The organism is Serratia sp. NPDC078593 (assembly GCF_050268245.1).
Taxonomy (GTDB): Bacteria; Pseudomonadota; Gammaproteobacteria; order Enterobacterales; family Enterobacteriaceae; genus JBNNGK01.
Window position 1 is genome coordinate 360963 of record NZ_JBNNGK010000001.1, and the last position, 57671, is coordinate 418633.

Consider the following 57671-nt stretch of genomic DNA (forward strand, 5'->3'; position numbering starts at 1 on the left):
GGCGCACCTTCTGATATCCGCGCGGCGTTGTCTGCCAAAGCCGACGCTCAAGGCGCAACCGCTTACCGCGTAATCGAAGCGCGTAATGAAGGTAACTACCACGCTACAGCTGAAATCTATAAATAAGTGACGTGGGGCCTACTTGCCCTTACACGTTATCAATCTCTGGAAACCGTTATACCAATAACAGCCTTCAAGAATAAAAATCGTAATTAAGCCCTTCCAGGCGGTTATTGACACCATCAAGGATCATCATCATGAATATGAAAATCACTCTCGCCGCAATCAGTCTGCTTTCCGCCGTTTCATTCGGCGCATCCGCCGCCACGCTGGTAGACAATGCGCAGGCCAAGAATATGCATTCTATCGGCACCATTACCGTCAGCGGTGTGGCTGGCTCGCCTTCTGATATCCGTCAGGCTCTGTCTGATAAAGCAGATAAACAAGGTGCCAAAGCTTATCGTGTGATCGAAGCCTACGAAAACGGCAACTGGCACGCGACAGCAGAAATTTACCAATAATAATCAACGCGCGCGTTTCTCGATCTGATTCCCCTCGTCACTGCCACTGCCGAGTTTGATGAGCGTGCGAATTCGTTGAAAACCTCGTCGTCCTATCCGACGAACCCCATTGCCCTCGCTCGCGAGGGCTTTTTTTATCGCCGTAAAAAGGGGCCGCAAGCGGCCCCAACGATGTTATTTGCACCCACTCCGCGCGCTTTCCGCCCAGTCAGTAACTTTCCTGCGGTTCCGGTTTATTGGCCAGCGCCGTCAGCAACTTGTCGTGAATGCCCTCGAAGCCACCATTACTCATCACCAAAATAGTGTCACCTGGCTTGGCCGTTTTCACGATCGTTTCAACGAGCGTGTCCAGATCGGCACTCCAATGCGCCGGCTGTACGCAGGCCTCTGCCACCTCAGCCACTTGCCACGGGATATGCGTCGGTTGGAACAGGAACACTTCATCAGCGCGCCCCAACGAAGGGGCCAATTCGTTCTTGCTGATGCCCATTTTCATGGTATTGGAACGGGGCTCTAACACCGCCAAAATACGGGCGGTACCGCCCACTTTTCCACGCAACGCCGCGAGAGTGGCCAGAATTGCCGTTGGATGATGGGCGAAATCGTCATAAACCGTTACGCCGTTTGCTTCACCCCGTAATTCCAGCCGACGCCGGGCATTAATAAAATCCCCTAAAGCACGACAGGCATCGCCAGGCTGCACGCCAACATGGCGGGTGGCGGCAATAGCCATCAGACCATTGTGCATATTGTGCTCACCTACCAGCGACCAATTCACCTCGCCCACTTTTTCGCCGTTGAGTAATACTTCATAGTGGCTGGCATCCACCGTCAGTTTATTCGCACGCCAAGTGCCCTCTTCCCCCACCAATTCTTGCTCGCTCCAGCAGCCCATTGCCATCACTTGCTTTAGGTGCGCGTCGTTGTCCGGCAGGATTATCTTGCCCTTGCCTGGCACCAAGCGAACCAAATGATGGAACTGTTTCTGGATGGCTTTCAAGTCATCGAAGATATCGGCGTGATCAAATTCCAAATTGTTCATGATCAACGTCCGCGGGCTGTAATGGACAAATTTGGATCGTTTATCGAAGAAAGCACAATCGTATTCATCAGCCTCGATGACGAAAAACGGGCTGCCGCCTAAGCGCGCGGAAACGTCAAAATTGCCCGGCACGCCGCCAATCACAAATCCCGGCTGATAACCACAGGACTCTAGGATCCAAGTTGCCATGCCTGCCGTGGTGGTCTTACCGTGAGTCCCCGCCACGGCCAGCACCCAACGGTCACGCAGCACATAATCATGCAACCACTGTGGGCCAGAAACATAGGGGATACCCTGTTCTAACACGGCTTCGACACACGGGTTACCGCGCGTCATGGCATTACCGATGATCACCAAGTCCGGTGCGGGATCCAACTGCACCGGATCATATCCTTGGATCAAATCGATCCCCTGATTTTCCAACAGTGTGCTCATCGGTGGATACACGTTAGCATCGGAACCGGTGACCTCATGTCCAAGTGAACGGGCCAACATCGCCAACCCACCCATAAAGGTGCCACAGATGCCAAGAATGTGAATGCGCATAGGGTTCTCATTTAGTCGCGTCAAATTTCCGCTTATTCTACCGCTCAGAATCGTCCAGAAGAAATGGATTTGCCTATGAATAGCGTAATGCTTTGGGCTACACTGCTGGCGAAAACGTTGGCGGTTTGTTAACAAATCGCTATCCATCCGTAGATTCAGGGATTGTGTCATGAAAACGTTAGGCGAATTTATCGTCGAGAAACAACACGACTTCTCTCACGCCACTGGCGAACTGACAGCTTTACTTTCGGCCATCAAGCTCGGTGCCAAAATCATCCACCGCGATATCAACAAAGCGGGTTTGGTGGATATTCTCGGTGCCAGCGGTGTTTCTAACGTACAAGGCGAAGTGCAGATGAAACTGGACTTGTACGCAAACGAAAAGTTGAAAGCCGCACTGAAAGCGCGCGGTGAAGTCGCCGGGATCGCATCCGAAGAAGAAGACGAAATTGTGATTTTCGACGGCGAGCGGGCTGAAAATGCTAAGTATGTGGTGTTGATGGATCCGTTAGACGGCTCGTCTAACATTGATGTCAACGTCTCGGTCGGTACGATTTTCTCTATCTATCGTCGCATCACCCCCGTCGGTACGCCCGTTACCGAAGAAGATTTCCTGCAGCCAGGTAGCGCACAGGTCGCCGCCGGTTACGTAGTTTACGGCTCATCCACCATGCTGGTATACACCACTGGTTATGGCGTACATGCGTTTACTTACGATCCGTCTCTCGGGGTGTTCTGCCTCTCTCACGAGAAGGTCTGCTTCCCAGAGTCCGGCAATATGTATTCCATCAACGAAGGTAACTACATCAAGTTCCCGCTCGGGGTGAAAAAATACATCAAGTATTGCCAGGAGCAGGATGAAGCCACGCAGCGCCCCTATACATCGCGCTACATCGGTTCACTGGTTGCTGACTTCCACCGCAACTTGCTGAAAGGCGGGATTTATATTTATCCAAGCACTGCCAGCCACCCGCAAGGGAAGCTGCGCCTGCTGTATGAATGCAATCCAATGGCCTTCTTAGCCGAACAGGCCGGCGGTAAAGCCAGCGATGGCAAAAATCGTATTCTGGACATTACGCCGCAAAAACTGCACCAGCGAGCACCGTTCTTCGTTGGCACCAAATCCATGGTAGAAGATGCAGAACGCTTTATCGCCGAGTATCCCGACGAGTAAGCCTGATCAGGGCCGGCCTATCCGGCCCTGCTATGTTTTAACGGGTTACAGTTTGAACGCCGCCATACTTTGTGCCAGCGCCTGAGCCTGTTCCTCAAGTGAACGCGTAGCCGACGCGGACTCTTCCACTAAGGCCGCATTCTGTTGCGCCACCTGATCCATTTGCGCCACCGCTAAATTCACCTGCTCGATGCCGTTGCTTTGTTCACGCGTCGCTGCCGAAATCTCTCGCATCAACGCCGTCACGCGCCCCACTTCATCGGCGATACCATTCATGGTTTTTGCCGCAGACTCGGCCATCTGTTCACCTTCTTGTACGCGGTTTTGCGAAGCCTCAATCAGCCCTTTAATCTCTTTGGCCGACTGTGCACTGCGTTGTGCCAGGCTGCGCACCTCACCGGCCACCACGGCAAAACCTCGCCCTTGCTCGCCGGCACGCGCGGCTTCGACTGCGGCGTTCAGTGCCAGAATATTAGTCTGGAAAGCGATTCCGTCCATCACGCTGATAATATCGGCAATGCGTCGCGAACTGTCGGTGATTGCCTGCATTTTATCTTTTACCTGGCTCACCACATCGCTGCCGCGATCGGCAATATCAGACACGCTCAGCGCCAATTGATTGGCCTGTTCTGCGTTTTCCGCGTTCATTCTCACCGTCGAGGTCAGCTGTTCCATGCTAGCAGCGGTTTGCTCTAACGAGGCAGCAGACTCTTCCGTACGCTGGGCCAAATGCACGTTACCCGCAGCAAGCTCTCGCGAGCCGGTATCAATCTGACTGCTGGCATCACGCACTTTACTCACCGACATCACCAATGATTGCTGCATGCGCTGCATGGCGTGCGCCAAGCGGCCCATTTCCGTTTCACCTACCCCGTGGATTTCATGAGTCAAATCGCCATTAGCGATATGTTCTAATTCGGCAATCGAGACATCCAGCGGCCGCAGAATAATCACTCGCAGTGCAAACCATGCCAGTAATGCCAGCAACGCGCTGAGTAAACCGGCTGCTACGATCAAGAAGATTTGGGTGTGAGCATTACTTTCGGCATCATTGACGCGCTGCTGGCCAATTTCTATAGCAAAGCTGCGAAAATCGCTGAGGTCTTTTTCAAACGCAATACTCAATTTAGAGATCTGCGTTTCCTGAATTTTATAGTATTCATCTATGTTACCGGCCTTGATGGCATCCGCCATCGGCCTTACCCCCTGCTCCTGATAAGCACGATAGCTGGCCTGCAAACGTTCAGAGAGCTGTTTGCCTTGTTCGGTAACGGTACCAACGCCAACAAAGCGCGCCATTTCCCGCTGTGACTCGCTCAGATAACCATAAATACGGCCTACCGTTGCGTTAGCCACCTCAATTTGGCCAATTTCGTGTTGTCGCACGGCCAAAGACGCCGCCGTACGAGCACGCAGCGTCAGGTTTGAGCTGTTAGCCAGTGAACCCAGTTCTTCTCCCAGAATCTGGTTCAATGTATGTAATGAGCGTGAGCCCTGATTGATGGCATTGACGCCGATAACGCTGACCATAATCAGCAATACTGTCATCAGGCTCAACAAGGCGATCAGCCCAGCCTTGACCGTTATTTTATTTAACATGAATTATTCCCAGCTTTAGATAATACGTGGTGATAGAGGTAGAGATGAAAGATCGCGCTTAGCGCGCGATTATTATTTGCTGAAGTTATCGGCGGTGATGAGAAAAACTTGACGATACCGGCGGATTAATCTGGAAATTTATGCTAGTCGGCTTGCTCGCCACTGTGGTGATGAAAAGGGCAGGAAATCGCAAAAGAGTCCGCTATAATAGCCCGCACTCCATTTCTGGTTTGATTATAAGGAAACCGACATGAGCTTGAATCTGGTCCCTGCTGGCAAAGTCCTGCCGGAAGACATCTACGTTGTGATCGAAATCCCGGCTAACGCCGATCCGATCAAATATGAAATCGACAAAGAAACCGGTGCGCTGTTCGTTGACCGTTTCATGTCCACTGCGATGTTCTACCCGTGCAACTACGGTTACATCAACCACACGCTGTCTCTGGACGGTGACCCGGTTGATGTGCTGGTCCCTACGCCACACCCGCTGCAACCTGGCTCAGTGATCCGCTGCCGTCCGGTTGGCGTACTGAAAATGACCGACGAAGCCGGTGAAGATGCGAAGCTGGTTGCCGTACCACACAGCAAATTGACCAAAGAATACGATCACGTGAAAGACGTGAACGACCTGCCAGAACTGCTGAAAGCGCAGATTGCTCACTTCTTCGAGCACTACAAAGATCTGGAAAAAGGTAAGTGGGTAAAAGTAGAAGGCTGGGATGATGCTGCGGCGGCTAAAGCAGAAATTCTCGCTTCCTTCGAGCGCGCTAAGAAGTAATTCTTCAGACTGCTGCCAGATGAAAAAACACCGCTCCATGAGCGGTGTTTTTTTATTACACGTCGTCGTGGCGCGTCAGCCAATCACCGCTTTCAATCAACGGATAACCAGCGACACTGTGCCGATACAGATAGATCCACGCACTACCATAAGGTGTCTGAATTAGCTCACGCTTATAGTCCTTGGTGTTGCTTTTTAACTCGTCAAGCTCTGCCAGGATCGATGAGTTAATACGGTACACCTCACAGTGTATCGTTCCCTCTCCAGGGATCGCCGCCGGGTAATGGCCCAGATCGTAAATCTGATAACCTTCGAGCTCGTGCTCGCCTAACCATTGGGCGTTGGTCATCCAATGGCTGTTTCCCTGTTTGCGTCGTAAACTGCCGTAGACAATTATTCGCATAGCTCAAAACTCAAACTGATAGAGCAAATCTAGTGCCTGGTCAAGACCAGACACCGCTTCCAGATACAACTTCGGCATCAAGCGATAACGCAACGTCAGCGTGGCCAGCGAATCGAAAATACCCACCCCATATTTTACTTGTAAGCCAGGGAGGATATAACCGCTCACGACAACTTGGGAGCTATCACCCACTCCCGCCGTATCTAAGGCCAAATTACTTACGCCAAATGCCTCACCGATTTTACCCACAAGTTGACCACTTTGTGCAACCCCCATACCAATCAACATTGAGGTCATGGCGTTACCATCAGCACCAGAACTGCTCAATCCTTGACCACGCAGCAGGTAAGATAGCGCTTCTTGTTGTGATTTGGCCGGATCGGAGAACACTTCCAGCTTCGGCGCATCCGCCAATCCTGTAACGCGAACCCCGGCAGTCACCCCATCTTCGGTCGCATCTGGGTTACGGATCGCCTCCATATTGAGCAACGGCTGATCCGGTGGCCCTGAAAACATCAACTGACCTTTACGCACGATCAGATCCTGACCGTAAGCATGGAAGCGCCCGGATGGAATGTCAATTTGACCATTCAGACCTAAGCCACGTTTGTCCTGCACGACCTTCAAATCACCTTTCAACTTGGCTTTCAGGCCAAATGCGTCGAGCCGTACGTTGTCGCCAATGTGAATCATCAGGTTGCTGTTGATCGGAATGGAGGCGGTTTTCGTTTCAATCGGCTTCAGTTGCTCATCCAACATCACTTCATCAGAAGAAATACCCACCGCGCTTTCCGGTAGTTCCTGTACCGTAATACGCGCCCATGGAATATCCACATTACCGTTAAGTGAGAACAACTGCGGCGTCGCTTCAAAGACCAGATCCGGCGAGACGTCAAGACGGACCATCGGTGGCACCGCCACCCGCAGCTTATTACCCTTAGCGGCAATACGCGCGCGCCAAGCGTTAATGTCGCTCCAATCCGCATCACCGGTCATATTTAACTGACCGTGGGTGGTGCTGATCAAACCATCCAGCGTCGAATTCATGCCGTTAAAGTTGATCGCTAGCCGCCCGTCAGTCATATCGAACGGCATCCAACTGCCATCAATATCCACCTTATCCAGCGCTAACCGACCAAATACCAGCGGTTTTTGCGCATTGCCGCCCAATCGCAGGTTGGCATTGAGCATCCCAGCAGCTTTCTCACCCTGCATTAACGCCGGGTTAAGCATCGCCAGAGAAATGTTGGTGATATTGACGTTACCACGCAGGTTACGACGCCCCTGCGGATCCGTCACCTGCACGTTGCCATCAAACTGGCCGTTATTATTCAGTTTGATCAACCAGTCAGCCTGCGCTCGGCCGTTGTTAACCCCCGCATTAAGGTTCAACGTATCAAAGGCGATCGGTAACGCATTACCTTGCACCTGTTGCACTACTTTCACACCATTGCCCACCAGCGACACTTTCGCCTGCGGCAACGCGGCACCCTCTTTCCAGCTCACATCGGCGCGACCGGTGAATACGCCGTTCAGCGCGGTGTCTGGCCCCAGGAACGGTTTGATCATTTTCAAATCAAAGCGGTTCAGCACCACGCTGGCCTGGCCGCTGGCGGCGCTGGCCTCGATAGTTTTCGGCACGCAGACTTCGGCATCCGGGTTCTGCCAGCAGTGCGGGCCGACGCTGATTTTTTGCTGGGTATTCAGATAGTCCAGCGCGATAGCGCGCGTCAGACGCCATTCGCCCACCGGCGTATCAAAGCGGGTATTGTTCAGATTGCCGCGCCAGCGTTGCTGCTGACGATCGAAGCTGCCCGCCAGCGCCAACTGGCCGGAAACCGGTTCGCCGTCAATCTTCAGCTGTAACTGATGTTGCTTTTCGCTGCCTTTGGCATCCAGCGTCAGCAAGTTGATAGCCAAGGCATCCTGCTTCAACTGCTCAACCCGCACCGACAATTGCCCCTGAATCTGCTCGGTGGAGCGCACGTCACCGTCCACTTTCACCCGTTTGATATTCAGCGCCTGCCAGCGCAGACCGGAAGCAGTCAGATCCGCCAGCAGCTGTGGTGCCTTGAGGTTGCCACGCAGTTTGACCAGGCCTTTCGCCGTGCCACCCAATCCTGGCAATGCGCCATCCAGTTGCGGCGCATCAATATTCGCATCCAGATTCCAGTTTTTCTCGTCTAGCTGCCCTTTTACATTCAAGGTGTTGCGGCCTAGAGCTAAATCAATACCGGGGATTTTCCACTGGCCTGCAGCGTTACCACTGAGTGAACCACGCGCCGAGACTTTATTCTGTTTAACGTTGCCATCCAACTGAAGCGTTGGAACCTGTAATTGCCAACTCCCTCCGTGCAGACTGCCACGGGTGGTAATTTTCCCATCCAGTTTGGCAGGCCATTCGGGATACTGTTTGGCGGTGTTGATACCACTCAGCGTCAGTTGCGACGTCCAGCTTATCGCCTTGCTCCAGTCGACCAACGCGGTCAGATCGGTGTTACCCTGCAATGCAGCGACCCGCAGACGCTCCAGTTTAAACTGCTCAATGTTACCTTTACCGTCCAGCGTTAAGACGGCGGGTGGCAGGTCTTGACCATTAATTTTGGCACGCGTCGATAATGCATAATCGGTGGCCTTGCCATTAAAACGTAAGCGCAGATCGTCGACCTGATACTGCGCTTTGCCACTCAACGGCCATTTAAGCTGTTTACTTTCCAACGTCAGCGCCAGCGGTAAGCCCGCTTGCGCCAATTGTGTTTGCACCGCTAACTGCGCACCGACTGGCCCGGAAAGATTTAATGCCACGTCCAATTGTTCACGCAGGCCACCGCCGATGTTCAGCTTCACTTTTTCGCCTTTCAGCGGCTCCATATTCAGCGTGCCATTGGCGACCAATTCTACCGGCCAATGGTCTTTTAACGTCGCCTGACCGTGTGCGAACAGCGATCCCTGCGGCGATTTAACCTCAAAATTGTCCAACTGAATATGCTGATCTTGGGTGCTCGCGCGCAACAGCAAGCGGGTGATCAGGACGTCAGTATCACCGGTCAAACGTAGCTGCTCCCCGGTTATCTCTTTCACCGTAATGTCCAGCGGCAAGCGGACATCTGGCAGATCCGGCAACAGCGGCTTGTCAAACAACGCTTTTAGCGTTTCACCCAATGGCTTTTCTTCCGGCTGGGCGGTTGGTTTCGCTGATTCAACCGCCTGTTCGCCGACGGTCTTCGCGACATCAACGGCCGGTTGCACGGCTTCCGGTAACGGATTTTCTGGCGTTTTGGGCAACGCAATCAGCAATGCGCTGATGTTGGTCGGCATCAATGTCAACGCGCGTTCCCGCCATTCGGCGCCGGTGTGGAATTCACCCAATGAAATCGCGGTATCATCAACATTGACCGTCACATTGTTCAGAGCCAGTTTACGGAGAATAATCGGATACGGCGTGCTGAGGTCGGTGGTGGGCTCACTGGTTTCAACCGCCGGTTCTGACGGCGGCATTTCACTGGTTTTCACCACCACATCAACATCATCGGCGGTCAGCGCATTGACGCAGAGCGAACTTTGCTTAAAGCAGGACAGATCGAGTGACAGATGGAATCGCCCGGCGTTCACCGTGACGCCTGGCATTTGATATTTGACCCCTTTCAGCGTCAGATCCCGCCAACCGCCGTTGACGCTGGCAATATCCAGCCCCGGAACCCAACGTGCCGCTGCGTTGATCACCATATGCAACCCGCTGGTGGTGCCCAGCAGAAATGCCACGCCCCCCAGCAACAGTACCAAGACGACCAGAAATCCAAGACAAATCTTTTTTACCAGGCTCATAGTTCAGGCCCCAAACCGATATAGAATTGCACCCCGTGGGTTTCCTTATCCCCAACTGGGGCGGCAAAATCCAGCTTCACCGGGCCAACCGGCGACTGCCAGCGTATACCAACGCCCGCACCGGTTTTAAAATTGCTCTGTTTGATATCATTAACCGCTTCACCGGAATCGACGAAGACCGCTCCCCACCATTTGCCGCTGACGTTGTACTGATATTCCAGTGAACCGGTCAGCATTTTTGACGCGCCGAGCAGCTTACCGTTGCCGTCACGCGGAGAGATGTCTTTGTATTTGTACCCGCGAATACTGCGATCGCCACCGGCGAAAAAGCGAAGATCGGGTGGCACCTTGTCGAAGTCATTCGTTTCAATCCAGCCCACCTGACCGCGCGCCACGAAACGGTGTTTGTCGGCTAGCGTGCGGATCCACACGTTCTGCGCCTGCATCAGTGCAAAATCGACACCGGAACCCCAAGTGGTATCAGAAACGTCAATCGAGTAACGCTGGGAGTCGCCCCAGGTTGGCATCAACCCACCACGCGACCGCGTACGGCTGACGCTAACGCCCGGATACAACAGTACGGTCGTATTAGTGACGTTACCTTGGGTAAAGTGGTCAAAACGCCCCGTCAAGTTGATAGCATGTTGCCAACCGCTGGACAGATCCCAATTGCGCGACACCATCACTTTGGTACTGTCAGATTTGGTATCGTTCAAATCCTCATGCTTATAACCGCCCTGTAGCAGGTAATACTGTTCCAGCGGGTTTTTGAGCAATGGAATTTTGTACGAAAAATCGAGCTGTTGTTCAGGACCGGAAAGATACAGGCTGCTTTCTAGGCTGTGTCCGCGATCGTTCAGCCACGGTTTCTTCCAGGTGCCTTTGATACGCGGCCCCACATCGGTGGAATAGCCGACACCGGTTTCGATGGTATTGCGGCTTCGCGGCGTCACTAGCGCATCTAACGGTAAAATTTTGTTCTCTTTAGCATTCTCGAAATCAGGTGACACCACCACGGAATTGAACCAGTTGGTCGCGGATAAACGGCGGTTCAATTCGGCCAAATCTTGCGAGCTGTAATAATCACCTTGATGAAACGGCACCAGATTTTGCAGATAGTCGTCGCGAATCTGCGAGCCTTGGAAGTTCACTTTGCCAAAACGATAACGTTCACCGCTGTTGAAATCGATATCCCAAAATGCTTTGCGCAACGCCTCAGAAACACCAAGCTGGCTTTTCACCATCTCCGCATCGAAATAGCCTTTACGTAGCGCCAATCCACTCAGCGAACTTTTGAAACTGTCATATTTACCGTGGTTAAGGATTTCACCCAGCGTTGGGCGCCCTTTCTTCACCAACTCTTGATAATCCTCGTCGGTCTTCGCCCCCCCTTCCAGCGTGATCGTGGCATCAGCAATGCGTACCGGCTCCCCCGGATTGACTTTAGCATGCAGTATCGGGCGCGAAAGGTTAGGGTTGTTGTCGAAGGTAAAATCAATGGTGGGCTGGTAATAGCCGAGTGCGCGTAACCCCTGACGTACAGCCTCCGCCACGCGTGCACGAAAGCGCCCGTCGGCGCTCACTTCTTCAGGCGTGATCGATGAAAGACGAACGCGAACGTTCTTTTCCAATTCCCCACTCAGGCCTTCCACCTGTAACCGGATATTGGCAGACCATGCCGCAGGCGCAACAAGTAGCGCACATAAAACGCAAAGGACACGATATCGTGACACGCGTTCTCCTTAATTTATCTTACATTCCTGTATAAAGTCGTCGTTCTAATGGCGACGCATTCTTAACTTTTTACGCTCAAAATACTGCGTTAAGCTTATATAAACGCAACATGGTGCTTATTGTGGGCAAAGAAGCGATGAGTTACAACTCGCTCTACGCCGTGTTGAGTCAATTCCTACTCTGACAACAGGAGTCAATCGTGGTGCCGTATACCGATAACATTCAAACAATCGACAAAGATAACGCGCTGCCTGGCCGCACCACACCGATGCCGGTCGCCCCCCTGAACATCGTTACCCAACATTCGATGACCCACGTGCCGGAGGGCATGGAGGTCGCAATTTTCGCCATGGGCTGCTTTTGGGGCGTCGAACGCCTGTTCTGGCAACAGCCTGGCGTCTACAGCACTGCCGCAGGTTACAGCGGCGGCTATACGCCGAATCCAACCTATCGCGAAGTCTGCAGTGGTCAGACAGGTCATGCCGAAGCGGTACGTATCGTGTTTGATCCCAACCTCATCAGCTACCAACAATTATTGCAGGTATTTTGGGAAAACCACGATCCCGCCCAAGGAATGCGCCAAGGCGGTGATATCGGCACCCAGTATCGCTCCGCGATCTATTACCTTTCGCCGGAACAGCACGCACAAGCGGAAAGCAGCAAACAGCGTTTTCAACAGGCGATGGATGCAGCCGGTGATAAACGTATCGTTACCAGCGAAATTGCCCCGGCATCGCCATTTTATTATGCCGAAGACGATCACCAGCAATATCTGGAAAAGAACCCTGGCGGCTACTGTGGGCTGGGGGGTATCGGGGTCTGTCTGCCAGCGTAAGGCTAAGGCGTTAATTTTTAACCACTGGCGGCCTTCATCAGGCTGCTGCTATACTATGCGGGTCGCTTTTGCGGCCTGTTTTTGTCAATCTGGCCTCACCGGCACGCAAGGTGGCACATTGGGCGCGCTTTTGCCGCGCGGTGACATTTCTTTTTACAATGAATTACCCTTCCTCAAGAGCGCCGTCTTCCCGTCGGCACGTATGGATAGATTATGTTAAACAGTATTTTACTGATTCTTTTTCTGATTGCAGTGAGTGCCTTTTTCTCCCTGTCGGAAATTGCGCTGGCCGCATCACGCAAGATTAAACTCAAGCTAATGGCAGACGAAGGTAACATCAACGCCGCCAGAGTGCTCAAACTGCAAGAAACTCCTGGCTTGTTCTTTACCGTTGTGCAAATCGGCCTCAACGCCGTTGCCATTCTGGGGGGGATCGTCGGTGATGCGGCCTTCTCGCCTTCTTTTCAGGTGTTATTTGATCGCTTTTTTTCGCCCGAAATATCTGAACAAGTCAGCTTTGCCTGCTCGTTCGTGCTGGTGACCAGCATGTTCATCCTCTTCGCGGATCTCACCCCGAAGCGCATCGGTATGATTGCACCAGAGACAATCGCCGTCAGGATCATCAACCCGATGCGTTTCTCAATCGCGATTTTCCGCCCGCTGGTGTGGTTCTTCAACGGCATGGCAAACCTGATCTTCCGCCTGTTTAAACTGCCGATGGTGCGTAAAGACGATATTACCTCTGACGATATCTACGCGGTCGTAGAAGCCGGAGCACTGGCAGGCGTATTGCGTAAGCAGGAACATGAGCTGATAGAAAACGTGTTCGAGCTGGAATCCCGCACCGTGCCATCGTCAATGACCTCGCGTGAAAGCGTGGTTTACTTCGACCTGCGCGAAAGCGAAGAAAGCATTAAAGAGAAAGTCTCGACGCATCCACATTCTAAGTTCTTGGTATGCGACGGCAATATCGACCAGGTCGTGGGCTACGTCGATTCAAAAGATCTGCTCAACCGCGTATTGGGCAATCAAAGCCTGGTGCTGAGCAGCGGCGTACAGATTCGTTCTGCGTTGATCGTGCCCGATACGCTCACACTGTCTGAAGCGCTCGAAAGCTTCAAAGCCGCTGGCGAAGACTTCGCGGTGATCCTGAATGAATATGCCTTGGTGGTCGGTATTATCACGCTGAATGATGTGATGACGACCCTGATGGGGGATTTAGTCGGCCAAGGTCAAGAAGAACAAATTGTGGCGCGTGACGAGAGCTCATGGCTGATTGAAGGCGGCACCCCGATTGATGACGTAATGCGCGTACTGGATATTGATGAGTTCCCGCAGGCCGGCAATTATGAAACCATCGGCGGTTTTATGATGTATATGCTGCGCAAAATTCCAAAACGCACCGACTTCGTCAAATATGCCGGTTACAAGTTTGAAGTGGTGGATATCGACAGCTACAAGATAGATCAGCTGTTAGTCACTAAACTGAGCGACAAACCCGCCGCGGTGCTACCCAAAGTGCCAGATGAGAATCTGACCGCGTAATCCCTAACACATCAGCGGCCCTGTTTTGGGGCCGCGGTGGCTTTTCTCACGTAACTCAATCCATATCTGGCGTCTTAGCCCATTTCAGATTGCAGGAGTAACACCTGTCGGTTCACTTCAGACATCACGCTGAGATGACGCTTATCACGCACTTTCGGTACAAGAATTTTGCCTTTGTCGAACTCAAATGCACCTACATCCTTAATGTATAACCTCCCTCGAAACAGGGTCTTCACGTACTTCGCCACTTTCAATGGATTATAACGCTGGAAGATTCTCATTCTTTTACTCTCCTCCCGTTGGACCATGCGCTCACCGAACCGCGAAAGTGGCGGCTTCCCATTAGCGAGCGCAGCATGATTGCAATGATGTAGACCAAGTAAAGACTATATTGTTCATTCCCGCCTGGTTGTTTTCACTGGATTTACACTTTTTGACGGAATCGTATATTTGAGTTTGCAAGTTTGTCAGAATATACATTCAAAAAGTAGGTATTAGCCGCTGAAATGGCAATCTGAGATCGCGCTAACAGGACAGACCTCTGATCACCACCTATGCTTTAAAGCTTAGAAACTGTCCCCCACCGTACCCCCATAAGGAGCAAGCATGAATAAATGTAGCATGCTAATCATATCTTTGCTGGTTACTCCCTTGTTCGCTTCCGCACACAATTTTCAAATGCACCAGCGCGTTGCGCCAGTCGGTGTGACGGATAAGGGAGAGTTAAATTATGCTAACGGTAATTTTAGCTACAAAAACTGGAATAGTGCGCAGCTCAGTGGAAAAGTGCGAGTGATCCAGCATATTGCCGGCCGCAGTTCCGCCAAAGAAATGAACGATCCGCTGATTGAAGCCATCAAGGCCGCTAAGCTACCGCGCGATCGTTACCAAACAACGATCATCGTGAATACTGATGATGCCATCCTCGGTACAACGATGTTCGTACGCAGCAGCCTGGAAGACAGTAAGAAAGCATTCCCTTGGTCACAATTCGTGGTGGACAGTAACGGCAGCGTGCGTAAGGCTTGGCAACTCCAACCTAAGGGCTCGGCCATCGTCGTGCTTGATAAACAAGGCAGGATTCAATTCGCCAAAGACGGCAAATTGACCAAAGAAGAGGTGCAGCATGTGATGAACCAACTGCACCAACTGTTGGAATGATTAAAACAACGAAACCCGGAATCCGGGGTTGAGGAATGATTCACGCGGGGTGTAGAGCAATGGCTTACCCTGCCAGTCGTGAATCTGCGCCCCGGCAGCGACCGCGACTGCATGCCCTGCCGCGGTATCCCAAATATTGGTCGGCCCAAAGCGTGGATACAGTTGCGCTTTACCTTCCGCGACCAGACAAAACTTCAACGATGACCCCACCGAAATGGTTTGGTGCACACCTAACTGTTTTAGATAATCTTTAAGTTCGTCATCAATATGTGAGCGGCTGACCACCACCAACGGCGGCTGGCCTTCCATTACGTGAATGGGACGGCGTTGACCGTTTTCCTCTTTCCACGCACTACCGCGCTCCGCTAAATAGAGTTCATCCAGCGCCGGTGCATACACCACGCCCATCACCGCCTGTCCGTCTTCAATCAACGCGATATTGACGGTGAATTCACCATTACGATGCAAGAACTCTTTGGTGCCATCGAGCGGATCCACCAGCCAGTAGCGCGTCCAGGTTTGGCGCTGCTCCCAAGACGGCGGATCCTCCTCGGACAGTAATGGAATATCCGGTGTCAGTGCAGCAAGACCAGCTTTGATAATTTGATGCGCGGCCAAATCGGCGGCGGTCACCGGCGAATCATCTTTTTTCTTTGCAACATCAAGCGGTTGTTCCCCATGGTATACCGCCATGATTGCCGCACCGGCTTCGCGAGAAAGCTGGCAAATTTGCTCTAACATCATTCACCTCGAATCAATACTTCTGCGGGAAAGGTTCCCCTACCTGATTAGCAGACTAGTTTTTTTTAGCCGGAATATCCATCCCCTGCGCTTAACTGACGATAAAACCCCGGAATGAGTTCACGCCAACTGTGAGCGTCCCCGCGTTACAACCGCAGATTTTCTGCCAAACTTCACAGTTTGATGAGAATACCGAGTGTGATTACATCATCCTCTGCAATAGCAAACTAAAAATGGAATGGAGAAGAAAAAGAATGATCACGAAGCCGTTTATTTTGTCCACGCTTGCGCTACTGATTTGCACCGCAACACAGGCGGCCACGGTTGATCTGCGCGTGCTGGAAACCACCGACTTGCACAGCAACATGATGGACTTTGATTACTACAAGGATAAGCCGACCGAGAAATTTGGTCTGGTTCGCACCGCCAGCCTGATTCAACAAGCACGTCAGGAAGTAATAAACAGCGTATTGGTCGACAACGGCGATATTATTCAAGGCAGCCCTCTCGGTGATTATATGGCCGCTAAGGGATTAAAATCCGGCGATATTCATCCCGTCTATCAAGCAATGAATACGCTGGATTACGTGGTCGGCAACATTGGCAATCACGAATTCAATTATGGCCTCGACTACCTGAAAAAAGCTATCGCGGGGGCTAAATTCCCCTATATTAACGCCAACGTGATTGACGCCAAGACCAACAAACCTCTTTTTACCCCCTATATCATTGTCGATACGCCGGTGAAAGACCGTGACGGACAAACTCACACGCTGCGTATTGGTTACATTGGTTTTGTGCCACCACAGATTCTCGTGTGGGACAAAGCCAATCTACAGGGCAAAGTCACGGTGAATGATATTACCGAGACGGCCAAACGTTACGTGCCAGAAATGCGTAAAAAAGGCGCCGACCTCGTGGTCGCCATTCCGCATTCAGGCCTTTCCAGTGAACCCTACAAAGCCATGGCGGAAAACTCGGTGTATTACCTCAGCCAAGTTGCGGGTATCGACGCCATTATGTTCGGTCATTCACACGCCGTATTTCCCGGTAAAGACTTTGCGGCGATCAACGGCGCTGATATTGAAAACGGCCTGCTGAACGGCGTTCCGGCAGTCATGCCTGGGCAATGGGGCGATCATCTCGGTGTGGTTGACCTACAGCTGAATAACGATGATGGCCAATGGAAAGTGACACAGGCTAAGGCGCAAGCGCGGCCAATTTACGATAACGTTGCCAAGCAATCACTGGCAGCAGAAGATACCAAACTGCTGAAAGTGCTATCAGACGCGCATAAAGATACCCGCGAATTCGTCAGCCAACCGATCGGTAAATCAGATGGCAACATGTACAGCTATTTGGCATTGGTGCAGGACGATCCGACGGTACAAATCGTCAATAATGCACAGAAAGCCTATGTCGAAAAATACATCCAAGGCGATCCTGACTTGGCCGATTTGCCGGTGCTCTCCGCCGCTGCGCCATTTAAAGTCGGCGGCCGCAAGAACGATCCGGCTAGCTTTGTTGAAGTTGAACAGGGTCAACTGACTTTCCGTAATGCCGCCGATTTGTATCTTTATCCCAATACCTTGGTGGTGGTTAAAGCCAGCGGCCAAGAGGTAAAAGAGTGGCTAGAATGTTCCGCCGGTCAATTTAACCAGATCGACATCGATAGCAGCCACCCGCAGCCATTAATCAATTGGGACGGTTTTCGCACCTACAATTTCGACGTTATTGACGGCGTAAATTACCAGATCGACGTCAGCCAACCGGCACGCTACAACGGCGAATGTGAGTTGATCAACGACAAGGCTGAACGTATCAAACAACTGACGTTCAACGGTAAACCCATCGATCCTAACGCGATCTTCTTGGTGGCGACCAATAACTACCGCGCCTACGGCGGTAAGTTTGCCGGTACTGGCGATAAGCACATTGCCTTCGCTTCACCGGATGAGAATCGCTCGGTGCTGGCAGCCTATATTCGTACAGAAAGCGACAAACATGGGGCCGTTCATCCGCAAACAGACAACAATTGGCGCCTAGCGACGTTCAACAGCCCACAACCGCTGGATATTCGATTCGAAACGTCACCAAGCGATAAAGCGACGGCGTTCATCAAGCAGAATGCCCAATATCCGATCAAACTCGTCGGTACCGACGAACTTGGTTTTTCACTTTATCAAATTGATTTGCAGGACAAATAGTGCCCAGCAGGGCGTTAACCGCAGCGCCCTGCCTATTTATCTCTAGCGCCCCTTTAAGTTGCATTTAAAATGCATGTTATTAGCTTTACTCATTTTAAGAGGTGTCATCATGGATTACCGCAACCAGTCTCTCGGTGCGTTGGCGATTGCCATTCCTCGAGCCAGTAAGCTGTTTCGCGATTATGATTTGGATTTCTGCTGTGGCGGAAAACAGACGCTGGAGCGCGCCGCACAACGCAAAGAACTGGATTTGACGCAGCTAGAAGCGCAGCTTGCCGCATTAGCCACCAACGCATCCGATACGCGCGATTGGCGTCACGCGCCGCTGGCAGAGATTATCGATTTCATTCTGCCGCGCTTCCATCAACGTCATCGCGAGCAACTGCCAGAGCTGGTGCTGATGGCAGAAAAAGTGGAACGGGTACACGGCGAGAAATCAACCTGTCCGCGCGGGCTGGCCAAGCAACTGAATCTGCTGCGGCTGGATCTGGATAATCACATGATGAAAGAGGAACAGATCCTGTTCCCCATGATTAAGAACGGCATGGGTCAGCAAGCAATGGGGCCGATTTCCGTTATGGAACACGAACACGATGAGGCCGGCGAACAGCTGGAGGTGGTGAAGTTCCTCACCAATAATCTGACGCCACCAGACGGTGCATGCAATACTTGGCAGGCACTGTACGCGGGCATCAATGAATTTATCACCGATTTAATGGAACACATTCATCTGGAAAATAATCTGTTGTTCCCTCGGGCATTACGCGGTGAATAAAGTTAGGGCGCCACTGGGGCGCCCTGAATGAAATCCGTTTCAGTTACAAAATTTCCAACAGTTCAACCTCAAACACCAGGGCGCTAAACGGTGGAATAGCGGCACCAGCGCCGCGCTCACCGTAGGCCAATTGATGTGGGATGTACAACTGCCATTTTGAACCTACCGGCATCAAAGTCAGTGCTTCAATCCATCCTGGGATTACGCCGCTAACAGGGAACTCCGCCGGTTGGCCACGTTCTACTGAGCTATCGAACACGTCACCGTTAATCAGGCGGCCGGTATAATGCACACGCACGCGATCCTGACGAGATGGGATCGGGCCATTACCCTGCTCCAGCACAGAGAATTGCAGACCAGACTCGGTCAGCGTAACGTCATCACGCTTGGCGTTTTCTTCCAGGAACTGCTGGCCTTCAACGGCCATTGCCTGCTGACGCTCACGGCGTACACCATCCGCACGTTCGTGAATTTCACGCAGTGCACGGTGCACAACATCCACGGGAACCGCCGGGGCATTCCCTTCCAGCGCGTCACGCAAGCCCGCCAGCAAAGCTTCCGGTTGTAAACCTTCCAGACCGGACTCTTGCAATTGCTGGCCGACCTGTAAACCAATCCCGTAACTTGCTTGCGCTTCAACGCTGTCAAAAGAAGGGGTTGTCATGGGGGTTTTCCTTAAGTCTGTAAAAGTCGAAAGCGCAGCATAACAGTGCCAGAATGCCGGGTAAAATCTTGTGTCGAGAATGATGACTTTTGTCGTGGAAAAAGAAACAATGGCGATCGGTTAATCCCCATTGCTACCCGCGGCGGCTAAAAACACCGCTGCCTTTCACATCAAACAGTTACCGAGCTATACTGGGATCAGGTTATCGGTTCAGCGGTACACCATCAGTACCACGGCATTTTTACGCAGTTTGAAGAGAGGTCACCATGGGCAGAATCGCGCCCAGGAAAAGGAAAACCACCGGCGTCTATCAACCGTTATTACGCATTTGGCGGGATCTGAACCAGCGGCTCAACTCCAGCGTTACCCCGCTGACGCATGAGCAGACGGATTCGGAGCAACCAACAAAGCACGGAAAAAGACAAGGAATCAAAGTATTACTGTTGAAAATCTGGCATTTTCCGGACGGTCTTCACTGGCTGGAACCCTTACCTTATTTTCACCGCCGCGGGGTCATAATATCCGGCGCTATCATGTTACTGGCACTGCTGTGGCCCTATTCACCAGCAAACGATACCTCATCGTCTACGCAGGCTAACGGCCAAAGCACCCCATTACCGCTCCAGGCCGAATGGCCAAGCGAACGCACTAACGGCAGCGAAGCAGCATCGGAAGCGCCCCGGTCGAACCAGTGGCTGCGCTATCAGATTCAGCCAGGCCAAACCTTGGCACAGCTGTTTCGTGACAACAATCTGCCGGTGAATGAGGTATTTGCCATGGCGCAGGTAGAAGGCAACGATAAGCCGTTGAGTAATTTAAAAGCCGGGCAGGAAGTGCGGATAGAACGGGATGCCAACGGCGTGATTACGGCACTTTCTGTCACCGCTGCCGATAATAGCCAAGCAACGTTTCGCCGGCAGGCCGATGGCCGCTACCAACGCCAACGCTAATCCTCCAATTGCTGATAAAGGAAATCGCGCAGTACAACGCCTTGGTTGTGCTGTGTGTCCTTGCTCGCATACAGCAAAGTCAGTTCCCCACCCTGGCGCAATAACGCCACCAGCGGTTGCCAGGCGCTATTTTCAGCCAATTGTTGACGGTAGCGTGTAACAAACTCGTCCCAACGCTCACTGTGCTGATGAAACCACTGCCGCAATGCGTTATCCGGTGCAACATCCTTTAACCACTCCACCCCCGCAAGACGCTGCTTACTGACGCCACGTGGCCATAACCTATCGATAAGAAAACAGTGCTGTGCCGCCGGACCATTGAAATCATACACGCGCTGTAACGCGATTTGAGCCATATCCTTTCCTCCCTCAATCGTTTCTTATTACAAAATAGCGCGATTTATGCTGAGGCAGAAAAGCAAAACGCCAGCACAAGGCTGGCGTTTTAACCGGGTAAACAGACGCGATTACGCTTCTGCTACCACAACTACATTCAGCTTAGCGAATACGTCGCTGTGTACCTGGAAGTGCACTTCGTGCTCACCGGTGGTACGCAGAACGCCATTCGGCATGCGAACTTCGCTCTTAGCAACGTCAACACCTGCCGCAGTAACTGCGTCAGCGATGTCACGAGTGCCGATAGAGCCAAACAGTTTACCTTCTTCGCCTGATTTAGACGCGATGGTCACTGAAGCCAGTTCGTTGATCTTGGTTGCGCGAGCTTCAGCAGCTGCCAGAACGTCAGCCAGTTTGGCTTCCAGTTCAGCACGACGTGCTTCGAAGAACTCTACGTTTTTCTTGGTAGCAGGAACAGCTTTGCCCTGTGGTACCAGGAAGTTACGAGCATAGCCCGCTTTAACGTTAACTTGATCACCCAGGCTGCCCAGGTTTGCTACTTTATCAAGCAGAATAACTTGCATTACCTTATCCTCTCAAAGTCGTTAATGGACAGTGGCCGATTACTGATGACGATCAGTGTACGGCAACAAAGACAGGTAGCGCGCGCGCTTGATAGCACGGGCGAGCTGGCGCTGATATTTTGCACGAGTACCGGTGATACGGCTCGGGACAATTTTACCACTTTCAGTGATGTAGTTTTTCAGCGTAGCGATGTCTTTATAGTCAATCTCTTGAACGCCTTCCGCGGTGAAACGGCAGAACTTGCGACGACGGAAATAACGTGCCATTTGGCTAGTCTCCAGAATCTATCAATTCAATCTGCTCGGCATGCAGTACCAATTTGTTCAGCCCGTTGCGCCCTTGATGGCAACTCACGAAGCCTTGCACGGTAATCTGACTGCCGACCGTTAATCTTTGAGTTAGTGCTTGTGACTGTTGTCCACTGACAACCACGGGCATACGGCACCATGCTTGTCTGCTGAATCCGGCTTCTACCTGTGTCGATCTGTGCTCAAGCACAAATTGACAGTGGGGGATCCCGGAAGGACTCACTTTTCGAACCGGCGGCTTGCACACGATGCCAGCCAACACCAGACGATTAGCCGTCACGGCGGCAATTACTCTTCAGAATCCCCAGCATCAGCATCATCTGCGGTTTCGTTAGCGAAATCTTCGCGGCGATCGCCACGACGTTCGTCTTTCGCTTTAACCATTGGAGATGCTTCTGTTACCGCGTGCTTAACGCGCATAACCATGCTACGGATAACGGCGTCGTTGAAGCGGAAGTTAGTTTCCAGCTCATCGATCGCTTCCTGCGGAGCTTCAACGTTCAGCAGAACGTAGTGAGCTTTGTGCAGTTTGTTGATCGGGTAAGCCAGTTGACGGCGGCCCCAGTCTTCCAGACGGTGAATCTGACCTTCAGCGTTAGTGATGGTAGCACTGTAACGCTCGATCATGCCCGGAACCTGTTCGCTTTGGTCAGGATGGACCATAAAAACGATTTCGTAATGACGCATCGAATTGCTCCTTACGGATTATTCAGCCTCCTGTCAGGGTCAACCGCGGCCCATGGAAGCAAGGAACGTGTTTGTGTGCGGCTGAAAAATGACGCGTAATCATACTGGCGCAAGGGGGGAAACTCAAGGACCGCACGGGATTTATTCGCGGTTATGGGGTTACGAGATAAAAAGAGCACGATTTGCTATCAGAAAAACCTATGGATACAGATCCAATAGTTTTGAGAATCCTTCAATGAAATCATCACGCCAGCCTAAATATCTTTCATTTTTTTTGAAAGATAACATCAAACAGCACGACTTTTTAATCCAGCCAAACGGACTAAAATTAATCATATCCGCCGTAAACAGCCGGTGAAATGATTTTAAAGGTTATTCAAGCCAGGCAAATAACTTTTTCCTTTACAGAAACAGGCCACCGGGCCGATGGGAAAAAGTGAGAGAGGTAATGATGAAACGCATACTTATTGCTACCGCCGTAGCATTCCTGTTTTCTGCCAGCACTTTCGCCGCCGAAGAGATTACCACACGTCAAGCAGAGCAACGCCAAAGCATCGGCTTCGTGACGCTGAACCACAATGTCGTCTCACCCGATGATGCTTCCTCCCAAATAAACCACATTGCCGAACAACGGGGTGCCAGCGCCTACCGCATTATTGCCCTGCACCAGCCGGGCAGCACCGCGTCGATCCACGTTAGCGCCGAACTGTATCGCTAAACGCAAAGCACAACACCAGGGAAAGAAGCCGCGCTCAGAAGCGGTAGTTTATTAAAATCTACGCCCCCGGCTTGCTCGGGGGCTTTTTCACAAAAAGCGCTGGAAAAAATGTACGGTAGCCGCCAGCCAGCAACGCGAGCAAGAAAAACACCGCCAACAAAGGTGCAATTTGAAATATAACGGGTATAGAACAACAAAAAACACGCTAAACGCGAGTAGATTATGCTTAGGTATGACACTGCTAATATTCAACTGACAATAGCGAGCCCTTAATGAGAATTGTTCGCCCTGCCGCCATACTCCTGTTACTCAGCCTACAATCTGGTTGCAGCCTGTTCACCACAACGCCGAAAGCGCCTCCGCCACCGATCGCCGGGCAAGCGCAAGAGATTAGCCGAGCTCAAACTGCCGGGCTAGAAAAACTTATCACCATTAGTGCACTGGCCTATGGCAGCCCAATGAATGTAGAAGAAGAGATTCGAAAGAAGGCCACCGCCAGCGGCGCACGCTATTACATGATCATTATGAATAGTGAAACGATTGTGCCGGGACGGTGGTATTCAAACGCTATTTTATACCGTTAAAACTGCCATTGAACGGTAAAGCCAGCATTGAGAGAACTGGTGTGAAAATTCTCCGGCTTGCTCAACGGCGTTCCGACAAACGCATCATAACCTAACCCCCACTTCGCACCGCGTAGACCGATCACGCTCCCCGCCATCCTCTTACCGGACCAAGTTTCGCTCCCGCCACCGCTGACTTGTCCATAATCCATACCTAGATAAACCTGGCTGTTCCAACGCGGTAGATTAAGATTGAGATCGTTACGCAAATAGAACCCACGATCGGCCATCAGGTTATATTCACCATCAAATCCACGCACTGTCCAACGGTTACCCATGCTGAACTTATCCTGCGTACTCAGCCGATCGGGGGAGTATTGTTGGCGAAAACGCGCCTGATAGCTCATCGACTGGTTAAGCAGGTTGAATGGCATCACCGCGTTAACATCCAACGTAATAGCGCGCGCCAAGGCATCATTGCTGCCGAACCTTTCAGCCACTGAGGATTCTGCCCCCAACCACTTCACGTTTCGTTGCCACGACAGTGTGGCATCCAGCACGTTATCGCCGAAATAATGTCGGTGATTTAGCCCGAGCATCACGGTTGTCGTATCCCGCTCCTGAATTAAAATCTCGGTTTCGTTGAGATAATAATGGGAATCCCGTTTTAATAGCTGAACGTTAAAGGTTGTTTTCTGCTTGGCGCCGCGGGAAAGAATACGATTCAACCGCGCACTCATGGTTCGCGTTTTCCCTAAATAGTGGAAATCGCTCCAGGTGCCGGGAATACTTTGCAGCGTTTCATTCTTACCGGCATAAAGATCGAGCGACCAATAACCATATGGCACCGAATAGTAGATTGAGGCATTTTTCGCATGGTGACTGTTTTTCGCATGCAGGTTACGCCCAAGCGAAATATAAAACTGGTCGTTAAGCGCGGCGGGATTATCCAAATACAACGCGACGCCGGTTTGATAACGGCCACTGAACTTGCTGCCAGAATCGTCCAGCCACCCACCGACACGCCAAAAACTTGGCATCTGCCGATCGATTAACACGTCCGTTTCACCGTCATGTGCTCCTGGTACGAGTTGGATCGTCGCACTAACGCCTGGTATACGCTGTAAGTTTTCCAACCCCTGCTCGATAGCACGCAAATCGAGAATTTCACCTCTAGCTACGGGGAAAGCTGAATCTAAGCTAACACGGCTGTTGCTGTCGGGCGTCAATGCCAGTTTACCGACGGTACCCGGCACAATTGTCAACGTCAGAGTACCACTGCGCAAATCTTGGCGCGGCGTCAACACGCGGGTAGTAATATATCCTTGATCAATTAATCGATTTTGTAACGCCGTAACTAACGCTTTAATACCATTGATGCCAAGACACCGCCCTTCTCCCTGAATTGCCAGCGCGTTAAGCTTCAACTTCCGTGGTAACCGCCCCGTATTATCCAGAACCACCTGTTGTATCGGTAAACAGGCCTCTTCTTCAGGGAAGATCACGGTGTTGCCATCTGCCGCGCCAGAAGTAGCGCGAACTTCCTTACCTGCGGGCGCCAATTGCTGATAACGCGCTTTTTCCTGCTCTTGCTGGTGTGTAACTTGTTGATCTAAACGCTGAGAACTGTCGGTCACTGCCGCCTGAAGCGGCAATGCGATAAACAACAGCGTTAAACTGATACGGCGATGCACGTAATCATTTCCTTATGAAAAACTATTTTCGATAGAAGTGCGTAAATAAAGAGAAAACAACAGGTGTTCCTGAAAGAACACCTGTTGATGACTTGCCGCAGTAATTATTTCTCGCTAACTGTGCCGTTAACAGTACCGATATTGATATAGTTGTCGGTAATATTCAGCCTTACCCCTTCCTTGCCGGTAATAACTGCACTGCGCTGGTTATAGAGATTTTGTGAAGTGATGCTGGTCACTTTTTCAGAAAGCAATTTTCCGTAGTTGTCCAGTGACGCTTGCGCATTAATATTCAAGCCTTCAACGCCTTGGATAGCCCCGGTATTGGTAAATGCAGACTTAAGGGTGAGAGTGCTAACACCATTGGCGCTAATAATACCGCTATTGTTGTTCAGTGAACTGGTGCTCAACGCCAAATCTTTCATTGCCGCAATCGTGGCGAAGCTATTATCCACACTGTCTGCCGTCATCGTCACGTTGCCAGTCGTTGAGGCAACCAAACCATTGCTGTTATATAAACGACTGCTGGTGATGGTGAGGTCTTTCTTGCTAATAATGCCGCCATCAGCATCGGGTTGCTCAATATGTTGCCCCATTTCACTGGCAAAATTCGCGCTGTCACGATTATAAATAGTGCCGGCTTTCACATCAGCAGTGAATTCTGCAAACACCAGCCCGGCGTCATTTTTCAGCGTTTCCGCTTCCAGGTTTAGCGTTCGTCCGCCCACTACCCCCGTGTTGTTATTCAGCGAGTTAGCATACACCGATGTTGTTCCCTTACTGGCGATCACCCCATGCGTATTATTGATGTCGGCGATACGCACTTCACCGCCTTTAGTCAAAGTGATACCACCCGCTCTGTTATCTAGGCTGTTGGAGTGAATAATAGCCTTGCCCTCTCCCTCTATACGACCATCACGGTTATACATTGCCCCGGTATTATTTACGTTAATGTCACCTGATGAAGATATCTGCCCTGCGTTATTATCCAGCCTCGCAGTCGTCAACGTGGTGCTGGTTCCGCTGAAAATACCTTTGCCGTTAGCCCGGCCACTGTTAGTCAGCGTTTTACCATTGGTATCCACCTTCAGCACTTTAGCCGACTGCAATATACCGTTGGCGTTATTAATTTCTCCGCTGTTAATATCCAATAGGTTACCGGCTTCAACTAGGCCACCACTATTATTCAGCTTAATTTGGTTGGTATTCAGCGTGAAATCAGCCCCTGCGCTCATTTTACCGCTGCTACTGTTATTCAACGCTCCGTAGGTTGACAGGTTGATATTACGCTGCGCCGCAATTTCGCCATTACGATTATCGTAAGCGCCGGCCACCGTCATGTTGAGATCGGAAAGCGCGGTGCCGTATGCGTAAATTTGGCCATTACGGTTATCCAACGCACCGCTGTTGATGGTGGCTTTTCCGCTGGTGGCTATCGCCCCTCCGATATTATTTAACAACCCGGTTTTCAGTGTGATGCCATAACCGCTAAAGATACCCGCACCGTTAACACGCCCGGTATTGATCAAGGTCTGTCCATTGGTATCAATAGTAGTTAATAACCCGGCCTGCACTAATCCATTGGTATTGTTCATTTGCCCACTATTGACATTGACTGAACCGCTAGACGCAAGGGTACCGCTGGTATTATTGAACAACGCATTGTTCGAATTTATGTTAATGCCGCTCCCCGCACGGATTGCACCATGCATATTGTTCAAACTCCCAACGGTGACTAAATTGGCATTACGCGCAGCAGTCAACTCACCGTCAACGTTGTCCAATACTCCATTAACACCTATCGCCAAATCTGACACATTGGCGCCAATAGTGCCGAAATTACGGACGCCAGCTCCCTTTTCGGTACTAACTAAGGTGATCTTACCGGCATACATCCCGCCCAATGCAGCCACATCCAGCCCGATGCCAGGAACCCCGGATATCACATCTAACTGAGTCAAATGCTCCGTGTCGGCACTTACCTTATTGCGGCCAACAATCACTTTCAGATCGTTTGCTCTGAGATCGGCGTTCACATTAATAAACCGGGCAATCAGTTCTGTGTAATTGGTATCACCGCTGATCAGGCCATCGCCATTAATGACAATATTACCTTTTTCAACGCGGTAGCCCTGTAAAGTACCACCACTAAACTCTGGCCGGCCGGTCACTAACGTCGCACGATTAGCATTGATGAATCCACATCCACTACAGGAAATACCCGCAGGGTTAGCGATAATAACCTGTGCTTTATCGCCACCGACCTCAATCATTCCTCTTAAGATACTGGCGTTATTTGAGTTGACTTCATTAAGAATGACGGATGCCGTTCCCCCACTTAAATTCTTATTCCCCGCAATATTACCGGCCAACTGACTATTAATTTCACTCGCACTGTTATTTAATACCACGCCATTTTTATCAACATCAAAACGATTAAAAATATTGTGAGAAACACCGTCTTTCCCCGCGGCATTGATATCCACTATCGTTGCACCGTTACCGCCTACGCTGATCCCTGGATGAGAGGCTTGCCCTGCGCCTGCGATAACCGCCGCCTGAGCGACAGATACGCAGCCAAACGCTAATAGACCAGCAAAATAGAGCGGGGACAGTGTAGCGCGTAAAGCACGACTACGTTTTTTTTCGACAGCATTGGAAACATCAATAGCATTGATCATTAAATTAATTCCTTTTATTTAGGCGAGGGAATAGCACAATAATATATAACATATAATCATCATGCTCATGACCTAAATATAAAATGATAATTTAAAAATCCGTATTATCTTATTTTTTTGCAAGAATATTCTTACCTCTAACCTTCTCCATCCAGGCCAACAATTAACCGACCACCTACTTTTAAAAACAAAATAAAAAGACAAATTCACAAAAAAAATAATAAACACACTAACAATTAAATAAAATATATATTCCGAGTCAATCTCCGATGGCTCGGCTCAACAATACATTACAAACCGACTCAGAAAGGACATGATCACCACGATTATCCAGACATAGGTAGCACCAGGCATCAGCTATCGCAGGGCTGGCATATTGCAACAGTTGCGCGGCACTCGATAGATCAAACAATTGCTGCGTCAGTAGCCGCCCCATTTCCTCACGCGGCTTTTGCATACGCCGTTGCAACTGACGCCATGCGCGATCGAACAAGCGATTCTGCCCGCGTACCGGTGTAGACAACTGTTCTAAAAACGCCAGCACCCCCGGCAACTTATTTAGACTACGCAATATATCAAGACACATAACATTGCCCGAGCCTTCCCAAATACTGTTTACCGGCATTTCCCGGTATAAACGCGGCAGTTCGCTGTCTTCGCAATAACCTATACCGCCCAACACTTCCATCGCTTCTGCGATGAACGGCGCGCCCTGATGGCAAATGCTGTACTTTGCAGCAGGCGTCAACAACCGAGCATAGAGCTGTTCAAATGGCACATTTGGGTTCTCCCAAGCACGCGCCAAGCGAAACAGCAACGCAGTATGCCCTTCTAAGCGCAATGCCATACGCGCTAAAACCTGCCGCATCATCGGCTGTTGAATCAGAGATTTACCAAACACCTGTCGCCGATGCGAGTGATACAGCGCCACCGATAACCCGCGCCGCATCAGACCATGACTGCCCAGCGCACAGTCAAAGCGCGTGCGCCCCCCCATTTTGAGGATTTGCCTAACGCCCTCGCCCTCTTCACCAATCAGCCAGGCGCTGGCATCCAAAAACTCCGCTTCACTGCTGGCATTAGCGCGGTTGCCCAGTTTGTCTTTCAACCTTTCTAACCGCACCGCATTACGCGTACCATCGGGCAAAACACGTGGCAGAAAGAAGCACGATAAACCGCCTGCCGTTTGCGCTAACACCAAGTGCGCATCACTTTGTGGCACGGAGAAAAACCATTTGTGCCCCACTAACCGATACATCTCGCCATTTCCACGTCCAGCCTGCGGTGTCGCCGTCGTGGTGTTACTCAAAACGTCTGAACCACCTTGTTTTTCAGTCATTCCCATGCCGATCAATAACCCGTGCTTTTGTGCACCGGGTAACACATGTGTATCGTAACGATCGGAAAGTAAGGGCGGTAGCCAATCCTGAAACACCGTCGGCAAGCTATGCTGCAGCAGGGGGATGGCACCATAGGTCATGGTAATCGGGCAAAGCGTACCCGCCTCAACTTGCGCATGCAGCATAAAACGCGCCGCGCGCGCGACCACCGCACCAATGCGTGCATCCTCTTCCCACGGTAGATTATGCACACGGTTAGCCACCAAACCTTGCATCAGGCTATGCCAGGCGGGATGAAAACGAACGTCATCCAATCGCTGACCGGTCGTATCGTAACGCAATAACTCCGGCGGATGGACATTAGCCAATCTACCAAGTTCCAGCGACTCTACTGTACCGAGTTGTTGCCCCAACGACGCCAATAAGTCGGCATCCCAACCGGCGAGCTCGCGGTTGACCGCCTCGCGCAACGGAGTATCGGAAAGAAAGAGATTACTGTTACCCAGTGGTTTTGGCTGATTAAACACCGTATGCGTATTCCAGACCATAGACCTACTCTCATTAACGTTTCAGGAATGAGTATGGTCGATTCTGTGATTTCTGCCGCGCAGAGGGTAACAAGATGGCCGATAGATGAAGAGAGAAAAGGCTCGGGGAACCCGAGTTTTCAGACTGCGGACAAAGCCTATTATTAGGGAAAGCGGGGCTGTGGGGTCGTAGTGACGTAAGCCACCGGAGCGCCCTCGCTACGCTTAGGCCCGGGTATCTCGGGCCTTCAGGCAACTTCGCTATCAAGCCCAAGGCTCAGGGAATCCCGAGCCTTGGCAGAATTAGCTGCGCTGGCGCACCGCCTCAAACAAACAGATACCGGTGGCAACCGAGACATTAAGCGAGGAAACGCTACCGGCCATCGGGATGCTGATCAATTCGTCGCAGTGCTCACGGGTCAAGCGACGCATGCCTTCGCCTTCCGCACCCATTACCAGCGCCATCGGCCCGGTCATTTTACTTTGATACAGGGTGTGATCGGCTTCCCCTGCGGTTCCGACGACCCAAACGTTCGACTCCTGCAATAAACGCAGCGTACGCGCCAGATTGGTAACACGGATAAGCGGTACGTTCTCAGCAGCACCACAGGCCACTTTCTTCGCTGTGGCATTCAGCTGTGCGGAACGGTCACGCGGTACAATGACCGCATGCACCCCAGCCGCATCGGCACTGCGCAGGCAGGCACCAAGGTTATGTGGATCGGTCACGCCGTCCAATACCAGCAGGAAAGGGGTATCGATGCTTTCCAGCAGGCCAGGCAGATCATTTTCCTGGTACTGGCGCCCCTCTCGCACCCGGGCAATGATCCCCTGATGCACCGCACCTTCGGCTTTTTCGTCCAACCACTGGCGGTTAGCTACCTGGATCACAATACCGGTCGCTTCCAATTCAGCAATCACGGGTTGAAGACGACGATCGTCGCGGCCTTTAAGAATAAACACTTCCAAGAAGCGTTGCGGGTCACGTTCTAACAAGGCTTTGACGGCGTGGATACCGTAAATAATTTCGCTCATGATACTCTTTTTACTGTACGGCCGACATGAGCCGGCCGGGGAATGATAATGCGCGACAACTTAATCTTGCGCTGCACTTTTCTTCTTCACGGCACGCTTAGCTTTGGTGGCTGCCGCAATCTTTTTGGTTTTATCAGACACTTTTTTGGCCTTAGCCTTTTTGTCTTTTTTCACCTTAGCAACGGGTTTAGCATCGTCTTTACGGAATGCACTATCCGGCTCAAAATTTGCCGGTGGCTTACCGCCACGGCGCTTACGGCTGTTGCCATTACCACCGCCGTCACGCAGGGTACGCGATGCGCCTTTTTTCGCGCGTTCTCGCTCGGTTTTCCCTTCGCCACGCGGTTTACGGGTGCTGGAAACCAACGCAAAATCGATCTTGCGCTCGTCCATATGCACCGCCTCAACACGAATCTCCACCGTATCGCCCAGACGATAAACCATACCAGAGGATTCGCCGATCAAACGCTGGCCAATATTATCGTAGCGATAATAATCATTATCCAGCGTTGATACGTGCACCAAGCCATCGATGAATAAATCGTTTAGCCGTACGAAGAAACCAAATCCGGTGACGCTGGCGATAATGCCCGTGAAGACCTCACCAACATGATCCTGCATGAAGTCGCACTTCAACCAATCGGCAACGTTACGCGTCGCTTCATCGGCCCGCCGTTCGGTCATCGAACAATGCAGGCCCAGTTGCAACATTTCGTTGAGATCGCTATGCCAGCCACCGGTTGGTGTCCAGCGATGCTGCGGTTCACCCTGCTCTTTGGCCAACAAATATTTGATCGCGCGGTGCAGCGATAAATCGGGATAGCGGCGAATAGGTGAAGTGAAGTGACCGTAAGATGCCAACGCCAGACCAAAGTGCCCCCGGTTTTCCGGATCGTAAATCGCCTGCTTCATCGAGCGCAGCAGCATGGTTTGCAGCATTTCATGATCGGGACGCTCGGAAACGATGTTCATCAGTTCCGCATAGTCTTTAGGCTGCGGTTTATTGCCGCCCCCCAGCGTCAAACCCAGCTCGCTGAGGACACTTCGCAACGCGGAGATGTGATCATCGCTCGGGCGGTCGTGCACGCGGAATAGCGCAGGCTCGTTGTTTTTCTCAACGAAGCGCGCTGCCGCAATGTTCGCCATGATCATACATTCTTCGATCAACTTGTGCGCATCGTTGCGCACCGTCGGCTCCACCCGCTCGATACGACGCTCTGCATTGAAGATGAACTTGGCTTCTTCCGTTTCAAACGCAATACCGCCACGTTCAGCACGAGCTTGATCCAGCACCTTGTACATATTGTGCAATTCTTGCAAGTGCTTAACCAACGGATGATATTGCTCGCGTAGATCTTGGTCGCCCTGCAAAATATGCCACACTTTAGTGTAAGTCAGACGCGCATGGGAACTCATCACCGCTTCATAAAACTTGGCGGTCGACAAGCGCCCCTGCGCGGAGATCGTCATCTCACACACCATACACAAGCGATCAACCTGCGGGTTTAGCGAGCACAGACCATTGGACAAGACCTCCGGCAGCATAGGGACAACCTGAGACGGGAAATACACCGACGTCCCGCGCCCGCGCGCTTCATCGTCCAGCGCCGTACCAGGTCGTACGTAATAACTCACATCGGCAATGGCGACCCACAGACGCCAACCGCCGCCACGTTTCTTCTCGCAGTAAACCGCATCATCGAAGTCACGCGCATCTTCACCATCAATAGTAACCAACGGCAGTTTGCGAAGATCGACACGGCCTTGCTTGGCTTCTTCCGGCACGTTTTCACTCAGGTCGGCAACCTGTCTCTCCACCTGCGGCGACCAAGTATGCGGGATTTCATGAGTACGAAGCGCGATATCGACCGCCATACTCGTCCCCATTTTGTCCCCAAGGATCTCGACAATCTTACCAACGGCTTTGGTACGCCGCGTTGGGCGCTGCGTCAGCTCGACCACCACCATATAGCCCATTCGTGCGCCGCTAACGGCCTCAGATGGGATCAAAATGTCAAAACTCAGTCGGCTGTCATCCGGTACCACAAACCCCACACCCGCGTCAGTGAAGTAACGACCAACAATCTGGCTAGTCTTCGGCACCAGCACGCGTACGATGCGTGCTTCACGGCGGCCTTTCCGATCGGCTCCTAGCGCTTGCGCCAAGACCACATCGCCATGAATCGCCATTTTCATTTGTTCGGCTGACAAATACAGATCGTCTTTACTGCCTTCAATACGCAAGAAACCGTAACCATCGCGGTGGCCAATCACGGTGCCACGCAGTAAATCGAGACGCTCTGGCAGGGCGTAGCATTGGCGACGGGTAAAGATCAACTGACCGTCGCGCTCCATGGCGCGCAGGCGTCGACGCAGCGCTTCCTGATGTTCTTCGCTGGTCAATTCCAGCTCTTTCGCCAACTCTTCACGGTTGGCTGGCGTTTCACGCTTGGCTAAATGAGCAAGAATGAATTCGCGGCTTGGGATTGGGGATTCGTATTTTTCTGCTTCTCGTTCCAGGAAAGGATCTTGTGACATTGCGGTTCCTCCGTTGTCATCAGCAGGGTATCGCTGAGCCTTGTCTTCTCAACGACGTTTATTCGACAAGCAATAGCTTGTAAAGCGGGGGATTGTCTTCAACCATATCAGCCAAAGTATAGTTATCCAGCTCTTCAAGGAAATTCTGTACGCCCTGTTGCAGCACTTTTTTCAGGCGGCAAGCGGGCGTGATGTGGCAAAAACTACTGTCACAGTTAACCAGTGCAAGCGGTTCCAACGCCCGTACCACATCACCAAGGCGAATCGTCTCGGCTGGTTTTCCCAACCGAATACCGCCATTTTTTCCCCGAACGGCAGTAACCAGGCCAATTCGGCTCAGTTGGTTAATTATTTTCACCATATGGTTGCGGGAGACGCCATACACCTCGGTCACTTCCGAAATGCTGGTCATTTTATCTTTCGGCAATGAAGCCATGTAAATCAGTGCCCGCAGGCCATAATCAGTAAAACTTGTTAACTGCACATCTACCTCTGGGTAGGTTTTTACCCGCCTGATACGCCATTTTTTGGCATTTTTTCAACTCTTACGTATTGGATGATAAACCAGGCTGAGAGTTCGTCGTTAATTATTTATACCGTCATCTCGCAAGCGATATGGAGAGATACTCGCTGACGGCCTCAGAAGCAGGGTAACGAAAGGATTTTAGAATGAGCAAACGCGTTTAACGTGGAGAAAATCATAAAAACAAACCGGGACAGCGCCCGGTTTATTTACTGCAGTAAAACAGATTATGCGTCGAACGGATCGCGCAGAATCATGGTTTCGCTGCGATCAGGGCCGGTGGAGATAATGTCTACCGGTACGCCTGTCAGTTCTTCAATGCGCTTGATGTAGTTCAGAGCCGCCTGTGGCAGTTTACTGTGATCTTTCACACCAAAGGTGGTTTCGCTCCAACCCGGCATGCTTTCGTAAATTGGCTCAATGCCTTCCCAACCTTCTGCTGCCAGTGGCGTGGTAGTCATTTCACGACCGTCAGGCATACGATAGCCCACACAGATTTTCACTTCTTTCAGACCGTCGAGCACATCCAGCTTAGTCAGGCAAAAGCCAGACAAGGAGTTAATCTGCACTGCACGACGCACGGCGACCGCATCCAGCCAACCGGTACGACGACGACGACCGGTAGTCGCACCGAATTCATTACCCTGCTTGCACAGATACTCGCCCGTTTCATCGAACAGTTCGGTTGGGAATGGCCCAGCACCCACGCGCGTTGAATAGGCTTTCACAATGCCCAACACATAATCCACGTAACGTGGACCAATACCGGAACCGGTAGCCACGCCACCCGCGGTGGTGTTAGACGAAGTCACATACGGATACGTACCGTGATCGATATCCAACAAAGTCCCTTGTGCGCCTTCGAACATGATCAGATCGCCACGCTTACGCGCGCCGTCCAGCAGTTCGGAAACGTCAACCACCATTGAGGTCAGGATATCAGCGATAGACAACACATAATCCAGCGTTGACTGGTAATCTACCGCGTCGACTTTGTAGTAGTTAACCAGTTGGAAGTTGTGATATTCGATGATTTCTTTCAGCTTAACCGCGAAAGATTCTTTATCAAACAGATCGCCGACGCGCAGACCACGACGGGCAACTTTGTCTTCGTAAGCGGGGCCGATACCACGCCCAGTAGTGCCGATAGCTTTCGCACCACGCGCTTTCTCACGCGCAGCATCCAGTGCGACATGATAAGGCAGGATCAGCGGACAGGCTTCGGATAATAATAGACGGTCGCGTACCGGGATGCCGCGCGCTTCGAGCTCACCCATCTCTTTCATCAATGCGTCAGGCGCCAGAACCACACCGTTGCCGATGACGCTGGTGACGTTTTCACGCAAAATGCCAGAGGGAATTAAATGAAGAACGGTTTTCTCACCGTTAATAACCAGAGTGTGGCCAGCATTATGGCCACCTTGGTAGCGCACAACATATTGAGCCCGTTCAGTCAGCAGGTCTACGACCTTGCCCTTACCTTCGTCACCCCATTGGGTGCCCAGTACGACGACGTTCTTACCCATTTTCAAAATCACCGGTTGCTTAAAAATGGATTCTACCACCGTAATTTGTGACTTTCAGCACTTTTAGCATACGTTTGCGTATTTTTTCGTCTATGCGCTAGCCACCCAGACGCGTGCTCAACATATAGTATATGACGATCCCAGCAACCACTATTCCACCGCCAAAACGGCGTAACGTGGCATCGGGTAAATTCGTCATTGCCAGGATCATTTTCCGCCAGGCCTGCGGAAACAACATTGGCCCCAGCCCTTCAAGTACCAAAACCAGACCAAGAGCCAGCCAGATCGTCGAATTCATGATGTTATCCCAAAAGAAAAAGGCCCGTTATAAACGGGCCTTATCATAAATACCAGAGATTACTTACGGGTCGAATCCGGCGATTTCATATAACGGAAGAAATCACTGTCCGGGCTCAGCACCATCACGTCCTGGTTGTTTTTGAAGCTTGCTTCATAAGCACGCAGGCTACGGATAAAGGCATAGAAGCTCGGATCCTCGCTGAACGCTTTCGCAAACAGTTTAGCAGCTTCGGCATCGCCATCACCCCGGGTGATACGCGCCTGACGTTCGGCTTCGGCCAAGGTACGGGTCACTTCGTAGTCCGCGCTTGCACGTAACTTCTCTGCTTCTTCCTGACCTTGTGAACGCAGACGACGCGCTACAGCTTCACGCTCTGCACGCATACGCTGATAAATAGCATCAGACACTTCTGCCGGCAGGTTGATCTGCTTGATACGCACATCGACAACTTCAATCCCTAATGCCGCCATACTGTTTGGGTTTACCTGTGGTTGCTTACCGGTGGTTTCCCGCTCAACACGCGCGGCTGCAGAAGCAATAGCGTCATCAGCTTCGGTCGTCGCCACTTCTTCACCGTCTCCCACCGTACCGGTGTTCAACGCTTCACGAACGTCTGACATCAATTTACCGCGCGAGTCGGTAACGATATCTTTAACATCCAGACGGCCAATTTCGGAACGCAGACGGTCACTGAACTTACGTTTCAACAGCACTTCTGCCTGAGAAACATCGCCGCCGCCGGTAGCCAGATAGTAACGGCTGAAATCGCTGATACGCCACTTCAGGTAGGAGTCAACGATCAGGTCTTTTTTCTCGCTGGTCACGAAGCGGTCGGCCTGGTTGTCCATAGTCTGAATACGCGCATCCAGATTTTTTACGGTTTCAATGAACGGGATCTTGAAATGCAGACCTGGTTCATACACCACCGGTTTGTTCTCGTCATCACGCAGAACTTTGCCAAAGCGCAGAACGATGCCGCGCTGGCCTTCCTGCACCACAAACAATGACGCATACAGCGCGACCAGCACCGCGATAAGGATAATGATAAAAGACTTACGCATTGATTATTCTCTCCCTACGCGAGTGGTGTCATTACGCTGGGTATTCGCCCGACGTTGGTCCATGCTCGAACCGCTGCTCTGCGATTTATGGCCAGCAGATGGAGCGGGGTTGAGACGAATCAGACTGGTGTCTTTATCGCTACTATCCGTCGACGCGCTTTTCTGGCCGCGCAGCATCTGATCCAACGGTAACACCATTAAATTATTGCCTTTATCATTCACCAAGACCTTACGAGTCTGGCTCAGAACTTTTTCCATGGTTTCGATATACAAACGTTCACGGGTAATTTCCGGTGCAGATTTGTATTCCGGCAACAGCTTAGCAAAACGCGCAACCTCACCCTGAGCTTCCAGGACGGTACGGTCTTTGTAGGCTTTAGCATTTTCTAACAAACGCTGCGCCTGACCGTTCGCACGCGGCTGAACTTCGTTGGCATAGGCTTCTGCTTCACGAATGTACTGCTGCTCATTTTCACGCGCGGCAATAGCGTCATCGAAAGCGGCTTTCACCTCTTCCGGTGGACGCGCCGCCTGGAAGTTGACGTCAAGTAACGTAATCCCCATGTTGTAAGGGCGTACGGTCTCTTCCAACATCCGTTGCGTATCGTTACGCACAACGGTACGGCCTTCCGTCAGGATGCGGTCCATCGAATATTTACCGATGACACCACGCAGTGCGCTGTCGGTCGCCTGTCTTAGGCTATCATTCGCATTCACCACGCTAAACAGATAGGCTTCCGGATCGGTCACGCGATACTGTACGTTCATTTCCACACGCACCACGTTTTCATCGGAAGTCAGCATCACACCCGACGCTGCCAGTTCACGCACTGACTCGACATTGACCGGGCGTACTTGATCGATAAAGGTCGGCTTCCAGTTCAAACCTGGCTGCACTAGGTGGCTGAATTTGCCAAAGCGCGTCACGACACCACGTTCGGCTTCTTTGATGGTATAGAAACCACTGGCTGCCCAGATAACGACAACCGCTACCGCAGCGATACCGATGATACGGCCACTCAAATGTGGGCCGCTGGAGCCCGTACCGCCATTATTGCTGTTGGAGCCTTTGCCCCCGCCTAAGCCACTCAGTTTTTTGCTGAGCTTACGGAAGATATCATCCAAATCAGGTGGTCCTTGATCACGACCGCCTTTGTTACCGCCAGAGTTGCCGCCATTATTATTGCTGCTCCCCCACGGGTCGCGGTCCTGTCCGTTATTACCGGGCTGATTCCACGCCATGTTTTAGCTCCATTATTCTGTGATTGGGTACTTCAAGCTCATGCGCCGACCACCGCCAACAACGACGGCAACGTTAACGCCTGCAAACCGAGCGCTCAAATGTAACAGGATATGATCATACTATAAAGTTAATCAGATCCTGTTCTTGTTTACAAAGACGACGCCACTCGACAATCGGCATACGAACCAGCATGCCGATACTGCCGTCCTCTTCATTCCACTCTTTTTCTATGGCCTGAAGTTGGTAAAAACGGCTACGAAGACGGCCTGCCTCTGGCGGTAAACGCAGTTCATGTTGCGCAATCTCCCCCGATAAGCGTTCCGTCAACGCCTGAAACAACAACGGAATACCGTCTCCGCTAGCGGCGGACAGCCACACTCGGATCGGTACGTTTTCATCGTTGCGGTCGATACGCGGGACAAAATCATCCAACATATCTATTTTGTTCATCACTAACAGCGTAGGGATCTCATCCGAATCGATCTCTGCCAACACAGAATTCACCGCTTCAATGTTTTCATCGAGGCGAGTATCCGCCGCGTCGATCACATGTAACAACAGAGACGCCTGACGCGTTTCCTGTAACGTGGCCTTGAAGGCTGCGACCAGGTCGTGCGGCAAGTGCCGGATAAAACCTACGGTATCCGCCAACACCGTGTCACCCACATCGGCCACGTCGATACGACGCAACGTAGGATCCAGAGTGGCAAATAGTTGATCCGCTGCATAAACATCAGCAGAAGTAATTCGGTTAAATAGCGTGGATTTGCCGGCGTTGGTATAACCCACCAACGAAACCGTCGGCACATCAGCACGGGTTCGCGCCCGTCGGCCTTGGTCACGCTGCTTTTCTACTCGCTCCAGACGGCGCAGAATCAAACTGATACGATCTCGCAACAAACGGCGGTCAGTTTCTAACTGGGTTTCCCCCGGCCCACGAAGGCCGATTCCACCTTTCTGACGCTCAAGGTGCGTCCATCCACGCACTAAACGCGTCGCAATATGACGCAACTGCGCCAACTCTACCTGCAGCTTGCCTTCATGGGTACGGGCACGTTGGGCAAAGATATCTAGAATCAACCCGGTACGATCGATCACCCGACATTCACACAGGCGCTCAAGGTTTCTCTCCTGCGCCGGAGAAAGGGCATGATCAAACAGGACAACAGATGCGCCGCTGGCTTTCACCGCATCTGCAATTTCTTCGGCCTTTCCTTCACCAACAAAGTACTTTGGGTGTGGGGCTTTGCGGCTACCAGTCACCACTTGCAAAGCATCAACACCGGCTGAAGATACCAGCGATTCAAACTCGCTGAGGTCTTCCGTGTCTTTGTCTTGTGAGAAATAGATATGAACCAGTACGGCCTGCTCACCGGCTTCATAACGGTCAAACAAGCGTGCAACCTCTCAAACGGACATCTACCGCGAGTTTGGGGAACATAAGCAACACATGGCTGCTCATGTTCCCCGTCATGGCTGTCTTGCGACGCGCTTTATTCAGCGTCATCGCTTTCCTGCTGCGGTTGTTGCGGCGCAGATGGATTATTACCATGGTGATAATTGTTGGTGCCGGCGCTCGGATTGTTACTATGGTGCGAAACCGGGCGAGACGGGACAACGGTAGAGATAGCGTGCTTATAAACCATTTGGCTCACTGTGTTTTTCAACAGGATGACAAACTGATCAAAAGACTCAATCTGGCCTTGCAGCTTAATACCATTCACCAAATAAATAGAAACCGGAACACGTTCACGACGCAATGCGTTCAGGAACGGATCTTGCAAAGATTGCCCCTTAGCCATTCTATCTTTTCCTTATTTGCTTGTTGTTTGTAACTAAGAACCTGTCGGCTCTAAAATAAACGACCTAAAAAATTTGCGCGCTGAATACTCATCAATTGTACACAATCACTCGACCTATGCACTATATCCTTCATCTTTCAAGCTGTAACAACCTTGGCTACGCGTATTGCCCCAGTGACTTAACGGTCTAAGCACTTAAGGATTCCTACACACCATGAAGCTACAGCTTAAGATCAATTGGACAAAACAACCTGCATTACTGAGTCTACAGCCTCTCCCGGCTTTTCACTGTCCAGCCAATGGACCGACTCCCAACCTCGTAACCAGGTCATTTGGCGTTTGGCCAACTGACGTGTTGCGCAAATACCACGATAAACCATCTCATCGTAACTAATCTCGCCCGATAAATATGACCACATCTGGCGATAACCGACACAGCGAATGGAAGGCAAATCCGTATGCAAATCACCCCGCGCAAACAGTGCGCGCGCTTCCGTTTCAAAACCTGCTGCCAACATTTGATGGAACCTCAGCTCAATGCGTTGATGGATCAACTCACGGCTAACAGGCGCTATCGCAAATTGGTGAACACGGTACGGCAACGATTCACCCGAAATTTTAGTCAGTTCCGTTAAAGTTTTACCCGAAATAAAAAAAACTTCCAGTGCTCTGGACAGTCTCTGCGGATCATTCGGATGAATTCTTAGTGCCGCGACCGGATCAATCGACTGTAACTGACGGTGCAATGCTTCCCAACCCTGCTCTGCAGCTTGTCGTTCTATACGCTCGCGCACCGCAGGATCCGCAGACGGCAATGGCGACAAACCGTCCAACAACGCTTTGAAATATAGCATGGTTCCGCCGACTAACAGCGGAATGCGCCCGGCGGCAGTGATGTCAGCCATCGCTTTCAGGGCATCAGCACGAAAATCTGCCGCGGAATATGCATCGGCGGGATCGCGAATATCAATCAGCCGATGCGGTGCCAGCGCTAACTCTTCCATGCTGGGTTTGGCCGTGCCGATATCCATACCACGATATATCAACGCTGAATCAACGCTAATTAGCTCTACGGGCAGACGTGCACGCAGCGCCATCGCCAACGCGGTCTTACCTGATGCCGTAGGCCCCATGATAAAAATTGCCGGGGGACGGTGTGTCATTTCATTTTCAGTCATGCGTAAGGGCTGCCAGTGCAGCCTGTAAATCAACAGGTTGTAAAAGGCCGTTCGGTGGCGATTTGACCAACTGTGGGCAAAGTCGTTCAACGTCGGTCAGTAATTGTATCGCCTGTGAAGTATTCCACTGTTCGTATTCACTACCTAAATGGCGAGCGACCCAGGTCGCAAGCATCGCAGGCGATATCTCTTGTTGTTCGGCCAAGTAGCCTAGCAACTCCGGTATCAATTTTTGTAAATTTTGTTGGCGTAATGGTAAAGGCACTGCACGCAATGTCACACGCCCGTGATCAACGTGCAGGTCCAGACCCATTTTCACTAGAGTTGCATGATGTTTGGTACAAGCCGCGATTTCATTTTTTTCCAGTGACAGCTTAATGGGAATCAACAAAGGCTGAGGTCGTAAGCCCTCTTCCGGCGGGGTCAACTGTGCTTGGCGTAGCCAACGTTCAGCCACCGGCAAATTAAGCAATGCCAGTTGTTGGCGCTGCTCTATTAACGCGTAGCACGGCGGATAGATCATCAACACCCGGCCAAAACTGTGTTGACCACCGGCTAACGGCATGGTCTGACTCGCATTCGCCGCGGGAAACAGCGGCGCTTTTGCCCCATCACTCGGCGCCGTCACCGGCTCTACCGCGGCCTGCATCAAACGGCCATACAGTTCCCCTTCACGCTTCTGATAGCCAGAAGCACCGTGATATTGCGCTACGCGCTCGCGTACCGCAGGTACCGCTGACGGGGCGGATTCACGCCGCGGCGCAGGCTGCGAAAAGTGGTTCCCTCCCGCAGCTACGCGATTTTCCGGTTGCCATGCCGGTATCCCGTCTTGCGTATCCGTATCTTCCTCCTGCAGCAACGGTACGTTACCCGCCTGCTGCAACACCGTGGTTATCGCTTGGTAAATGAAATCATGCACCAACCGCGCCTGATGAAAACGCACTTCATGCTTGGCCGGATGAACATTGACATCCACTTGATGCGGATCCACCTCCAGATAAAGCACGTAGGCCGGTTGCTGATCTTCTTTCAATTGATCCTGATAAGCTTGGCGGATCGCATGGTTAATTAACCGATCGCGCATCATGCGGCTGTTGACGTAGCAGTATTGCATCTCACCCAATTGGCGAGCGCCGTCAGGATCGGCCACCCAACCACGAATGGTCAGATCGCCATGCTGCCAAGAAATCGCCAACGCTCGCTGCAAGAAAGCCGGGCCACAAATGCTGCCAAGCCGGCGCTCATGCTGGCTTTCTTCTTTTGCCGCCCGGTACTGGCGCATTAACTTGCCATTATGGCTTAGGTTAATAGCAACATCGAATCGCGCCAGCGCAATGCGCCGCACCACTTCATCGATATGACCGAACTCGGTTTTTTCAGTGCGCATGAACTTACGCCGCGCCGGTGTGTTGTAGAACAAATCAAGGACTTCAACCGTACTGCCCACCGGATGCGCCGCCGGTTTGACCGTCACCGCCTGATCGCGCCCTTCCGCATAAGCCTGCCAAGCTTCCTGCTGCGCTTGCGTACGCGACGTCAGCGTCAATCTCGACACCGAACTGATACTCGCCAATGCTTCGCCACGGAACCCTAAGCTCATGATCGCTTCCAGATCGTCAAGCGTACTGATTTTACTGGTCGCGTGCCGTGCCAGCGCCATCGCCAAATCAGCCTTGCCGATGCCACAGCCGTTATCTCGAATACGGATCAGTTTTGCGCCACCACGCTCAATATCAATGTCAATCCGTGTCGCCCCTGCATCTAGGCTATTCTCCACCAATTCTTTCACTACCGAGGCGGGGCGTTCGACCACTTCCCCGGCGGCAATCTGATTGGCAAGCTGGGGTGGTAACACTTGGATTGGCATGTTGACTCCTTGAAAATCGCGTTACGCCCGCGGAATGATCAATGACCGATCCAGCGGTGCAACATCCGACCTCAGCTTATTGGCGCTTTTCAGCGCACTGACGCTCACGCCATAATGTGAAGCAATGGATGATAGCGTATCACCGCGCACCACTTTATGTCTGGAGGTATTTTGGCTGGCGGCTTTCAGCGCCGAGTGCCCCGCAGGCACTTGCAAACGCTGACCAACCCAAACGCCATCCTTCTTCAATTTGTTTAGCTCACGCAATGCCGCCATGCTGATCCCATAATGATTGGCGATACCTGAGAGCGTTTCCGCCTGCTTCACCACATGGATTTGCGTATTCCCACGGAACACAGCGTGGGTCGCGGCTCGAGCTACGGGTTTTACGTCTGTCGCCGAGGAGTTAACCGCCGCTGCGACGTCCAGCGGGCGGTTTTCCATCTTTGGGTCGGCTTGTAGCGGATGCGCCAGGAAATAGTTACGCAGACCACGATGGATCGCTTTGGCTATTTTCTCCTGATACGCGCTACTGCCTAGCAGCCGCTCCTCCGAAGGATTACTGATAAAGCCGGTTTCCACCAGCAAAGAAGGAATGTCGGGTGAACGCAATACACCAAGACTGGCCGGTTGCGGACGGCGCTTATGCAACACGCCAATAGTTTGCATCTCGCCCAAAACTTTAACCGCGACGTCATAGCCAACACGCTGTGAATGCCCAAACTGTAAATCTAACACCGCTTGGCTCAGATAAGGATCGGCATGGCTGTTAGCCAGCAAATCTCCCGCGCCGCCAAGCAACTCCGACTGCTTCTCATGTTGCTCTAGCCAGTTAGCCATCTCACTGTTGGCTCGGCGGTTGTTAAGCACCCAAACAGAAGCACCGGTAGCGCTGCGGTTAGGTGCAGAATCTGCATGGATAGAAACCAATACGTTGGCCCCTTGCTTACGTGCAACTTCCGAGCGCCCCATCACCGATATAAAATAGTCGCCGTTACGCGTTAATACCGGTTTAAACATTGGATCGTCGTTCAATAACGTCTGTAAACGCCGAGCAACGGCAATAGTGACATTCTTCTCACGTAGCCCATTTGAGCCAATGGCCCCCGGATCCTGACCGCCGTGACCCGCATCAATCGCCACTACCACACGATTCCCCGACCCCGCAGTCACGCGACTGCTACGTGGGGTATCCGCCGTGGCCGTACCGGAAACTACCGTTGGCTTGTTCTTAAACGGATTAGAAGCCGATGAACTCGTCGGCTTATGGCGAACCGGCTCTGACGGTTTTTCAGCAACCGTTGGCTGACTCACCGCCGGTTTGCTGACGACGGGTTTATTGGTTACCGGGGCTGTACGCACGGTGGTGTTGGCACTGCCTTCTGCCGCGAGGGTAAATACCACGGTATACACATTGCCATTTTTCTGCGTTATCGCTCGGGTTTTCGCGCGCTGGGTCAGTTCAAAAACCAGTCGTACGCTTTGCGCATCTTTCGGCGTACTGGTGCGAATGCGCTTGACCAAATTTTTTCCGCTAAAGTTCAATGGTAAACCATTAACTTTACTACTTTGGTTCACATCCAACACCACACGTTCCGGTGAATGTAATGGGAAAAAGGCATAAGCTGGTGGACCATTGAAGCTAACGGAAACGGTAGCCTCGCGTTGCGCATTAGTCACTTTGATATCAGATAGCGAAGAGCTTGCCGCCAGCGCGTAAGTTGCACCACACAGCCCTAGCGCTGCCACCAGAGTAACCATCAGGATTCTTTTTAAACCATACATCATGTTGGCGTCATCCCTGTTGCTCGTGGATTCGGTCGATGAGTTGGTGGCCATAGGTAGAAAGCGGCTCGAAGCACGCCTCCCGCCCCTGATCGTGATAGCTCAAGTGCAATGCCAAATCCGGCTCCGGCAATATACCGGTGCCCTGCTGCGGCCATTCCACCAAGCAGATGGCATCCTGGGCGAAATAATCGCGGATGCCCATAAATTCAAGCTCTTCTGGATCGGCTAATCGATACAAATCAAAGTGGTACACCGCCAACGGCTGTAGCGCATAGGGTTCAACCAGCGTGTAAGTCGGGCTTTTAACATTGCCCTGGTGGCCTAATGCCTGCAAGAAACCGCGGCTGAACGTGGTCTTTCCAGCGCCCAATTCACCGTAAAGATAAATAACAGTGGCGCGATCGCATGACTTCGCCAACACGGCCCCCAATGCAACAGTCGCTGCCTCATCCGGCAGAGGTAGTACGAGTTTATTCATTCGATAATATCTATTATGCCAACTGAGGATTAACGTAATGAGGAATGACAGGCAACAAATCGGTCGCCAGCAGCCCTCTTGTACCTTGTTCTTCTGCCACGCTGTCAGCGGCGGCACCATGCACCACACATCCGGCACAGGCTGCATCATACAGCGAGAGCTTTTGCGCCAGCAAACCACCGATGATACCTGAAAGAACATCACCCATGCCGCCAGACGCCATACCTGCGTTGCCAACATCGGCAATCGCCATCTTATGGTGCTCGGCAGCAATCAATGTGCCAGCCCCTTTCAACACCGCGACACCGCCGTACTTATTGACCAACCGCCGTACGGCAAGTAAGCGATCGCTTTCAATTTCGGCACTCTGACAGCCTAATAGCCGCGCCGCTTCACCGGGATGCGGTGTTATCACGCGATTCTGACGCTTCTCAGGATTTATTGCCAGCAGGTTAAGCGCATCAGCATCCCATAATGCCGGTTTATCACTGGCTTGCAGAACTTTCAGCGCATTCTTACCCCACTCGCCTTGGCCTAAACCCGGGCCAAGCACCACCACATCCGCCCATTGCTCAGCTTGCCGCAAATGATCATCCGTCAAACACTGCACCATAAGCTCCGGTCGTGCTGCCAGCAAAGGGGCAATGTTTTGATTGTGAGTGAGTACTCGCACCAATCCTGCACCGCTACGTAATGCGGCTTCTGCAGCCATGCGTATCGCACCCCCAAACCCGCTATCCCCGCCAACCAACAACAAACGCCCGTGTTCGCCTTTGTGCGAGCAGGGGCGGCGCGGTTTGAGCCAAGTGGACAGGTCGCTGGCGGTAAGGCGATGAAACTGTGCGGATTGCTGCCTCAGCCAGTCTGTTAATCCTAGCGTAGTCTGATGAAGTTGCCCGACCCAATCCCGCGCTTGGCCGGTCAGTAACCCCGGTTTCAAGGCGATAAAAGCCAAGGTATGGCTCGCGCGAATCACGGCACCGGGGGCCGCACCGTTTTCCGCCAACAAGCCGGAAGGTATATCCAACGCAACAATCGGCACACCAGTGCGATTGGCTTCCTCAATCAATGCATCGACCGGCGCGCGTGGTGCAAAGCGTAATCCGGTGCCTACTAGCCCATCGATAATCAAATCAATATCCGTTGGCCAACAACAATCGGCAGAGTGAAGTTCACCTCCGTCGTCAAGCCAAGCCTGGCGCGCAGCTTCCGCTTCGACTGGCAATGAGCGGCTGCCGTCACAGCCTATCACCGTAACCCTAATGCCCGCTGCCGCGGCAAGACGCGCCACGACATAACCGTCACCGCCGTTATTGCCGTGGCCGCACAACACCAACCAATGTCTACTGGCCGGATACGCATCACGCGCCAACCGATAAGCCTCGCCTCCAGCACGCCGCATTAAATCGTAAAGCGTAATGCCAAGCGAAGCCGCGGCTAGCGGTTCGGCTTGCCTGATCCAGTCCGCAGACCAAACAGAGTGTGATAAACTAGAGCAGTATTCCTTTTCATTATGGCCCGTCATGACACACCCCCTCGATCTCAATCAACTCGCCCAACATATCAAGCAATGGGGGCAATCGCTAGGATTCCAGCAGGTCGGTATCTGCGATACCGATTTGAGTGCAGAAGAACCCAAATTACAAGCATGGCTGGATAAACAATATCACGGTGAAATGGAATGGATGGCGCGCCACGGCATGCTGCGCGCGCGGCCGCATGAATTATTACAAGGCACATTGCGCGTTATCAGCGTACGGATGAACTATCTGCCCGCCAAAGCCGCGTTTGCCAGTACCTTAAATAACCCAGCGTTGGGCTATGTCAGCCGCTACGCCTTAGGACGCGACTACCATAAACTCTTGCGTCAACGGTTAAAAAAACTGGGTGAACAAATTCAAGCCTATTGCGGAGAACTGAATTTTAGGCCTTTTGTCGACTCTGCCCCCATTATGGAGCGCGCATTAGCCTCGAAAGCTGGTATTGGCTGGGTTGGCAAGCACTCACTTATCCTCAATCGCGAAGCGGGCTCATGGTTCTTTCTTGGCGAATTACTGATTGATTTGCCATTGCCAGTGGATCAACCACAAGAGGAACAATGTGGCCGCTGCGTCGCCTGCATTACCACTTGCCCAACAGGCGCAATAGTTGCTCCCTATATCGTTGATGCGCGGCGCTGCATCTCGTATCTGACCATTGAGTTGGAAGGGGCGATTCCAGAGGAATTTCGCCCGCTGCTGGGCAATCGAATTTATGGTTGCGACGATTGCCAATTAATCTGTCCATGGAATCGTTTCTCGCAGCTGACCGATGAGGATGACTTCAGCCCGCGTGCGGCATTACACGCGCCACAACTGATTGAGCTGTTTGGCTGGAGCGAAGAGAAGTTCTTGCGTATTACCGAAGGCTCAGCCATTAGGCGCATCGGGCACTTACGCTGGTTACGCAATATCGCCGTGGCATTAGGCAATGCGCCCTATCAAGATCTGGTCGTCATGGCGTTACGTTCACGGCTCGGGGAACATGCGTTAGTGGATGAACATATTGAATGGGCATTACAACAACAGCTGGCTCGACGTGCCGATCAAGGGATTGAAGTTCAAAGTAACCAGCACAAACGCTTGGTTCGCGCCGTAGAAAAAGGATTACCGAGGGATGCATAACAGCCCCTCGCTGAGCGCAGCCTCCGGCTTCACTTCACGCCCTGTGGACTTGTGCATAAAAATAAAAATGCTTTGTCTTTCAAACGTCACAAAAAGAGCAAGTGATCGAGATAACGTTTTTGAATAATTAAAAATCATTAAAAATCAATGAAATAAATATTTCATTTGTTTTGCGCTGTTTTTTTGATCAGGCGAGATAATAAACACGAACTGTGGATAACTCTGTTCACAGAATTTTTTGTGTTTGTTAACAAAGCAAAAATTCCCGCCTGCTAGGGCGCGGCTTTAAATGACAAAGGGGAGAAAATTGGAGCGGGAAACGAGGCTCGAACTCGCGACCTCAACCTTGGCAAGGTTGCGCTCTACCAACTGAGCTATTCCCGCACACAAGAGATGCTTTAGGCATCCGCCAGTAAAGATGGCTTTTGAAATTTTGGAGCGGGAAACGAGACTCGAACTCGCGACCCCGACCTTGGCAAGGTCGTGCTCTACCAACTGAGCTATTCCCGCGTCGCATGGTAACTGCTAGTACTACTTTTTATTCATCATGCTGCAAATGGCAACATTGTTGAATTTGGAGCGGGAAACGAGACTCGAACTCGCGACCCCGACCTTGGCAAGGTCGTGCTCTACCAACTGAGCTATTCCCGCATCGTATCGATAGCCGAACTTTTCTAAATTCTTCATCGGTACGGGGTGCGCATTATACGAGAAATCCTTTTTGCCGCAAGCCCCTAAAAGCAAAAAAACGCGTTTTTTGTTTGATTGCCGATTAATGCGCCAATATGATGAATTTACCAGCCGGAATCGTTCGCTAACCATTCAATCATAAAGAAAACCGGGCTAATCAAGCCCAAACTGGCGCTATACCGGTATTACAGCCGTATAAAATTCTCGCGATAATACGCCAACTCGGCCACGGACTCGCGAATATCATCCAATGCCTGATGCGTCCCCTGCTTCTGAAAGCCCGTCAGAATCTCCGGCTTCCAGCGGCGCGCCAGCTCTTTCAAGGTGCTGACATCCAAATAGCGATAATGGAAATAGGCTTCAAGCTGCGGCATATAACGGAACAAAAAGCGGCGATCTTGCCCAACGCTATTGCCGCATATCGGTGACTTACCCGCTGGCACCCATTGCGCTAAGAAGGCCAACGTTGCCTGTTCGGCGGCGCGATCGTCATACTGGCTGGCTTTTACCCGTTCAACCAATCCACTCCCCGTATGCGTCCGCACGTTCCAATCATCCATCAGCGCCAACTGCTCGTCTGACTGATGAACCGCAATGACTGGCCCTTCCGCCAAAATATTCAGATTAGCATCCGTCACCAGCGTAGCAATCTCGATAATGCGATCACGTTCAGGATCTAAACCGGTCATTTCCAGATCGATCCAAATCAGGTTATTTTCGTTTCCTGTCATGATATTTCCTACTTATAAACTCAATGGCCACCGCTGTTGCGCGTCGATATGCACAGGTACGCCATGCCGAACATCCAACAACGGTTATTTAATATAAAATAGCGTGTATCATAGTCTTTTTGGTCGCGACGAGCGATAAAAGCCGAGAGTGAGGCGCAGTGAGTAAGAACAAACTGTCGAAAGGTCAACAACGCCGTGTGCAGGCGAACCATCAGCGTCGTCTTAAGCGCACTGATAACAAACCGGAACTGGACGATTCCCAACTGGGCGAGCCGCAAGACGGGGTCGTAATCAGCCGCTTTGGCATGCACGCCGATGTTGAAGCGGCAGATGGTAGCCAGCATCGCTGCAATATTCGTCGAACCCTGCGTTCGCTGGTCACCGGCGATCGGGTTGTGTGGCGTCCCGGCCTGGGAACCCATGAAGGGGTAAAAGGCATCGTTGAAGCCGTTCACGAGCGCACCTCTGTGCTCACCCGCCCCGATCTCTACGATGGCGTAAAACCGATCGCGGCCAATATCGATCAGATCGTGATCGTTTCCGCCATCTTGCCGGAACTATCACTGAATATTATCGATCGCTATTTGGTCGCCTGCGAGACGCTAGAAGTTGAGCCGTTGATCGTGCTGAACAAAATTGATCTGCTGGACGACGAAGCACGCAAGCTGGTTGACAGTATGATGAACATTTACCGCACTATCGGTTATGGCGTACTGGAGGTGTCTAGCCGAACGCGTGAAGGTATGGAAGCGTTTGAGCAAGCGCTTGCCGGGCGCATCAGCATCTTCGCGGGGCAATCTGGCGTAGGCAAATCCAGCTTATTGAACGCGCTGCTGCCACCGTCCAAACAGCAAATTCTGGTAAATGAAGTTTCCGATGTTTCTGGCCTCGGGCAACATACCACCACGGCGGCTCGTCTTTATCACTTCCAGCATGGCGGTGATGTGATCGATTCGCCTGGAGTGCGTGAATTTGGTCTGTGGCATTTGGAGCCTGAACAAATCACCCGTGGTTTTGTCGAATTTCGTGATTATCTGGGCAGTTGCAAATTCCGTGATTGCACCCACGATAACGATCCCGGCTGTGCCATTCGTGCAGCCGTCGAGCGCGGCGATATCGCCGAAGAGCGTTTCGATAACTATCACCGCATTCTGGAAAGCATGGCTCAAGTGAAGGTTCGCAAGAATTTTCCTGACGCCAACGGCTAAGTCTATCGGGCGGGCGTTAACAGCGGTACTGCCGCCGTTAAACTGCGCGCCCCTTTTTTATTCAAGAGGTTAATGTGCTGGATAGCATAAAAATTAAATTACAGTATTGGCTACCAAAGCTGGCGCTGACGCGTCTGACTGGCTGGGGGGCTGATAAACAAGCAGGCTGGCTGACGCAATTAGTGGTCAAGGCTTTCGCTCGCGTTTACCGTGTTGACATGCAGGAAGCACACAACCCAGACTTGGCCTCCTACTCGACATTCAACGAGTTCTTTGTGCGTCCATTACGTGAGGGTGCACGCCCAATCGTCAGCGACATTAATGTGTTGGCGCTCCCGGCCGATGGTGCGGTGAGTCAACTCGGGCCTATTCGTGACGATCAAATTTTCCAGGCGAAGGGGCATCATTACAGCCTGGAAGCGCTGCTGGCCGGCAACTATCAACTGGCAGAAACGTTCCGCAACGGCTTATTTGCTACAATATATTTGGCACCACGTGATTATCACCGCGTTCATATGCCGTGTGACGGCATATTACGCGAAATGATCTACGTGCCCGGCGACTTGTTCTCGGTCAACCCGTTGACCGCAGCCAATGTGCCAAATCTGTTCGCCCGTAATGAGCGAGTGATCTGCGTTTTTGATACCGCAGTTGGGCCAATGGTACAGATTCTGGTCGGCGCGACGATTGTCGGCAGCATCGAAACCGTTTGGGCGGGCACCGTCACACCACCTCGTGAAGGCATCATCAAACGCTGGACCTATCCAGCATCCGGCATGGATGGTGCGATCCACTTGCAGAAGGGTGAAGAAATGGGTCGCTTTAAGCTCGGCTCAACGGTCATTAACCTGTTTACCCCAGGTAGCGTGCACTTTGAACCGCGTCTGAACACTGGCACCGTCACCCGCATGGGCGAAGCATTCGCCGAAGTGTCTGCCGTGGCGGCGGCTGAATCACCTCAGTCAGAATAAAGGAACGGATGCTGTGCGCCTGATTATTACGACGTTACTGCTCGGTTTTTTATTGGCTCAATCGGCGCTGGCTGCTCCACTGCCCGATGAATCACAGCTCAAGCAGGAGCTGAAACAGGCCGAAGACAATAAAAGTGCGCCTAATCAGGCCGAAACGGTTGAGGCGCTGCAAAGCGCCATCAACCGTTTGGCTGAACGCAAAGAATCGATCACCCGTTCGCAACAGTATCAAAAGGTCATTGACGATTTCCCCAAGATGACGCAGGAACTGCGCCGTCAATTGACGACTGAAGAAGCTAAAATCCTGCCAAACGGCGAGAATCTGCCCACCAGCGAACTCGAACAGCAAATTCTGCAAACCAGCAGCCAACTGCTCGAACAAGCACGTCTCTTGCAGCAGGAGCAGGAGCGCACGCGTGAAATAAGCGACTCGCTCGGCCAGTTACCGCAACAGCAAGCCGAAGCTCGACGGGCTCTGACGGAGACGCAACGTCGCTTGCAGGCACAACCCGCTAATCCGACGACGGCAAATGCGCTGGCGCAACTTTCGCTATTACAAGCGGAGGCCGCAGCACGCAAGGCAAAAGTCGACGAGTTAGAGCTGGCGCAACTTTCCGCCAATAATCGGCAGGAACTGGCGCGCATGCGGGCCGATGTGTATAAAAAACGCCATGAGAAGCTGGATATTCAGCTGCAGGCGCTGCGCAATAATCTGAACAGCCAGCGCCAACGCGAGGCCGAATTGGCGCTCGAAAAAACCGAACAGCTCGCCGAGCGAAGCGGCGAACTGCCGAAGAGTATCAGTCAACAGCTGCAAATTAACCGTGAGTTATCCACCGCGCTGAACAATCAGGCGCAACGGATGGATTTGATCTCTTCACAGCAGCGTAAGGCCGCCTCGCAAACGTTGCAGGTACGCCAAGCGCTCAGCACGATCATCGAACAGGCACAATGGTTGGGCGCATCGTCGGTACTGGGCGAAACCCTGAGAGCACAAGTGTCAACGCTGCCTGAAATGCCAAAACCGCAGCAGTTGGACAACGACATGGCGCAGTTACGCGTGCAGCGGTTGCAGTTTGAAAACCAGTTGGAAAAGTTGCCACAACGCGCGCGAAGCATCAAACAAGACGACGGTTCCGACCTGACGCCTGCACAGCAGCGTATTATCGACGCCCAACTCCGCACCCAGCGCGAGTTACTCAACTCACTACTTTCCGGTTGTGATACGCAAATTCTTGAGTTGACTAAATTAAAAGTGGCCAACACTCAGTTGGTGGATGCGCTCAATGAAATCAAAGACGCCACCCATCGCTACCTTTTCTGGGTTCCCGATGTCAGCCCATTAACCCTGTCGTATCCGCTGAATGTCGCCCATGATCTTACGCGGCTGCTGTCGCTTGATACGCTGGCGCAACTGAGCGGCGCGTCGATGATGATGGTCACCAGCCGCAGCACGTTGATTCCCATATTTGGTGCTCTGCTCTTGGTGATTTTCAGCATCAGTTCACGTAAGCACTATCACGCGTTTCTGGCGCGTTCGAGCAGTAAAGTCGGCAAAGTAACGCAGGATCAGTTCTATTTGACGCTGCGAACCGTGTTTTGGTCAATTCTGGTCGCCTTGCCGCTGCCAGTGTTGTGGGCGGCACTCGGCTTCGGTCTGCAAAATGCCTGGCCATACCCGGTTGCTGTCGCCATCGGTGATGGTGTTACCGCCACGCTACCGATTCTGTGGGTGTGTATGATCAGCGCCGCCTTCGCCCATCCGCAAGGGTTGTTTATCGTGCACTTCCGCTGGCCAGTGCGGCAGGTTTCACGGGCGATGCGCTACTATAAAATGTCGATCTGGCTCATTGTGCCGCTGATCATGGCGCTAATTACCTTCGATAACCTGAATGACCGAGAATTTTCCAATACGCTGGGGCGTTTGTGCTTTATTTTACTGTGTGTGGCGCTAAGCCTGGTCACTAACAGCCTGAAACGCGCAGGAATTCCGCTGTATCTGGATAAAAAAGGTTCCGGCGAGAATATGCTCAACACGGCGCTGTGGGGACTGCTGTTGTCCGCACCGCTGCTCGCCGCTCTGGCTTCGACGATCGGTTATCTGACCACGGCACAAGCGCTGTTGGCACGCCTGGAAACCTCGGTTGCCATTTGGTTCTTCCTGTTAGTGGTGTATCACATTATTCGTCGCTGGATGCTAATCCAACGTCGACGCATCGCGTTTGATCGCGCCAAACAGCGGCGCGCCGATATTCTGGCTCAGCGTGCGCGCGGGGAAGAAGACACGCCCTCTCCCCACTTCACCAGCAGTAATGAAGGGGCAATGGATGTCGATGAGTCCGAGATCGATCTGGATGCGATCAGTGCGCAATCGTTGCGGCTGGTGCGCTCGATCCTGACCATGATCGCACTGGTGTCGGTGATCGTCTTGTGGTCAGAGATCCATTCCGCCTTTGCATTTCTGGAAAACATTACGCTATGGGATGTGACGTCGACGGTTAACGGTATCGACAGCGTACAGCCGATCACGCTTGGTGCCGTCTTGATCGCCATCCTGGTGTTAATTGTTACCATGCAATTGGTGCGAAACTTACCCGCGCTGTTGGAACTGGCGGTATTACAACATTTGGATCTGACGCCAGGCACTGGCTATGCCATCACCACCATCACTAAATATCTGCTGCTGCTGTTTGGGGCGATCCTCAGTTTCGCTTGGATCGGCATCGAGTGGTCGAAATTACAGTGGGTGGTGACCGCACTCAGTGTCGGTTTAGGCTTTGGCATGCAGGAGATTTTCTCCAACTTTATCTCTGGCCTGATCATTTTGTTCGAAAAACCGATCCGCATCGGCGACACCGTGACGATTCGTAATCTGACCGGCAGCATCACTAAGATCAACACCCGCGCCACCACGATTTCCGACTGGGATCGCAAAGAAATCATCGTGCCCAACAAAGCATTTATCACCGAACAATTTATCAACTGGTCACTGTCCGACTCGGTCACACGTGTTGTGATGACCGTGCCAGCCCCCGCAGAAGCGAACAGTGAAGAAGTCACCAAGATCCTAACCGATGCCGCCGAACGCTGTTCGCTGGTGCTGGATAATCCGCAGCCGGAAGTCTATCTGGTCGATCTGCAACAGGGTATCCAGATCTTCGAATTGCGTATTTACGCCGCAGAAATGGGCCACCGAATGCCGCTGCGTCACGAAATTCACCAGCTGATTTTGGCCGGTTATCGCGAGCACGGTATTATTCTGCCGTACCCGCCTTTCCAGGTGCGTACTGAAACGCTGTCACGCATCAATAATAACGGCCACGCCGTTTCATCGACCCCTGCGCCAAATACCAAGCGCGAATCTGGCGGGTTATAATAGCGGGAACAAAAAAGGCCAGCATACATTCTGCTGGCCTTTTTGATGATGTCTACGTCGTCGTTCTAACCCATTTTAAGCGGCGGCTACGCCTATCTTTAAGTGCTCTGAGCAATTAACCCTGCCGCAACGCAAAAGTGCTTTATGCTCGCATCACCGGGAAGGCCAGCACTTCGCTCAAACTTTCCGCGCCCAACGCCAGCATCACTAAACGATCGACGCCCAGCGCCACCCCGGCACACTCGGGCATACCGTGGCTTAGGGCATCCAACAGATTGAAGTCAATCGGCTGTTCCGGCAGTCCGCGTGACGCACGCTTGCGGTTATCCTGCTCGAAACGCTGGCGCTGTTCATTGCTGTCGGTTAATTCACGAAAACCATTCGCAAGCTCCATGCCCTTGAAGTACACCTCAAAGCGCTCCGCTACCCGATGATCTTCCGTGCTGATTTCAGCAAGTGCCGCCTGCGAGGCTGGGAAATGGTAAACAAACGCCGGTTTTTCGCGGCCAATATGCGGCTCAACGCCAACGGTGAACAATAACTGCAACAGCGTATCGCGGTCTTCTTCAACATCCGCAATATTGCTTAAATCAAGTTTGGCTGCTGCTTCACGCAGTTGGGCTTTTTCCGCAGATAACGGGTCAACATTCAGATGACGTAAAAACGCCTGCTGATAGGACAACGTTTCCGCGCTATCGCAATCCAGTACCTGCTGTAATAAATCGTCCACTTCATTCATCAGCCGATACATATCGTAATGTGGGCGATACCACTCGAGCATGGTGAATTCTGGGTTATGGTGCCGCCCGGACTCTTCATTACGAAACGCACGCCCCATCTGGTATATCGGGCCGCTACCTGCAGCCAATAGACGCTTCATGTGATATTCCGGGCTGGTCATCATGTACAGCGTCATCCCTTCCGCGGCGCCGGGGCCGACAAAATGCGTCTGGAAAGGAAACAGGTGGACGTCGGTCACCGTTGCTTGGCTCATCGCCGGCGTCTCAACCTCCAATACGCCGCGATCGGCAAAAAAACGCCGGATCTCAGCGAGGATCGCTGCGCGTTTCAACAAATTGGCGATAGGTGCACTCGGCTGCCAGCTTGCCGTTTCGCTCATGGTAATTACTCCGAAATCAAACAGGGGATGCAGTCTACTCGCATCACGCCAAGCAAACAAATTCTTGGCTAAAACCACAATAGAACGGAATTAAAACCATAAAGTTTATAATGATTATATAAACCACTACTAATAAGGTTAATAAAAGGTAAATGGAATAAAAGACGTTATTTTCTCAGTAATGCCTCTGGCGAAACGAATAAAAGACAAAACAATCGATCACATCAAATTTCTACTACTTAACTTTAGGTATAGTCAAACCCCTATAATTGGTAGGAGTTATCTATCCTTAACGTTTAAAGGTAAAACAAAGCGCCATTTGATTAGCAGTCGAATTATTTTCTTAATTTTAAGTATAGATAGTTAATTTGCCGTTTTTAACAAGCTTACTGGAGGAATGCAGTGCAAACCTTTAATGCCGATCTCGCCATTATTGGCGCCGGGGGCGCAGGACTACGCGCAGCGATAGCCGCTGCGGAGGCCAATCCCCAATTAAAAATCGCTCTGGTCTCAAAGGTCTATCCAATGCGAAGCCATACGGTTGCTGCGGAAGGCGGATCAGCCGCGGTCACCCAAGATCACGACTCCTATGATTACCACTTTAATGACACGGTCGCCGGGGGCGATTGGCTGTGCGAGCAAGATGTGGTGGACCACTTTGTTCATAGCTGCCCACGCGAAATGACCCAACTTGAGCAATGGGGCTGTCCGTGGAGCCGAAAACCTGACGGCTCAGTCAACGTACGTCGTTTTGGCGGCATGAAGATCGAACGGACGTGGTTCGCAGCCGATAAAACCGGCTTCCATATGTTGCACACCCTGTTCCAAACCTCGCTGAAATACCCGCAAATCCAGCGCTTTGATGAGCATTTCGTCCTCGACATCATGGTGGATGACGGCCAGGCGCGCGGTCTGATCGCCATCAATATGATGGAAGGCACCCGCGTGCAAATTCGCGCCAACGCCGTGGTGATGGCCACCGGCGGCGCAGGCCGCGTTTATCGCTATAACACCAACGGCGGTATTGTGACCGGCGACGGTATGGGGATGGCATTCCGCCACGGCGTACCGCTGCGCGATATGGAGTTCGTCCAGTATCACCCAACGGGCCTACCGGGATCCGGGATCCTGATGACCGAGGGCTGCCGTGGTGAAGGCGGTATCTTGGTGAATAAAGACGGCTACCGGTATTTGCAAGATTACGGTATGGGCCCAGAAACACCACTGGGTGAACCAAAGAATAAGTATATGGAGCTTGGCCCGCGTGACAAAGTGTCACAGGCGTTTTGGCACGAATGGCGGGCTGGCCGCACCGTCGCTACACCGCGCGGTGATGTGGTCTATCTGGATCTACGTCATCTGGGCGAGAAAAAACTGCTTGAACGTTTGCCGTTCATTTGCGAACTGGCCAAAGCCTATGTTGGCGTGGATCCGGTGAAAGATCCGATCCCCGTCCGCCCTACCGCACATTATACGATGGGCGGTATTGAAACCGATCAACACTGCGAAACACGCATCAAAGGGCTCTTCGCCGTGGGTGAATGCTCCTCTGTCGGTCTGCACGGTGCTAACCGCCTCGGCTCTAACTCGCTGGCAGAGCTGGTGGTCTTTGGCCGGGTGGCCGGTGAACATG

The 57671-nt window shown here is 51.9% G+C and carries 49 protein-coding genes and 3 tRNA genes (2 of these 52 cut by a window edge); 17 read left to right on the plus strand and 35 right to left on the minus strand.

Annotated features, from left to right (window positions below; all coding sequences use genetic code 11):
- Together yhcN (ACQKDS_RS01630) and yhcN (ACQKDS_RS01635) are read left to right on the plus strand one after the other, a co-directional pair.
- Positions 1-126, plus strand: partial view of a peroxide/acid stress response protein YhcN gene (gene yhcN / locus ACQKDS_RS01630; protein WP_399664324.1) — the end only. Its footprint begins 138 nt before the window's first position; the window shows 126 of its 264 coding nt (coding positions 139-264); its start codon lies off the left edge, out of view; its stop codon occupies positions 124-126.
- Between the two features lie 131 nt (positions 127-257).
- Positions 258-521, plus strand: coding sequence for a peroxide/acid stress response protein YhcN (yhcN, locus tag ACQKDS_RS01635; RefSeq protein ID WP_399664321.1), 264 nt, complete (start codon positions 258-260; stop codon positions 519-521).
- 208 nt (positions 522-729) lie between these two features.
- Here yhcN (ACQKDS_RS01635) and mpl read toward each other — a convergent pair whose 3' ends face one another.
- Positions 730-2109 (minus strand): UDP-N-acetylmuramate:L-alanyl-gamma-D-glutamyl-meso-diaminopimelate ligase, encoded by a 1380-nt coding sequence (mpl, locus tag ACQKDS_RS01640; RefSeq protein WP_399664318.1) that lies wholly within the window; start codon positions 2107-2109, stop codon positions 730-732.
- A gap of 169 nt (positions 2110-2278) precedes the next feature.
- Between mpl and fbp the strand changes: the two genes are divergently transcribed.
- The gene (gene fbp / locus ACQKDS_RS01645; RefSeq protein WP_399664315.1) at positions 2279-3283 is read left to right on the plus strand and encodes a class 1 fructose-bisphosphatase; all 1005 of its coding nucleotides are present in this window, start codon (positions 2279-2281) and stop codon (positions 3281-3283) included.
- Positions 3284-3328: 45 nt separating this feature from the next.
- Here the strand turns inward: fbp and ACQKDS_RS01650 are convergent, their stop codons facing one another.
- Positions 3329-4882, minus strand: a complete 1554-nt coding sequence (locus ACQKDS_RS01650; protein WP_399664312.1) for a methyl-accepting chemotaxis protein — start codon at positions 4880-4882, stop codon at positions 3329-3331.
- A gap of 250 nt (positions 4883-5132) precedes the next feature.
- On the opposite strand from ACQKDS_RS01650, the gene ppa reads away from it, so the two are divergent.
- Positions 5133-5660 (plus strand): inorganic diphosphatase, encoded by a 528-nt coding sequence (gene ppa, locus ACQKDS_RS01655; RefSeq protein ID WP_399664309.1) that lies wholly within the window; start codon positions 5133-5135, stop codon positions 5658-5660.
- Positions 5661-5715: 55 nt separating this feature from the next.
- Here ppa and ACQKDS_RS01660 read toward each other — a convergent pair whose 3' ends face one another.
- From ACQKDS_RS01660 to tamA, 3 genes are read right to left on the minus strand one after another with little or no spacing between them, the layout of a single operon-like run.
- Positions 5716-6063, minus strand: a complete 348-nt coding sequence (locus ACQKDS_RS01660) for a gamma-glutamylcyclotransferase (protein WP_399664306.1) — start codon at positions 6061-6063, stop codon at positions 5716-5718.
- Positions 6064-6066: 3 nt separating this feature from the next.
- A complete protein-coding gene (tamB, locus tag ACQKDS_RS01665; protein ID WP_399664303.1) occupies positions 6067-9888 on the minus strand; it encodes an autotransporter assembly complex protein TamB in 3822 nt (1273 codons plus the stop codon).
- Entirely contained in the window at positions 9885-11621 is a 1737-nt protein-coding gene (gene tamA, locus ACQKDS_RS01670) for an autotransporter assembly complex protein TamA (protein WP_399664300.1), read from the minus strand. The genes tamB and tamA overlap by 4 nt, the downstream gene beginning before the upstream one ends.
- Positions 11622-11821: 200 nt before the next feature.
- Between tamA and msrA the strand changes: the two genes are divergently transcribed.
- Positions 11822-12457 carry a peptide-methionine (S)-S-oxide reductase MsrA gene (gene msrA / locus ACQKDS_RS01675; RefSeq protein ID WP_399664297.1) on the plus strand — a complete coding sequence of 212 codons (636 nt, stop codon included), beginning with the start codon at positions 11822-11824 and terminating at the stop codon, positions 12455-12457.
- A 213-nt stretch (positions 12458-12670) separates the two neighbouring features.
- The gene (locus ACQKDS_RS01680) at positions 12671-14002 is read left to right on the plus strand and encodes a hemolysin family protein (RefSeq protein ID WP_399664294.1); all 1332 of its coding nucleotides are present in this window, start codon (positions 12671-12673) and stop codon (positions 14000-14002) included.
- 74 nt (positions 14003-14076) lie between these two features.
- Here ACQKDS_RS01680 and ACQKDS_RS01685 read toward each other — a convergent pair whose 3' ends face one another.
- Positions 14077-14283, minus strand: coding sequence for a DUF1107 domain-containing protein (locus tag ACQKDS_RS01685; RefSeq protein ID WP_039991278.1), 207 nt, complete (start codon positions 14281-14283; stop codon positions 14077-14079).
- A gap of 325 nt (positions 14284-14608) precedes the next feature.
- On the opposite strand from ACQKDS_RS01685, the gene ACQKDS_RS01690 reads away from it, so the two are divergent.
- Complete coding sequence (locus tag ACQKDS_RS01690) at positions 14609-15163, plus strand: YtfJ family protein (protein WP_399664290.1); 555 nt, start codon at positions 14609-14611, stop codon at positions 15161-15163.
- On the opposite strand, the gene cysQ is transcribed toward ACQKDS_RS01690, so the two are convergent.
- Positions 15164-15904 carry a 3'(2'),5'-bisphosphate nucleotidase CysQ gene (cysQ, locus tag ACQKDS_RS01695; RefSeq protein WP_399665128.1) on the minus strand — a complete coding sequence of 247 codons (741 nt, stop codon included), beginning with the start codon at positions 15902-15904 and terminating at the stop codon, positions 15164-15166.
- Positions 15905-16158: 254 nt separating this feature from the next.
- Here cysQ and ACQKDS_RS01700 point away from each other — a divergent pair, with 254 nt between their 5' ends.
- Entirely contained in the window at positions 16159-18111 is a 1953-nt protein-coding gene (locus tag ACQKDS_RS01700) for a bifunctional 2',3'-cyclic-nucleotide 2'-phosphodiesterase/3'-nucleotidase (RefSeq protein ID WP_399664286.1), read from the plus strand.
- Positions 18112-18220: 109 nt separating this feature from the next.
- Positions 18221-18886: an iron-sulfur cluster repair protein YtfE gene (ytfE, locus tag ACQKDS_RS01705; protein ID WP_399664283.1), complete on the plus strand. Its 666-nt coding sequence runs from the start codon at positions 18221-18223 to the stop codon at positions 18884-18886.
- Between the two features lie 43 nt (positions 18887-18929).
- Here ytfE and fklB read toward each other — a convergent pair whose 3' ends face one another.
- The gene (gene fklB / locus ACQKDS_RS01710; protein ID WP_399664280.1) at positions 18930-19550 is read right to left on the minus strand and encodes an FKBP-type peptidyl-prolyl cis-trans isomerase; all 621 of its coding nucleotides are present in this window, start codon (positions 19548-19550) and stop codon (positions 18930-18932) included.
- 266 nt (positions 19551-19816) lie between these two features.
- On the opposite strand from fklB, the gene ACQKDS_RS01715 reads away from it, so the two are divergent.
- Entirely contained in the window at positions 19817-20500 is a 684-nt protein-coding gene (locus ACQKDS_RS01715; RefSeq protein ID WP_399664277.1) for an OapA family protein, read from the plus strand.
- On the opposite strand, the gene ACQKDS_RS01720 is transcribed toward ACQKDS_RS01715, so the two are convergent.
- From ACQKDS_RS01720 to rpsF, 5 genes are all read right to left on the minus strand, one after another.
- Complete coding sequence (locus ACQKDS_RS01720) at positions 20497-20856, minus strand: DUF488 domain-containing protein (RefSeq protein ID WP_399664274.1); 360 nt, start codon at positions 20854-20856, stop codon at positions 20497-20499. The two genes, ACQKDS_RS01715 and ACQKDS_RS01720, sit on opposite strands and share 4 nt — an antisense overlap.
- 111 nt (positions 20857-20967) lie before the next feature.
- A complete protein-coding gene (rplI, locus tag ACQKDS_RS01725; RefSeq protein WP_399664271.1) occupies positions 20968-21420 on the minus strand; it encodes a 50S ribosomal protein L9 in 453 nt (150 codons plus the stop codon).
- Between the two features lie 39 nt (positions 21421-21459).
- Positions 21460-21687, minus strand: a complete 228-nt coding sequence (gene rpsR, locus ACQKDS_RS01730) for a 30S ribosomal protein S18 (RefSeq protein ID WP_000135199.1) — start codon at positions 21685-21687, stop codon at positions 21460-21462.
- Positions 21688-21691: 4 nt separating this feature from the next.
- Positions 21692-22009, minus strand: a complete 318-nt coding sequence (priB, locus tag ACQKDS_RS01735) for a primosomal replication protein N (protein ID WP_399664268.1) — start codon at positions 22007-22009, stop codon at positions 21692-21694.
- An 8-nt stretch (positions 22010-22017) separates the two neighbouring features.
- Positions 22018-22416 (minus strand): 30S ribosomal protein S6, encoded by a 399-nt coding sequence (gene rpsF / locus ACQKDS_RS01740; RefSeq protein WP_399664265.1) that lies wholly within the window; start codon positions 22414-22416, stop codon positions 22018-22020.
- A gap of 451 nt (positions 22417-22867) precedes the next feature.
- Here rpsF and ACQKDS_RS01745 point away from each other — a divergent pair, with 451 nt between their 5' ends.
- Both ACQKDS_RS01745 and bsmA read left to right on the plus strand, forming a co-directional pair.
- Positions 22868-23134 (plus strand): DUF1471 domain-containing protein, encoded by a 267-nt coding sequence (locus ACQKDS_RS01745; protein WP_399665125.1) that lies wholly within the window; start codon positions 22868-22870, stop codon positions 23132-23134.
- Positions 23135-23406: 272 nt separating this feature from the next.
- Positions 23407-23718, plus strand: a complete 312-nt coding sequence (bsmA, locus tag ACQKDS_RS01750) for a biofilm peroxide resistance protein BsmA (RefSeq protein WP_399664262.1) — start codon at positions 23407-23409, stop codon at positions 23716-23718.
- On the opposite strand, the gene ACQKDS_RS01755 is transcribed toward bsmA, so the two are convergent.
- From ACQKDS_RS01755 to nnr, 17 genes are all read right to left on the minus strand, one after another.
- Positions 23715-25391: a ShlB/FhaC/HecB family hemolysin secretion/activation protein gene (locus ACQKDS_RS01755; protein WP_399664259.1), complete on the minus strand. Its 1677-nt coding sequence runs from the start codon at positions 25389-25391 to the stop codon at positions 23715-23717. The two genes, bsmA and ACQKDS_RS01755, sit on opposite strands and share 4 nt — an antisense overlap.
- A 104-nt stretch (positions 25392-25495) precedes the next feature.
- Positions 25496-28072 carry a filamentous hemagglutinin N-terminal domain-containing protein gene (locus ACQKDS_RS01760; RefSeq protein ID WP_399664256.1) on the minus strand — a complete coding sequence of 859 codons (2577 nt, stop codon included), beginning with the start codon at positions 28070-28072 and terminating at the stop codon, positions 25496-25498.
- Between the two features lie 259 nt (positions 28073-28331).
- The gene (locus ACQKDS_RS01765) at positions 28332-29960 is read right to left on the minus strand and encodes an isovaleryl-CoA dehydrogenase (RefSeq protein ID WP_399664254.1); all 1629 of its coding nucleotides are present in this window, start codon (positions 29958-29960) and stop codon (positions 28332-28334) included.
- A gap of 282 nt (positions 29961-30242) precedes the next feature.
- Positions 30243-30974, minus strand: coding sequence for a 23S rRNA (guanosine(2251)-2'-O)-methyltransferase RlmB (gene rlmB / locus ACQKDS_RS01770; RefSeq protein ID WP_399664251.1), 732 nt, complete (start codon positions 30972-30974; stop codon positions 30243-30245).
- Between the two features lie 60 nt (positions 30975-31034).
- Positions 31035-33512, minus strand: coding sequence for a ribonuclease R (gene rnr, locus ACQKDS_RS01775; protein ID WP_399664249.1), 2478 nt, complete (start codon positions 33510-33512; stop codon positions 31035-31037).
- Positions 33513-33570: 58 nt separating this feature from the next.
- Complete coding sequence (nsrR, locus tag ACQKDS_RS01780; RefSeq protein WP_399664246.1) at positions 33571-33996, minus strand: nitric oxide-sensing transcriptional repressor NsrR; 426 nt, start codon at positions 33994-33996, stop codon at positions 33571-33573.
- 266 nt (positions 33997-34262) lie between these two features.
- Positions 34263-35561: an adenylosuccinate synthase gene (locus ACQKDS_RS01785; protein WP_399664243.1), complete on the minus strand. Its 1299-nt coding sequence runs from the start codon at positions 35559-35561 to the stop codon at positions 34263-34265.
- Between the two features lie 97 nt (positions 35562-35658).
- Positions 35659-35859: a DUF2065 domain-containing protein gene (locus ACQKDS_RS01790; protein WP_399664241.1), complete on the minus strand. Its 201-nt coding sequence runs from the start codon at positions 35857-35859 to the stop codon at positions 35659-35661.
- A gap of 59 nt (positions 35860-35918) precedes the next feature.
- Entirely contained in the window at positions 35919-36923 is a 1005-nt protein-coding gene (gene hflC / locus ACQKDS_RS01795; protein ID WP_399664238.1) for a protease modulator HflC, read from the minus strand.
- 3 nt (positions 36924-36926) lie between these two features.
- Positions 36927-38165, minus strand: a complete 1239-nt coding sequence (gene hflK / locus ACQKDS_RS01800; RefSeq protein WP_399664235.1) for an FtsH protease activity modulator HflK — start codon at positions 38163-38165, stop codon at positions 36927-36929.
- A gap of 115 nt (positions 38166-38280) precedes the next feature.
- A complete protein-coding gene (hflX, locus tag ACQKDS_RS01805) occupies positions 38281-39561 on the minus strand; it encodes a ribosome rescue GTPase HflX (protein ID WP_399664232.1) in 1281 nt (426 codons plus the stop codon).
- A gap of 98 nt (positions 39562-39659) precedes the next feature.
- Positions 39660-39968: an RNA chaperone Hfq gene (gene hfq / locus ACQKDS_RS01810; protein ID WP_399664229.1), complete on the minus strand. Its 309-nt coding sequence runs from the start codon at positions 39966-39968 to the stop codon at positions 39660-39662.
- A gap of 233 nt (positions 39969-40201) precedes the next feature.
- A complete protein-coding gene (miaA, locus tag ACQKDS_RS01815) occupies positions 40202-41146 on the minus strand; it encodes a tRNA (adenosine(37)-N6)-dimethylallyltransferase MiaA (RefSeq protein WP_399664226.1) in 945 nt (314 codons plus the stop codon).
- The gene (gene mutL, locus ACQKDS_RS01820) at positions 41139-43013 is read right to left on the minus strand and encodes a DNA mismatch repair endonuclease MutL (protein ID WP_399664224.1); all 1875 of its coding nucleotides are present in this window, start codon (positions 43011-43013) and stop codon (positions 41139-41141) included. Before mutL ends, miaA begins: the two co-directional genes overlap by 8 nt.
- Before the next feature lie 21 nt (positions 43014-43034).
- Positions 43035-44801: an N-acetylmuramoyl-L-alanine amidase AmiB gene (amiB, locus tag ACQKDS_RS01825; RefSeq protein ID WP_399664221.1), complete on the minus strand. Its 1767-nt coding sequence runs from the start codon at positions 44799-44801 to the stop codon at positions 43035-43037.
- Positions 44802-44808: 7 nt separating this feature from the next.
- Entirely contained in the window at positions 44809-45279 is a 471-nt protein-coding gene (gene tsaE / locus ACQKDS_RS01830; protein WP_399664218.1) for a tRNA (adenosine(37)-N6)-threonylcarbamoyltransferase complex ATPase subunit type 1 TsaE, read from the minus strand.
- A 13-nt stretch (positions 45280-45292) separates the two neighbouring features.
- Positions 45293-46804 (minus strand): bifunctional ADP-dependent NAD(P)H-hydrate dehydratase/NAD(P)H-hydrate epimerase, encoded by a 1512-nt coding sequence (gene nnr / locus ACQKDS_RS01835; protein ID WP_399664216.1) that lies wholly within the window; start codon positions 46802-46804, stop codon positions 45293-45295.
- On the opposite strand from nnr, the gene queG reads away from it, so the two are divergent.
- Positions 46803-47942, plus strand: a complete 1140-nt coding sequence (gene queG, locus ACQKDS_RS01840; protein ID WP_399664213.1) for a tRNA epoxyqueuosine(34) reductase QueG — start codon at positions 46803-46805, stop codon at positions 47940-47942. The genes nnr and queG overlap by 2 nt on opposite strands.
- A gap of 308 nt (positions 47943-48250) precedes the next feature.
- On the opposite strand, the gene ACQKDS_RS01845 is transcribed toward queG, so the two are convergent.
- From ACQKDS_RS01845 to orn, 4 genes are all read right to left on the minus strand, one after another.
- Positions 48251-48326 (minus strand) — tRNA-Gly (locus ACQKDS_RS01845).
- Positions 48327-48376: 50 nt separating this feature from the next.
- Positions 48377-48452, minus strand: a tRNA-Gly gene (locus ACQKDS_RS01850).
- Positions 48453-48517: 65 nt separating this feature from the next.
- Positions 48518-48593, minus strand: a tRNA-Gly gene (locus ACQKDS_RS01855).
- A gap of 224 nt (positions 48594-48817) precedes the next feature.
- Positions 48818-49363 carry an oligoribonuclease gene (gene orn, locus ACQKDS_RS01860; RefSeq protein WP_399664210.1) on the minus strand — a complete coding sequence of 182 codons (546 nt, stop codon included), beginning with the start codon at positions 49361-49363 and terminating at the stop codon, positions 48818-48820.
- Between the two features lie 158 nt (positions 49364-49521).
- On the opposite strand from orn, the gene rsgA reads away from it, so the two are divergent.
- The 3 genes from rsgA to mscM all read left to right on the plus strand — a co-directional run bounded on the left by rsgA (position 49522) and on the right by mscM (position 54918).
- A complete protein-coding gene (gene rsgA, locus ACQKDS_RS01865; protein ID WP_399664207.1) occupies positions 49522-50571 on the plus strand; it encodes a small ribosomal subunit biogenesis GTPase RsgA in 1050 nt (349 codons plus the stop codon).
- A gap of 74 nt (positions 50572-50645) precedes the next feature.
- Positions 50646-51542, plus strand: a complete 897-nt coding sequence (gene asd / locus ACQKDS_RS01870) for an archaetidylserine decarboxylase (RefSeq protein ID WP_399664204.1) — start codon at positions 50646-50648, stop codon at positions 51540-51542.
- Between the two features lie 13 nt (positions 51543-51555).
- Positions 51556-54918, plus strand: a complete 3363-nt coding sequence (gene mscM / locus ACQKDS_RS01875) for a miniconductance mechanosensitive channel MscM (protein WP_399664201.1) — start codon at positions 51556-51558, stop codon at positions 54916-54918.
- 142 nt (positions 54919-55060) lie between these two features.
- Here the strand turns inward: mscM and epmA are convergent, their stop codons facing one another.
- A complete protein-coding gene (gene epmA / locus ACQKDS_RS01880) occupies positions 55061-56038 on the minus strand; it encodes an elongation factor P--(R)-beta-lysine ligase (protein ID WP_399664194.1) in 978 nt (325 codons plus the stop codon).
- Between the two features lie 402 nt (positions 56039-56440).
- Here epmA and frdA point away from each other — a divergent pair, with 402 nt between their 5' ends.
- Positions 56441-57671: the 5' portion of a fumarate reductase (quinol) flavoprotein subunit gene (gene frdA, locus ACQKDS_RS01885; protein WP_399664191.1), read on the plus strand. It continues 566 nt past the right edge of the window; 1231 of the gene's 1797 nt are visible here — the first part of the coding sequence; its start codon is at positions 56441-56443; its stop codon lies beyond the right edge, outside the window.

What these genes read in the sequence shown, in the direction of transcription:
- yhcN (WP_399664321.1), top strand. Translation starts at nt 258, where the DNA reads ATGAATATGAAAATCACTCTCGCCGCAATCAGTCTGCTTTCCGCCGTT.
- mpl (WP_399664318.1), bottom strand. Translation starts at nt 2,109, where the DNA reads ATGCGCATTCACATTCTTGGCATCTGTGGCACCTTTATGGGTGGGTTG.
- fbp (WP_399664315.1), top strand. Translation starts at nt 2,279, where the DNA reads ATGAAAACGTTAGGCGAATTTATCGTCGAGAAACAACACGACTTCTCT.
- ACQKDS_RS01650 (WP_399664312.1), bottom strand. Translation starts at nt 4,882, where the DNA reads ATGTTAAATAAAATAACGGTCAAGGCTGGGCTGATCGCCTTGTTGAGC.
- ppa (WP_399664309.1), top strand. Translation starts at nt 5,133, where the DNA reads ATGAGCTTGAATCTGGTCCCTGCTGGCAAAGTCCTGCCGGAAGACATC.
- ACQKDS_RS01660 (WP_399664306.1), bottom strand. Translation starts at nt 6,063, where the DNA reads ATGCGAATAATTGTCTACGGCAGTTTACGACGCAAACAGGGAAACAGC.
- tamB (WP_399664303.1), bottom strand. Translation starts at nt 9,888, where the DNA reads ATGAGCCTGGTAAAAAAGATTTGTCTTGGATTTCTGGTCGTCTTGGTA.
- ACQKDS_RS01680 (WP_399664294.1), top strand. Translation starts at nt 12,671, where the DNA reads ATGTTAAACAGTATTTTACTGATTCTTTTTCTGATTGCAGTGAGTGCC.
- ACQKDS_RS01685 (WP_039991278.1), bottom strand. Translation starts at nt 14,283, where the DNA reads ATGAGAATCTTCCAGCGTTATAATCCATTGAAAGTGGCGAAGTACGTG.
- ACQKDS_RS01690 (WP_399664290.1), top strand. Translation starts at nt 14,609, where the DNA reads ATGAATAAATGTAGCATGCTAATCATATCTTTGCTGGTTACTCCCTTG.
- cysQ (WP_399665128.1), bottom strand. Translation starts at nt 15,904, where the DNA reads ATGTTAGAGCAAATTTGCCAGCTTTCTCGCGAAGCCGGTGCGGCAATC.
- ACQKDS_RS01700 (WP_399664286.1), top strand. Translation starts at nt 16,159, where the DNA reads ATGATCACGAAGCCGTTTATTTTGTCCACGCTTGCGCTACTGATTTGC.
- ytfE (WP_399664283.1), top strand. Translation starts at nt 18,221, where the DNA reads ATGGATTACCGCAACCAGTCTCTCGGTGCGTTGGCGATTGCCATTCCT.
- fklB (WP_399664280.1), bottom strand. Translation starts at nt 19,550, where the DNA reads ATGACAACCCCTTCTTTTGACAGCGTTGAAGCGCAAGCAAGTTACGGG.
- ACQKDS_RS01715 (WP_399664277.1), top strand. Translation starts at nt 19,817, where the DNA reads ATGGGCAGAATCGCGCCCAGGAAAAGGAAAACCACCGGCGTCTATCAA.
- ACQKDS_RS01720 (WP_399664274.1), bottom strand. Translation starts at nt 20,856, where the DNA reads ATGGCTCAAATCGCGTTACAGCGCGTGTATGATTTCAATGGTCCGGCG.
- rplI (WP_399664271.1), bottom strand. Translation starts at nt 21,420, where the DNA reads ATGCAAGTTATTCTGCTTGATAAAGTAGCAAACCTGGGCAGCCTGGGT.
- rpsR (WP_000135199.1), bottom strand. Translation starts at nt 21,687, where the DNA reads ATGGCACGTTATTTCCGTCGTCGCAAGTTCTGCCGTTTCACCGCGGAA.
- rpsF (WP_399664265.1), bottom strand. Translation starts at nt 22,416, where the DNA reads ATGCGTCATTACGAAATCGTTTTTATGGTCCATCCTGACCAAAGCGAA.
- ACQKDS_RS01745 (WP_399665125.1), top strand. Translation starts at nt 22,868, where the DNA reads ATGAAACGCATACTTATTGCTACCGCCGTAGCATTCCTGTTTTCTGCC.
- bsmA (WP_399664262.1), top strand. Translation starts at nt 23,407, where the DNA reads ATGAGAATTGTTCGCCCTGCCGCCATACTCCTGTTACTCAGCCTACAA.
- ACQKDS_RS01760 (WP_399664256.1), bottom strand. Translation starts at nt 28,072, where the DNA reads ATGATCAATGCTATTGATGTTTCCAATGCTGTCGAAAAAAAACGTAGT.
- ACQKDS_RS01765 (WP_399664254.1), bottom strand. Translation starts at nt 29,960, where the DNA reads ATGGTCTGGAATACGCATACGGTGTTTAATCAGCCAAAACCACTGGGT.
- rlmB (WP_399664251.1), bottom strand. Translation starts at nt 30,974, where the DNA reads ATGAGCGAAATTATTTACGGTATCCACGCCGTCAAAGCCTTGTTAGAA.
- rnr (WP_399664249.1), bottom strand. Translation starts at nt 33,512, where the DNA reads ATGTCACAAGATCCTTTCCTGGAACGAGAAGCAGAAAAATACGAATCC.
- ACQKDS_RS01785 (WP_399664243.1), bottom strand. Translation starts at nt 35,561, where the DNA reads ATGGGTAAGAACGTCGTCGTACTGGGCACCCAATGGGGTGACGAAGGT.
- ACQKDS_RS01790 (WP_399664241.1), bottom strand. Translation starts at nt 35,859, where the DNA reads ATGAATTCGACGATCTGGCTGGCTCTTGGTCTGGTTTTGGTACTTGAA.
- hflC (WP_399664238.1), bottom strand. Translation starts at nt 36,923, where the DNA reads ATGCGTAAGTCTTTTATCATTATCCTTATCGCGGTGCTGGTCGCGCTG.
- hflK (WP_399664235.1), bottom strand. Translation starts at nt 38,165, where the DNA reads ATGGCGTGGAATCAGCCCGGTAATAACGGACAGGACCGCGACCCGTGG.
- hfq (WP_399664229.1), bottom strand. Translation starts at nt 39,968, where the DNA reads ATGGCTAAGGGGCAATCTTTGCAAGATCCGTTCCTGAACGCATTGCGT.
- miaA (WP_399664226.1), bottom strand. Translation starts at nt 41,146, where the DNA reads ATGACTGAAAATGAAATGACACACCGTCCCCCGGCAATTTTTATCATG.
- mutL (WP_399664224.1), bottom strand. Translation starts at nt 43,013, where the DNA reads ATGCCAATCCAAGTGTTACCACCCCAGCTTGCCAATCAGATTGCCGCC.
- amiB (WP_399664221.1), bottom strand. Translation starts at nt 44,801, where the DNA reads ATGATGTATGGTTTAAAAAGAATCCTGATGGTTACTCTGGTGGCAGCG.
- tsaE (WP_399664218.1), bottom strand. Translation starts at nt 45,279, where the DNA reads ATGAATAAACTCGTACTACCTCTGCCGGATGAGGCAGCGACTGTTGCA.
- queG (WP_399664213.1), top strand. Translation starts at nt 46,803, where the DNA reads ATGACACACCCCCTCGATCTCAATCAACTCGCCCAACATATCAAGCAA.
- nnr (WP_399664216.1), bottom strand. Translation starts at nt 46,804, where the DNA reads ATGACGGGCCATAATGAAAAGGAATACTGCTCTAGTTTATCACACTCT.
- orn (WP_399664210.1), bottom strand. Translation starts at nt 49,363, where the DNA reads ATGACAGGAAACGAAAATAACCTGATTTGGATCGATCTGGAAATGACC.
- epmA (WP_399664194.1), bottom strand. Translation starts at nt 56,038, where the DNA reads ATGAGCGAAACGGCAAGCTGGCAGCCGAGTGCACCTATCGCCAATTTG.